Below are 48,865 nucleotides of genomic sequence, written 5' to 3'. Positions count from 1 at the left end.
TGATGCTTGGATTACTGAGAAGATAAAAGTAAAGTCAGTTGAAATCCAGAACACTCCTTAATCAATTATGAAACTTAAATAAACTATGCTTTCTCGGTCAACTATGTTGTGTTAAACTGCCCGTTAGCGCAACAAAGGGCTACCGATCCACGCCCTTTCAATCAGCAAGCCCATCAAATATTATTATCCCTTATTTACACGGCGTTCTAAAAAGTAATCCACCAGAATGTAGATGATACCAGCAATACTGAAAAAAATGATGGCGGTAATACTGTTCAAGTCATATTCCCTTATAAAACGTTCATCGTATGCCTTGTAAAATAACGCATACCCTCCAATACCACTCAGTATTAATATTAATACGCGACCGATAAAAGGGTTTGTGATCTTTCCAACCACCCAGGACAGTGGCCAGAGAAAAACGGGGTAGATGACAGTGGAAAAAAGGAAAATCATAGAGACAAAAATAAAGCCAATATTTCGTAAACCGTAATATTCGCTTGTACCAATTTTGTACCCTTCCATTAGCTCTACTCCCAGGAACGCCAGTGTAAATAAAGTAACAGAAGTAATCCACAGGATTATGTGTTTGACTGCACGCAAAGTGATCCCACCAGTTCTGAAAGTTTTCGTCCTATTAGTATTTGACGCTGTATTTTGTTATAAAGTTGCTTTCAGATGGTGGGTAATAATTGATACAAAATGCAACATAACTGCCCGTTACTTCAATGAACCCAATGAAGAGCTGCCTGAAGCAAACTCCTCCACTATCGTGTCCCGTTAGTTTAATAAACGGTTCAAATGTTCCAGGACTTGAAACCCGACGTATTGTTCACGTTTAGGATACTTCCATCGATAATAACAATTCCAATAACTCACCACTCGACTTTGAATTGTTCGATAAAGTTTGGGGTTTTCACCTACAAAGGTTTTTATGAAGTCGGCGTTAAGCAATGAACGGTTTTGATAGATAACCTGTAAAATCTCCTCTACATATTCCCCAATTATGAGCATCAAATAAGCTGTTACCCATGAACACTCCGTTACCTTAGATAATGCATTCTTTACATTGTTTTCCCGTATATAGCCGTTGTGGTGACGTGTGTACAAGGTGTAAAGAATGGTTTGTTGTTCAACCGTTAGAGACGATATTTGTAACTGAATAGGTTCATCGTAATAAATTCGGGACGGAATATTTAGGGTTTCCCCCGATAACTTCAGTTCCTCAGAATAAGAAAAAGTAAGATGTGTTGTCTGGGGAATAATGTCCAACACTTGCCGTACGTCTTTGATTAATTCACGTGGGAATGCCCTGACTAAATCGTATTTCTCTTTTTCTTCACTTTCCATTGAGTCACTTCCTCAACCCAATTATCTTAAACTATCCTGCCCTATAGTTGAACAGCAACCGTGGATCGTCTGCTCAGATTAGATATTCTCCCTTAATGTCAGAAAATACGTGTACCAGTCACTTCGGTTAGACTTGATCAAAGCCAGTGCTTCATTCAAAGCGATCCCTGTCAGACTCCCTAATTGTTGATAATCGACTATATTTTTTCTAATCCAGATTTCAGGATTCCCCTGCACTAGCTCTAATCATCTCATCAAATTTAGGATCATTAGCGACTTTCAACAGAGTATGTATCACATGGTCATCATCAGATTTAGATAGATCCAAAACAGCGTCGTCAATTTCGTCGTCTCTTGCATGTGCATCAAAAATAAAAGCAATCAATTTTTCTATATCATTATTCAACCCAGTCACCTCAAGAATTGTAATTTTTTATCGTTAGGGATTGCACTATACTGCCCTTTAGCGTAACGAGGCTGCCATAAAATTGCGTGGCAGCCTCCTTGATTTCCTTTATTTAACTATCGTACCCGTTAGCTGAATATCACTAAGATTATTTAACAAGAATTTTAATTGGATTCATTGTTAATGAGATATCCTTAGAACTGAATCCGTCAATTTTTACAAAGAGATTTTGTTTCCCTTTTTTCGTTGCTATAAATTCATCTTCAACTTCAACTATTTGTCCTGACTTAAATTCTGTTAAATATCCCTTATCCGAATAACTACGCTCTTCGTTACTGCCAGAAAAGAAAAAACGAATTATTGGTTCTCCATGGGAAACTCCAATGGGTTCAACACCAGTATATTTTAGAGTTCCTTTTACTTTTATTGCTTCACCAGTATCTATAGCAGTTGGCGTTGTTACTTCGAGAACAAAATCAGATGCTTCTACACTTTGAGTCACAGTATCTGCATTTTTTTCTATTGATGAACACCCAGCAAATATCATGGACACCACTAATACTAACATTAAGATGCAGCTAATCATTTTCGTCATTTCATATCACCTCGTCATACTTTAACGAATAATTTATTGCATTTGTTGCTCAATTTCAGGATTACAAGTCATTCAGCTATCCTGCCTGTTAGCTTAACGAGGTTGCCATACAAATTTCGTGGCAGCCTCGTTAATTTCCTTTATTTAACTATCGTCTCCCATTAGCTGAATAACTCATGCTTTTCAGCGTTTACCTAACATATCCCAATACTCGCTACATAGCCGTTGGAGTTTACTAATTCCGATCGTATTACCATCAGGATCTTGTATTTCAATCTGTGACGTTTTAAAGATCAGAAACCCAACAAGGTCTTTCTCGCTTGAACGACAAAATACCTTTACTCGGTCACTTTCCTGGTCAGCTTCAAGAATTTCAAGTTGTAGATCAATAAGCTCATTGACTTTAAATATATTTGAGCTAGAATCCGACATTTCAAAGTAGAAGACTTCGACATATCTAAGATCGACGAATATATGTTGGAAAGTCGGGTCCAACTTCTCCGCTAAATAAGGTATATCAATTGATAATTTATAACCGTGTTTAAAAGTGGCAATTCTTTCGATTGTCCCATCGTGCAACAGGTTAAAAAGCAGAGCTTGATCTTCTACGTCCATTAATAAGCCCCCATACAAATGTTAACTATTGAGTTCATCTGCCCTTTAGCTTAACGAAGCTGCCGTACATATTCGCGGTAGCCTCGTTAGTTTCCTTTATTTAACTATCGTACTCTGTTAGCTTAACAATTTAACGTCCGAAGCACCGCCTAATACTTTGCTAGCTCATTAACAGCATGCTGTATCTTTGTAGGAATTTCCGTATCCACTTCTTCCCCGTACTTGAATAAAAGTAAAAATGAATCAATGTTGTAATTTTTATATGCTACCCCTTCCGCTGTTGCTGGGAATTCAGCCCATCCTTCCTGCTGTTCGTGCTCGGAAGGAAAATGATAAAGTATCAATTCTTCGCCATTTACTATATAAACCTGTGGCTCTATACCTCTCAGTGTCACTTGCAAGTCGCTTTTTAGGTTTCTTTCGCCATTTGTTACAGTGAGACCTTGTTTAACCAATGCGTGAATAATGTCCTCTTTTGAGGTAACTACTTCGCGAGTTAACAATACCATTTCTTTTGCGGTAAGAACGACCGACTTTTCCTTTTCAATACTCCCCCTGATATTCACTGGTTTCGTAAGAACAACTTTGACGGTTAATCCTGACGAAAAGTCGTTCATCGTTAAAGATTTTCCGCTTTCATCGCGAAAAGTCGTCTGATCTGTAAATTGAACAGGGCACCCGTACCCGATGTCATTGATGGCGCCTTTTTTTCCTTTGTTCACTCCTTCTGAACAATTGACGACAAAACTATCCGCTTTGACGTCCTCGATTTGTCCCTGAAATGACTCGGTGGATCTTACGCATCCAACTAAAATAATACTTAAAAAGATCAATATCAATGCAGCACGATTAATATTAACCACCCCCTTATCCACTCAATAATTTAGACGGAAACTACGAAGTAATGTTGCGCAATCCTGCCCTTTAGCTTAACGACAAAAGGAGCAGCTACCTCGGCGGCAAACTGCTCCTGGATTGCTGAACTAACGTTTCCCGTTAGCTTAATGATCTAGGCGTTACTTGTGATACGCTTCACCGTTACGACTCAAAATGAGATTCAAAAAGTTAGCAGATTCCCCACTATCCCTAACAATTATTAAATTTCCATATTAATGAATATTGTTCTTACCAAAAACATAAATATTACAAGCTTAACTAACATACCTTTGTTTACACCTTGCTTAAACTTATTATTTATTAAATTAGTGATAATTCGTTTTTAATAAAATTTAAATATCTTTTTAATACAACCTTTTTTGGGAGAAAGAAGCCGATTTATGAACATATTTAATAAATTCCTTTTTATCCTTTTATCAATTTCCATTATTCTACTTGTCTATTTAAATTTCTTTTCTAACACAAAAGATGCCAAAAACCTCATATCTCAAAATGAGCCAATCACTCAAAACGCTATTAAAACAAACCTGCCATTGAATAAAGGTGGTGGTTGTGAGGAAGATGCTAACAGGTTTCGCGAATCTAATAATCGTATTTCAAATGCTAGCCAAGGCAATTGGAAATTAATTTGGCAAGATGAATTTGAAAACAACTGCCTAGACCCCAGTAAATGGAATATTGAAGATTGGTCAGCAGAAAAAAACAATGAACTACAATATTACTCCCCGAATAACGTCAAAGTCGAAGATGGTGTTTTAAAGTTAATCAGCAAAAATGAAAGATATAAAGGAAAGGATTACACATCTGGGGCTGTCCAAACGAAAGGAAATTTTGATTTTTTATATGGGAAAGCAGAAATGAGGGCTAAACTCCCAGCAGGTCAAGGGATATTCCCAGCCTTTTGGATGATGACTGATAAGGAAAATACTTGGCTTCCAGAAATAGATATTATGGAAATGCTTGGCCACCAGCCTGATCAAGTATGGATGGTTTCACATTGGTTAGGTAAGGACGGAACTTTAAAAAGTGAATCTAGCGCCTTTACAGGTGCAAATTTTTCGAAAGACTTCCATACATTTAGTATTGAGTGGACCCCACATTCTATTACGTGGTTAATCGACGATGAGGAAAGATTCAAAACAGTAAAGAACATTCCAAGTGAAAAAATGTATTTATACTTAAATACGGCGATTGGGGGAAACTGGCCCGGATCTCCAGACCATACTACGGTATTTCCTGTCAGTTTTGAAATAGATTATGTAAGGGTCTTTAAGGGCAATGAAGAGTGAGCTGAAGATAACTAAGTCTTATTCTTTCAAAAGTATCTGACATGATAATAATTTCTATAGATAAAATAAATAAATTCATCTTTATTGCTTAATAATTATGCTCTACAGCAGCAAATAAGTTGCTAATTTTTTTTAATCAATAGTTCTAAATAAAGAACAGTTGAATAATAATTAAAGAACACAAAAATACCTTTATTATCCTTCATAAAATCCCTTTTATGAAAGTTGGAGAAATTTTCTATGATATTAACTATCTCAATGATTCTATTCTGCCTTTTTATTTTGTTCCATATCCTATATATTTTTATTCCGCTTTATACAAGCAACTCACAAAAGAGAGCTTATCCAATAAAAGAAAAAGGAATTAGCATACTGATTCCTGCATATAACGAGACACTTGTCATTGAAAACTGCCTAATTGGAATTCTCAATGTGAACTACAATAATTTAGAGATTCTATTTATAAATGATGGCTCTACTGATGACTCACTTGAAACATTCAACAAACTCCTTATGCTTGTTAAAACCTCAAAACCCAAACAAGGGGTGCTGAAATATGAGAAAGTAAGGGATGTTTACCAGTCGCAAAAATATCCCTATATTTGGGTGATTGATAAAGAAAACGGTGGAAAGGCAGACTCACTCAATACCGGGATAGACTTCGCTAAGAATGAAATCGTGATCACTTTAGACGCCGATAGCATTCTCGAGTCAAACTCATTAAACGAAATGAACCTAACGTTTACAGAAGACTCTGTAGTAGCAGCAGGTGGATTGGTGAACATTGTACAAGGATTTAGATTTAGTGGACAGAAACTAATCCCTTGTTTTAAACTACCTGGCCTCATTCGCTATCAAGTTGTTCAATATTTGTGCGCCTTTTATTTACATAAAACCACCCAATCAAAATTTTCATCCATTACGGTTATAGCTGGAGCCTTCGGTGCCTTCCGAAGAAGTATACTAATTCAAGCAAAAGGCTACAGAAAAACGGTTGGTGAAGATATGGATATTACACTACGAATCCAAGAATTAATCGGCACTGTTTTGAAAGGAAAACGGATTGTTTTCGTACCTGAAGCAGTTTGTTATACTGAATGTCCTGCAAGCTTTAAAAATTTATTTAGACAGCGTATACGTTGGCAAAAAGCGTTTGTTGACTGTGTCATTACATACCGCAAGTCATTTTATAAGAAATTGAATCTCAGAGTGTCCACCTACTTATTTTTAGATTCTCTTTTACTCGGAACTATTTCTGCATATCCAACCCTTTTTGTTCCAATCATCGTTCTTTCCACATTAAACCACTTGAAGTTATCATTAATTCTACTAATCATGTCAATTGTATTAGCAATCATGCAAGATATTGCTACATTGATTGTAGCAAGGAGATTCGGACATTTTTATAGTTTAAGAGACCTTGTTTCATTAGTTTTCTTTCTTCCAATTGAAGTCATCTTCTATCGAATTACAGGGTTATTTTTTGTTACTCTTGGAACCGTTCTCTATTTTCTTGATAAAGATGGATGGAGCCGTTCAGAACGAATAGGAAAGCCAATTATACTTGATACTGGCGACAAGGCCAACATGAAGATACACTCGAGGGGGTAATGGAATGAAAAAATACGTCATCCCCAATCTATTATTTACTGTTTTTTTCATAGCTGTTTTTACTCCTCTATGTTATCTGCTTTTCAATTATGTCCTTAACTTTGGACTGCCACCTGTGTCGGCCAAACAATCATTAAGTAATTTGAATGTTTCTCCAATTTCAGTTAATCGTGATTTTTTTGAAGTAGAAGAAAGTGCTGACAAAGTAACCGTTCTAATGTATCACCATATTATTCCGAAGAGTCAATTAAAAAAACACCATTTTACAAAAAACGGAAAACTGATTGATATGGTCGTAACTTTGGAGGAGTTTACCAAACAAATGAATTATTTGAAGGAACAAAACTATACTGTTTTATCGTTAAAAGAATTTGAACTATTTATTACCAATCAAAAGAAGGTTCCAGCAAAAAGTGTATTGATTACATTCGATGACGGATATAAAAATGTGTTTGAGTTTGCTTATCCTGTTTTGAAAAAACATGAATTTTCTGCAGTTCAATTAATCATTACCGGATTAATTACAGAAAGAACCGTTTCATATGACTCCTCCCTTCTTCAATATGCAAGTATTGATGAACTGAAAGAGGCATCTGATGTGTTTGATTATGGAAACCATACGCATTCCCTTCATCACAGGGATGACAACGGAGTCACCTACTTAAAATTATATGATTGTGAAAAAATACAAGAGGATCTTGCCAAAGCAAATGAATGGTTGGGACATTCAAAAACTTTTGCAGCACCCTATGGTGAGTATGATGCCAATACGCTAGATATATTAAAAGAACTGAAATTTAAGATGGCCTTTACCGTCAGTCCAGGATACGCTGAACCATCTCAGCACATCCTGGAAATCCCTAGGTATGCCATATATCCATTTTATAATATGGAAGATTTCATATATATTATAGAGCAAAATAAGGATGTATCTTTACAAAGGTAGTTGAAAAAGGAAGGTGCCGGGCACCTTCCCTTATATCATCTTGCACTAATGTTTGCCTCATTTTGTTTAATCCATTAGAGTAAGACTCCTCTTCGAACTCATTTGCCCTTGTTCTTTTGCTCAAACGAAAAATATGAATGAATGATAAAACCTCATTTACTTATGATACGGCTCACCGTAATGTATCTAAGCTCAAAGTACGGTTTGACCACAAAATCTACATCAGTATATAAAGACGAAACCACTCCTGACCATGGAGTGGTTTCTTTGAATAGAACTTCTCTTTTATTGCCCTAAGGCACGAACAGAACAATTAAGCTAAGAAACAGAATTACTCCAATAATGGCGGACGTAATTTTGACCAACCATTTGTCCCTTGATACAGCAAAAATACAGCCACGACAACAATAAAGAGCGCTCTTGCAATGTTCTCATTTATTCTCAATGTTTCGGGAATCAAGATGACCGTTAGATAAAGCATTATCGTCATTGCTAACGAATAACCAATCAGTTTCGCCCAAGTCTTCAATTTCAAATCAGTCCCTTGTTACAAGTTATAACGTTATTATCATTATTCCCCTAGTGACGGTGATTGGACTATCATACCCATTGATGCCCTCAAATTAAAAGCAGTCTATCCAACTCCGTCTTGAATTATTCTGTTCGTTAGCGGAACGACAGAGGAAGCAGCTCAACACAGAAGGTAACTCCATTCAAAGAAGTTCAAGGAGACAAAGTGTAACTAACCAATGCCCGCCTGCGTCTATATTGTTAGATCTGGAAAGGGTGGAAAAGATGCGTGAAAAATGGGGCTTAGGCAATTGTCTGATGATTCTGTTCGGTATGGCGGCTCTTCTCCTCGGGCTTGTCGGTTGCGGAGAGGAGCCGACAGCGATATCTACCTCTCCGCCTGCCGCCACGAGCGGAGAACTTGTATACAAAGAAACTTTGTTAAACGAACAGGACACGGTCGAAACCTTAAAGGCGAACGGAGTGGAGTTGACGGCTGATCCCGCGGACTCCTATTTTGAATTGAATAAGGTGAAGCCTTTTAATTATGCGCTCCCAGGCAACGAGAAGATCATGGTGTATGTGTATGACAACGCCGAAGGAACGAGAAAGGCGAGGCTCGATTTCGCGGATCAAACAAAGATGATGGACTTGAACTTGCCTATATTTTATGACATCAAAAACGTGCTGATCCTCTACCAGCACAATGTGAGCGGAGACCGTCCCCAGGAACGAACCGCTTACCACTCCAAAATTGAAAGCTCAATCGAACAGTTGCTCGGCGATGAGATTTACATCACACACGTTAAAACCTATAACCTCGCCAAGTTGGAGAGCTTTATAAGCAACTTCACCGATCATCAGGCCGATCAACTGAAAATAACATCGTTAACGATCGAAGGTGATCCGATCTATATCTATTTGCTGACGAACGGCACCAAGCTGCAATATGTGTATGACAACAGCGAAGAAGCTTTTGCGGGAAGCGACAAAGGCGTCTCCAAAACGGAATGCGCGAAAATCGAGCATCAGCGGACGGAGGAAGGACATACTCTTTACGTTACAACTGGATGCCAAAACAAAGGTCAAAGGTATATTCTGACCGTCCCCGAGGATGCGCCAGAACCGACGGCCGAAGCGGTTGAAACCGAAAAAGTGTCCCTGTTTCCCAATGACAATTCATATTACGACAACACCGAGCCGCTGGGGTAACGTTTTGTTGAGCAAATCTGCCCGTTACTTAAATGAAAATGGGAGCAGCACTTTGCTCCTTGGTATGGTTGAACTATCGCTTAACAGGTATTGCTTGATGATTGGCAAATCGGGTGGACTGATTTCAGATGGAATTTCCTTAGAATCAAAAAAGCGTAATTCCATCACTTCTTCTCCATCCTTTTCTAAAGTGCCGATATAATCATTACATAGATAAGCGGTAACAACATTATACACTTCGTCACCATGAGGATATTTGTAATAAAACTCGTTGCCTGAAAACACATCAAACATTGTTAATGAGTTCGCGATTAAACCTGTCTCCTCAAATAGTTCTCTCTTAGCTACCTCTGGGAGGCTCTCTCCTGGCTCTAATGATCCTCCTGGTAAACCCCATAAACCATTGTCCGTTCTACGTTGTAATAATAAGCGATTTTTATCGTCGGTTAATAACACACATGCACCAACCATGATTATGGGGTGTGTGCCTATATGTCGTCTTAATTCCATAATATAACCCAAGATGATTGCTCCTTAGGAAGAGATAGAATTCTTATGATTATTCGTGTAAAAATGTCTAAGTTCCTGCTTATTCCTAACAGAAGTTATTGCGTTATCCTGCCCGTTAGCTTAATGGCACTGTCAGTCTAAAACTTTATTTTCTCAGTCTACAACTATATTTCCCCGGTCTACAACTTCATTTTTCGGTCTAATAGTTTATTTTTCTAAGACATCAACACCAAGTGACTTAACCTCTTCCTCCACTTTTTTCTGTGAAAGTCTAGCCTTTATGTCACTTACCCCTGGGATGGTTTGAATCAACTCGTATGCTTCTTTGTAGGGTTGAAGATGAGCGTCGATCTCTGCATCAAGCGCAGCGATAGATTGCTCGAGAAAGGCAATATGTTCCCAGTAATTGCGAATCATGAGTATCTGGTGCGTGTTGAGCGTTCCATAGAGTGATTCGGCTACACGAGCGACATTACGCTTGACGTTACCGTGAACCCACTGCTCGATGTCGTCGGGGTCGACATCACCTTGCGCGATTAACCGTTCCAGCAAGTTGCGGCCGGATACGCCAAATACATCTGAAATCACCGTGCCGAGTTTTACATTCGAAGCTTCCAGTACCTTTTGAATGCGATTTTTCTCAGCCGTTAAGTTGCCGATCCGCTTTTTGCGCAAGCGTGTGAGATCACGTAGTTCTCGGAGGTCCTCGGACGGAACAAAGCTTTTCTCGATTAACCCCACCCGCAAGAGTTTGGCGATCCATTCGGCGTCGCCGACATCCGTTTTGCGTCCGGGGACATTCTTGATCCGCTGCGCGTTGGCTAGGGCAATATCAATTTAGCCTTCCAGCATGTTGTACACCGGTTTCCTCCGCTTCACCAGTCAACACGCAGACTACACTCGTTTCTTGATGAACGTCCAATCCGGCACAACGAGTAATCAATGTCTCTATAACCAAATCCTCCAATCGAATAATCCTAACGATTGGCGCATTCGTTCTAATTCTCCATTTTTCTGTCCGCGGTCATTCAGCCATACAGCGCCGAAACCAGCATGGGGTTGTTCACAGAACGAATGCTCACAGTTTTAGTGACGGGGTCGAACCACCAAAAAGAACCACGTATTTCTGTCCAATCGCAGTATTACTCAGTATGGAGGAGAATGTGCTGCGCTAAACTCTACTTTCATGTTGGGGATGCGGCAAAAAGCCATGAATGTTTTAGTATGTTCAGAGCTTCCGTTTCCGAGGTATTCCGGTATAGCGCATCTGGTCAGATAAAGCCATTGCTGCCTTCACTCTGTTACCCTTTCAAGCCTGTTAAAGTAATGCCCTCAATAAAATACTTCTGTCCAATCAGGAAAACAAGGATGGTCGGCAAAATGACAACGGTAGCGGCTGCCATCATATAGTTCCATTGGGCATTAAACTGTCCTTTGAATTGCTGCAGACCTATCGCCAGCGTATAATTGCTCTCCGAGTTCAGGTAGATGATTGGCGCAAGGAAATCATTCCAATGATATAGGAATGCGAACAAACCTACGACGATCAGTGCAGGCTTTATTAACGGCAGCAAAATTTGCGTATAAATCCGGAATAGGCCCGCTCCATCAATCAGTGCCGCTTCGTCTAATTCTTTCGGTATAGTCCTAAAAAACTGCCTCAACAAGAAGATGTTAAATGCCCCCCCGCCAAACCAGGACGGCAGAATAAGCGGGAAGAAGGTATTAATGGCACCCACGGATCTCCATCCCAGAAAGGTAGGGATCAAAGTGGCTGCAGTCGGCAGCATGAGACTAGTCAAGATAAGTGCAAACATTTTGTCACGGCCCGGCCAACTCAACCGTGCAAAACTGTATGCGGCCAGACTGCTTGTCAGCACTGTACCGAGGACACTCAACACGACAATCGTTAGCGTATTGATGAAATACGTGTGGAAAGGAAATAGAGTCAAGGCATCTACATAATTCCCGAACTCAATGGGGGACGGTATCCATATGGGTGGTATGACAAAGATCTGATCCAGGGTCATCAGCGAGCTTCTGAACATCCAGTAAAAGGGCAGTAGACACATGATGCTTCCTGCCGCCAAAACCAGGTAGACCAGCATCTTGGAACCGATTCGAACCATCCTAATCATTTGTTCCCCTCACCTTCATAGTAGACCCACTTTTGGGAGGTTTTAAAAACAATATAAGTGAAAATCATAATAATAATGAAAAGGAACCAGGCTACCGTGCTGGCATAAGCCATATTCGAGAGTTGGAATGCTTCCCTGTACAGGTAAAAGACAATAAATAGGCTGGAGTTGTTTGGACCGCCCTCCGTCATGATGTAGGCCTCGGCAAAGATCTGGAAGCCGCCAACAAAGCCCAGGACGAGATTAAAGAAAATGGTTGGGGTCATCATCGGAATCGTAATATAAAGCAATTTGTGAAGCCTGTTTCCACCGTCAACTTCGATTGCCTCATAAAGATGATTAGGAATACCCTGTAAACCTGCCAGAAAGATAACCATTGTATTTCCTGTCGTCCATAATCCCATTACGACAAGGGATGGTATAACAGTGTCCGCGGAATAAATCCACATGCTCGTTGGAAGTCCTACCGATTTCAGCAGATTGTTTAAAAGCCCAAGATCGGGATCTAAAATCCAGATCCATATCATCGAAGACGCAAATACCGGAACAATCGTAGGCAAATAAAACACCGTACGAAAAAGCGCTTTCCCCCATATTTTCTGATTCATAAGTATGGCGAGGAAAAAAGTAAACACGATGTTAAGCGGAATGCTCATAAATACATACTTAAAGGTAGAGGACAAAGATTTGTAAAACAGCCCGTCACTGCTGCGGAACATTTGAATATAATTTTCGAGTCCAATAAACTTAGGCGTGTTAACGAGCCTGAGATCCGTAAATGTCAATACCAAGCTGGCCAGCATCGGACCTAATGTAAACAGTAGAAAACCTAATATGGCGGGCAGCGCGAATAAAATTCCCCACCACATTTCTTTTTTCATTCTCTTCTTTTTTACGGAATGATTATGCACCTGCGCTGCAATCAGCCCGGCCTCTGCCATGGTTCACCTACCTTGTTCAAAATCCGTGGCAGGCAGATATGCAATGCCTGCCACGGCCATCCGATCAGAATAGAATTAATGCGACCACTCGTACACGCCCTCCAGTAACGGTTCTACCTTAGGTTTAATTTCATTCATAGCATCCTCGGCTGTTTGCTTGCCTTGCCATACGTTATCAAGAGCAGGCGTTACGATGGTGTCGATTTTCGCATAGTTTTTCAACAAATCCGCAGGACCCGGTTTGGTACTCTCTTCGAATAACGGCTTGATCATGACATCAATATAACCGTCCGGATGCTTGTCATTCACCGCCCATTGATTCAGCTTTTCTTCGTCGGTAAGCCATTCCTTTAAAACAGGTATGGAAAGTCCGTCCGAATAAATACCGATGGCTGAGCCCGGATCGGCGGCGAACTTGTAAAATTTCCAGACTTGGTCAATATTTTTGGTAGAATTAAAGATGACGACCGGAGACGCAAGAATCACCGCTGCATTCTCTTTCATTCTTGGGTACAGGCCATAACCAAAATTGGCTTTGGCCGCACTTAAATCCAGCGTCAGCCAGTTACCGCCGAAAACCATTGCCGCCTTCCCGGTCTGCAGTGAGGTTGCAAGATTCGGAAGGCTCTTCAACTGAACTGGGTTGGGAGCCACATGATGGACATTGATCAAATCCGCCATTTTTTGAATAGCTTCATAGGCTTCCGGCTCTGAGAGGCCAAAGCTCATCCCGTCGTCAGACACATATCCTCCGCCATTCGAGAGCACAAGCGGCAGATAGTTCGCCCACCATGTTTCAAACATCACACCGTATTGCTTTATTTTCGTCGGATCAAAATCAGGATCCAGCGCCGTTTTGCCACTCTGATCAACTGTCAGCTGTTTGGCCAGCTCCACAAACTGATCCCAAGCCATGGTATCCTCCAGACTGCGAGGCAAAGGCTCAATTCCCGCTTTTTCAAATACGGTTTTATTGTAGTACATTCCCATCGCACCAATGCCAATACGTCTTCCAAGCGCTTTGCCGGGTTCCCACTCAAACCAGGTGTTTGGGGCGTAGTTATTCAGATTAAAATCCGGATCGCTCTCCAATTGTTCGAACACGTTATACAGCTTGCCTTCCTTTGCTAATTCATACGCCTGGCCCTCTGACATATAAGCCAAGTCCGGTGCATCGTTACCGGCTACCATGGTGGCTACTTTCGTATCATAATCGTCATTGGGCACATGAATGATTTCGATCGTAACTTCCGGATTAAGCTCCATGTATTTCTTCGAATAATCCTCAACGGCCTTTTTCTCATTCGGACTCCCCCATACCATATAGCGTAATTTGACAGGGCCCTTATCCGCTGTTTCCTTCTCTGTTTGTGAGCCATTGGTATCCGTTTGTGCATTGGTATTACCGGTTTCGGAAACGGCTTGCTTGTTCGAGCCTGCATTGCTGCAAGCGATCAATCCCATAATCATGACGATCGACAATAGAATAAAACCCATTTTTGACAAACTCATTTTTCCAGCCCCTCACATAGAGAATGTCTTACTTTTTCTTCGTTAATTCAAAGTCCGGAATGATGACTTCCTTGCCGCCGTTCATGGCCGACTCATGTGCGCAAATACCGGCCGCCGTCCACACAGCCGCTTTCTCTTCGTCAACGTGAGGCGGCCTTTCCTCCACTATACTGCTGATAAATTCATGAACCAGATGAGGATGCGATCCGCCGTGTCCGCCGCCTTGGAGAAAGGAGAGGTGCGGATTGCTTTCATCATATACTCCCCGTGTCGTGAACCGTTGGATCTCTTTCGGCAAACTTTCCGGACGGTCTGGAATATCCACCCGCTCCCAGGTAATAGGACGCCCTCTGTGCTCCGTCAATTCGCCCATGCGCATAATGATTGGCTTCTCATCTTCCATTTGTTGCCACTCAAACGTCGCTTTTTCGCCGTATACATTGAAGCTTTCAGAATAAGCTCTTGCCGTATGAAACATGGTCCGCGTCAACTCCACCGCCACATCGGAATCCTCCAGCTGGTAGATTGCAGTTTCAATCGGATATGGATTCCCGTACTTTTGAACCAATTCATCCCGCATGCTGCCTGAACCGAAGCAATGCACTTTCGTGGGACGTTTGCCAATCAAATCAAGCACTGGTCCCAGCGCATGCGTTGGATGCATGAGCGGAGGAAAGCCCTTCCAATAATCTGGCCATCCATCCATATCCTGATAGTGGGCGCAGCGCAGAAACTGGATTTTTCCCAACTCCCCGGTTTCGTACAATTGCTTGACGTATAAATATTCACGAGAAAAAACAGCCGTTTCCATCATCATATAATTTTTACCGGATTCCCTTTTTGCCTCAAGAACCGCATTAACCTCGTCAAGCGATAGTCCCATAGGAATCGTGCATGCGCAGTGTTTGCCTGATTTCAGAACGGCCACGGAATGCGGTCCATGGTGCGTTACAGGCGTAACGAGGTGAACTGCGTCGTATTCATCCGATGCCAAAATATCATTCATATCCGTAAATCTGCGTTCCACTTGAAATTTATCGCCAATTTCCTTCACCGTGTCGGGATTGCTGTCACAAATCGCCAGGTACTCCACATTTGGATGATGAAGATAAATCGGAACAAATTCTGCGCCAAATCTGAGACCTACAAGTGCTACTCTAATTTTTTTATTTTTCATTGAAGTCCTCCACAAAGTGATTTTTTTTATTAAAATATACTTGTCTTCAAATATGAATTTTAAGGATGTTAATTCCATGCACATCTCACAGACTTCCTATCCTTGGTTTAGGTTGAAAGGCGATGCAATGATCGAAACGATCGGTCGGATCTCCGCCATTAACAAGCACCCAAACCGCGTGCTTCCCTATTGGGTGATCGGTATAGTGCATTCAGGAGAGCGCACGGTTAAATTAGGAAGATACAGCGGAAAAGCAATGGTGGGGGATTATTTCCTCATGCCGCCGAATCAGTACCACAGCGGTATCGAGATTGATGAGCATGATGTGTCATTCATTCATTTTGCAATGCAGGGAGAAGCCATCGATATCCCCCTTGAAATCGATTCGAGCAGAATCGCCTTGCCGGTCTTCGGACAAATACCAAAGGACACCGACCTGTTCAAAACGTTTCACTACATGTACGACCAATATCGTTCCGAGCTGGTCGATAATCATTTTTTGAATATTCAGCTGCAAGCTGCACTACATCAAATTAGCTTCCATATGCAAAAGAGACAGGTACTAAATACTCGTAACAACCGAATGGGCGATGAAATTTTTCAATTTATTCTGACTAACCTGACAGAAGAGCTGACTGCGGAGGTGTTCGAAGATCGTTTCGGTTTAAGTTACAGACAGCTCAACATTAATTTCAAAAAACAATTTAAAACAACCATTAAACAAAAGGTTATTGAGCTTCGCATCGATCATGCGTATCAACTGCTAATGTTAGGTGAGACGATCGCGGATGCAGCTAATAAATCGGGATTTAAAGATTATTTTTACTTCCTAAAATGTTTTAAAAAAATAAAACACCTGACACCGAAAGACGTGAAGAAAAGCTTTTTTCACTAATCCTAATCCTTAAAAATGTGGCCGGAAGAATACTCTCCCGGCCCTTCTCATCAGATCGCTAGACCGACAGAGGGATTTCCAACATAATCACACTGTGCTTAGGCAGCATAAGCTTGAGGCTGTTATTCTGATCCGCCTCTACTGTGAAGTGGTCCTCCGTAAAAGCGGCATCCAGGACATAATCGTCGGCTTTGAGAAGCGTACAGGACGTTTTTCCCAATATACCCGATCCATCAGCATTTATAATGATTTCTGCAGCTTCAACAGGGCTCCGATTTACGACGGTCAGCGTCAAGCTGCTTCTCTCTTGATTCAGCGAACCAGCAGCGTCCAGAATACCATCCGTTAGCGATGGCGTGACCTCGATCGCACGTTGATCATAATGCCGCTTAAACAGAGACATCACCTGTCCCATCGGTGTCAGGAAAGAATTTCCCTCTCGGACAATGATCGCTCCTTCATTAACTGGTTCAAAGAAGCAGCCTATTTCGATCCCCAATCTCTCAGCATCCCGGCAGAACATATTGAGCATCGAAGCCGTATATATCCCCTCTACTATGCCGGGCCTACGATACCACGCATACCATACGTTCCACTCATCGAATGAGATACCAATGTTCGCGCCATTTGGAAGAGTCTCGTTCATCTTTTCCCGGATCTCCCGGATCATTTCTGATTCCCGATCCGCCATTGAAGCTAGTTTTAGAAATGCTTTGTCTCCGCTCTCCCCCCCCAGCCAGACCTCCATTCCTTCCGGTGCATGACCCTGCGGATCAAATGGCGTATAGCTGTGATGAGAAATTAATGCAACGTTTTCTCCAAACTGGGTGAGCCCTTTCGAGAACCATTCGTCGTTGGACCAAAGTCCTGATGAGCAGAGTATGATCGAGTCATCGGCGGCTTTTACGGCAAGTACGGTGTCATTCACCTTACTTGCATATTCCTCCGGGTCATTCGGGCCTTCCATATGGGAATAGCCCAGTTCATTGCCTAGCGACCAATATTTGACCCTGTATGGCTCTGCATAGCCGCGTTCCATGCGGAGTTTTCCCCATACAGTATCCGCAGAGCCATTACAATACTCCACCCATGAAGCGCACTCTTCCGGAGAGTCCCATGCAATATTAAATGAAATAAACGGCTCGGCTCCTACTTTTCGGCAAAGGGCAATGAACTCATCAATTCCGATTTCATGGAAATCAAATCCGCCCGTATGCGGAAGTGTTTCGTTTTCCATAAACGAATTGAGGGGCGCACGCCGGTCCGTTTCAAGCAGCCCGTCCTGCCACCTGTAATCACCTGCGAAGTTGCCTCCAGGCCAGCGCAGAACGGGAGCGCCGATTTCCTCCAGCAATTTAATTACATCCTTGCGGAGTCCCCATTCATTATCGGCCGGCATTAGAGACACAGCACCAACGTTAGCTATGCCCTTCCTGCTGAACGAGATTTCGATACGGCCATCCTCATCCGTCTTTGAAGAAATGAATGTAAATACATGAAGCATCCAATCTTCATCCAATGCCTGAACCGTTTCGAAATGAATCGTCTCTCCAAGGCTGTCCTTAATGGTGATATCTACAGGAATCCCACCGTCGCCCTTGAGCGCCACACGCACCTCGTATTCAATTCCTTCAAAAAAGGCAAGTCGATCCTGACCGATGCCGCAGCGATGGCCTTCGATCGGATTGAACATTCTTTGGCAATGAATTTCATTCCATCGGTTCATCGATTTGGACTGATAATGATGGGTATAAGCATGCTTGCCGTCGAGCAGAAACCTTGCGCTGTCAATGCCGATGGCATACCATTCCATTGCTTGCCCCGTAATCTGGCTCGGCTTTCCGGCGAATTTGCGGTTGCGAATCATTTGCGCCGAAATCCCTTTCCACACGCTGCTTCTGGTATGCTCCAGGTTGTGTCCAAACAGCAGTCTCGAGATCCCCCCTTTTTCCTGTTCAGGGTCAAGGCTTATTGAATATTTTTTCATAAAATATATCCTCCTGTCGCATCTGAAATTAGCCTTTTACTGCACCATCGTTCGTCCTTGCCATGATGTATCGTTGGAAGATAACGAACAATAGAAACGAAGGCAAAATAATGAGAATCATACCGGCGGTAAGCGAATTGTATTCGGTCACAAACTGTTTCGTAAAAGCAAGCAGGCCGACATTGAGTGTGAGTTTATCGGTATCTTGGATAAAGGTATAAGAGAAAAAGAAATCGTTCCATACGCCCATGAAGTTGAATATCGCTGCCGTAATCAAAATCGGCTGCGAAATCGGAATAATGATCCGGGTGTAAATTCCCCAATTGCGGCAGCCGTCGATTTTCGCGGACTCCTCTATTTCTTTAGGGATGCTAAGGAAGTATGCTCTCATCAGAAAGATGGAAAACGGCAGCCCGAAGGCAACCATCGCCAGCACCAATGCAGTGTGTGTATTGAGCAGCCCTAAGTTTTTGAACATAATATAGATCGGAACAATGGTAATGCTGAGCGGCACCATCATACCGATGATAAAAAAGATTGCCCAGAACTCTTTTCCCGCAAAGGAAAGCCTCGCTAAAGCATATGCGGCCATGGAGGCGAGCAAAAGAATAAGAGGAAGACAAATCAGCACGAGTTTTACGTTGTTGATGAAGTAAGAATCCAACACAACATAAGCTTTTTGGAAATTTTCCCAGAAAATAACCTTAGGAAATGCCAAGGGATGGCTACTAAAATACTCATCCGGCGACTTAAGCGCAGTAAACAAGATGTACACGAACGGCATTAACCACATCGCAATGAACAGGCTCATCAATGCATAGAGGATTCCACTTTTGATCTTCATCGCTCTGGTATCCTCCTGTTAATAGTCATTGTTTTTTGAGGATAGTCGGTTGGAGAAAATCGATATGAAAAGAACGATGAAAGCAAGTACCCAAGCAATCGCTGTTCCTCTCCCCATATCGTGATAAGTAAACACCTGGGCATACGACCAACTCGCAAGCACGTTCGTCGCTCTTCCAGGACCACCGTTCGTCATAACAAATATGATATCGAATACCTGAAACGAATTTACAAGGGTCGTCACTAACACGACATTCAGCGTATTTTTGAGAAGAGGCAGTGTGATGTAAATCAGCTTTTGCAGGCGATTCACACCGTCGATAACGGCTGATTCATAAATATCCTTGGAAATCGCCTGCAGTCCGGACATGAACATGAGCATGCAAATACCGCTGTATGCCCATGAGGCCGCGAGAACAACAAAAAATATCGTATTGGGAGGATTACCGAACCAATCGAACGACCAATTCCCGCCGGAAATTAGCTTCAGGAAGTTGTTGATCAGTCCAAAGTTCGGATCGTACATCCAGGTCCAGATTGTGCCAATAATGATAAGCGATAGCGTGGCCGGAAAATAAAAGGCACCGCGGAAAAAGGAGAAGCCTCTTCTCGCTGTATTGAAAAGAAGTGCGAATACCAGTCCCATTGTCACCGGAAGGATCAGAGATGCAACACTCCACTTCAGGTTGTTTTTCAAGGCGATGTAAAAGACCGGGTCCTTCGTAAACAGGTAGACGAAGTTATCAAGCCCAACAAACTTTTTAACCGGATTGACGCCATCCCATTGATACATGGTTAGCCACAACGAATTGAGAATCGGATAAATAACGATCGCACAGTATACCAGCAGGGCAGGCAGCAGAAAAAGGTAAGGTGTTGCGAATGCCGTCAACCCAGTCTTCTTTAAGCCGGCTGGCGTTCGCTGCTGCACCGGTTTGATATCGACAGCCTCATTCTTCATGTTCTCCTCCTCTCTGGCATTTTAGGTACAGCCGGTCGCAGCGTTGCCTTACGCTGCGACGAACTGTCAGAAACCCTGCAGCCTACTCTTTATACCAGCCGAACTCTGCTGCTTTCTCATCTAGAATGTCGGCAGCTTCCTGTGGGCTGATTTCACCCGTCAGCACGCGCGTCTGAACATCAAACAGCACATCGGTCAATCGCGGCTCGGTTCCCATTTCGTTGGTCGGTACATATGAACCGGAGTTTTGCAGCAGCTCGACTATTTTTTTCTTCGTATCGTTTACTTTATCCAGGTCGATGGCACCGATACGAGCTGATGAGCTTTCTGGATTTTGTTGGAGGGTGATGCGTTGGGCCTCCAATGTGCTCATAGCGTTCAGGAACGCGGCAGCCTCATCTTTGTACTTGGATTCGGAAGACATGTAGTAGCCGTCGCCGAATGCAACGATCCGGTAAGGCTCGACACCGGTAGGGAAGGGAAAGAAATCGTATCCTTCGACATCCTGTTTATTATTTCTAAGGTTTCCGAACTCCCAAGAACCCGAATACCACATGGCCGCTTTGCCGGAATACCACAGATTGTTGGTTTGCGCTTCTTCATTTGATAAGTAGCCTTCCTGGAAATACTTGTTGTCGACCCAGTCCTCCTTCAGCTTGCGGAAGGCTTCAACCACTTCAGGTGAGTTGAATTTTGCTTCCCCGAGCAAGAGCTTGTCATGGAGCTCCGCCCCCGCTTCCATTTCCAGTATGCCATCGAAGAGACGGGTAACGAGCGCCGGCCATTTACCGGCCATGACCATCGGGATCACACCGTTTTCTTTCAGAGTAGACGCAATTTGAAGCAATTCATCATAGGTCTTCGGTTCCGACAAACTATATTTTTCGAAAATGTCTTTCTTATACCAAATCCCCATCGCATTGTAGTTGCCGGGAAGCGCATAGAAATCACCCAGAAATCTCTTTTGGTAACTCGTCGCCGATTCCGGATAGGCTTCATACCATCCGTATTGCTGTGCATATTTATCTAGACTTTCAACCTTCCCGTTTTTTACATAGAAGGATACGTTTTGACCGACATTCGACCAGAACAGGTCCGGCGCATTCCCGCCGCTCACGGCTATATTAAGCTGATCGTATAGCTGCTCCGGCCTTCCTTTGCCTTCAACTTTAATTTCGCCATTCGGATATTCCTGCTTGAACAATTCGATCGCTTTTCCAAGTGCCAGGTTGGTCATGGGGTCCGCATTGTCCGAAATCGTCCATAGTGAGAGTGTAAATTTCTCGCCTTTCTCTGCCCCCGCTGCCTCTCCGTTGTTTGCCGTGCCTTCCGTGTTGCCGTTGCTGCTGCTGTTTCCAGCATTGTTGCCGCCGCATGCCGCTAGTGCGAGCACTACGGCTACCAGTATGAATGAACTGGCCGACCTCATCCATTTCTTCACGTTATTACCCCCCTGCGTTTTTTGGTTGAATGATGACTTCAACCGGATACCTTTATCATGAGGGGAACCGCTTTCAAATTGAATGAACGATTTTTACAGTGTCCGGGTAATTTTTTTACTATTGTTTTTGCTTATCGATAAAGCTTTTTGCATTCGGCAGGCGTGTAGCCCCGATATTTTTTGAACGTTTTGCTAAAGTAATTCGTGTTCTCAAAGCCGACGGAGTATGCTACCTGATAAATTGGCAAATCGGTTTGAAGCAATAGACGGTTCGCTTCTTCAATCCGGATTCGAGTGACGTAACTCACGAAGTTTTCTCCCGCTACCTGCTTGAATAAACGACTCAAATAACTGGAGTTGAGGAAAAATCGATGAGCGACCTGATCCAGTGTAATCTCATCGGCATAAGCCTCCTGTACGTATGTTTTAATCTCCTCGATCACCTCGTGCGTTTCTTTTCTCCCAAAATGGTCATGATAAGATACCGCGCCAAGTTCCTTGTTTAACGCTGCATGACGGCAGGCATAGACAGCCTCCCTATAGGAACCTGCCAGGTTCCGCCACCCTGTACGGATGCCGCCTGCACCAACAAAAACGTCATGGCTTCCGTTGCCGTTCAATACTTGCCGAATGATCTCCGAACGTTCGGCCAACACTGCGTATTCGTTACCGCCCTTTATCTCCATTTCCATCACGTGCAGAAACTCTTCCTTCATTTTAAAATGAGACAGGCTAAATCCGTTATTAACGTAGATTCCGGCATGTCGGGTGAACTTCTCTTTGATTGCATCCAGCGTTAAACAACCCGTGCTGTCTTTGATCATCAGAACACTGAACGAGCCGCGCATAACGTGTGCTTGAAGAGCATTTACCAGCTCATTACCGTCGGCTTCGGTCAATTCTTGATTGTGGATCAGATCATAAAAGCATTTTTCGCTCCACAGAGGGAGGCTCCGGTTTAATAGTGCCAACATTCTGGAGTCATTCTCGTTCCGCTGCCTTTCCTTGCTGATTTCTTCAATGCTTCTTCGCAAGGCTGAATAAAGCTCCGTTTCATTAATCGGCTTCAGGATGTAATCGACCACGCGGTGGCTGAGCGCTTGTCTGACCAGCTCAAATTCTGCATATCCGCTAAGAATGATAACTTTGGTGGATGGCATCGAGTGTGTGATTAATTTCGTGAGCTCAATACCGTCCATACGCGGCATTTTCACATCCGTTATGATGATATCTGGTTTCAATTCGACGGCTATGCGATAAGCTTCCTCTCCGTCTGATGCCTCTGACACGTTGTGAACGCCAAGCGACTCCCAATTGATTTGTGTCTTCAGACTGCGTTTAATCCAAATCTCATCGTCGACGATTAATGCCTTATACATCACGATCCCTACCTTTCATGGTATAAAATCGGAAGAACAATCAGGATTTTGGTACCGATACCTGCTATGCTTTTGAAAAAAATATGGTACTTACCTCCATAACAATGCTTTAAGCGGCTATCCACATTATGGATGCCTATACTCGAATGCCCTTTCTTCACGTCTGGTGCATTTTCATACAAACGCCGCTTAAGTTTTTGCAGCGTGCCGCTGTCCATACCACAGCCATTATCAATAATTTTGATCACAAGACGGTTCCGCTGCCGCTTAATGATCAGTCGAATCATCCCCTTCTCGTTCATATGTCTAAAACCATGCTTGAAAATATTTTCAACAAACGGCTGGAGCGTAAGTTTCACAATGGAACAGCGTTCCGCCCCTGCATCAATATCCGTCGTCACTTCAAAATTCCCGTTCAACCTAAGCGTTTGGATATATAAGTAATGTCGCACATGCTCCAGTTCATTTGCCACTGTGGTCGTGTCTCCAGTTGTTTCAATCGTGTAGCGAAACATAGCGGCCAGTGATTGAGAGATTTGATCGATCTCACGAACGCCGTTTACAACCGACATGCTGCTGATAAGCTGCAGTGTGTTATATAGAAAATGGGGGTTTATTTGGGCTTGAAGCGCCATAAACTCTGCCTCTTTCTTCCGCAGATCCGCTTTGTATTCGCTTTCAATTAAATCGTTAATCTTATCAAGCATATTATTAAAGCTTTTTCCGAGACTGCCGATCTCGTCCGTAGCCGGAAGATCGGCACGTGCTGAGAAATCACCGATTTCTACCTGTTTCATCGACCGTCTAAGCCTGAAAATTGGTTTATAATTCGTAAAATAAATCGTAAGCAGGAAACCCAGCGAGAGGATACTGAAAGAGAATGTAACCAGAATATTGACGTTTCTCAATTGATCCATTTCTTTATTAATGATGCTCTTCTCCGTTATACTGATGACCTTCCAACCGCTTACATCTGAAACCTCATAGGTAAGAAACTTACTTTTTCCTTCCAGAATGATATTCGCATGCGTATGGCCAGATTGGATCGGATCAAGGACGGCTCTTTCATCAAACAGAGCACCTGTCTTAAATAATTCATCCCCAAGAAGGACTCGGTTGGTCTCATCCAATACCAGAATCCTACTGTCATATTGTCTTTGATATTTCTCAACAATGTTTCCGATCGAATCTAGCTTAAGATCCAGAAGAATGGTACATATGCGGTCTCCTGATATTCCTCTTATTGTTTTTACTACTGAAAATACGTATCGCTCGGAAGACAGCTGAAGTGCCCAAGGCTGATGCACACCGGAAATGACGGATTTTCCGATATGCAATTCGGAATTCCGGTACCATTGCTCGTTTTGCGGTTCAAACACAGCTTTCATTTGGTCGATCACCGATTTGTAAAAGCTATTTCCGTTGGCAGTGAACACATAAACGCCGTCCAGCTCGTCGATGTCGTTCACGATATAGGAAAAAAAGCGGTTCATCTCACGATTATCCTTGACGTATATCGGATTATCGCCCACATATTTCCCCCTGGTTACAACCTCCAGCAAATTGGGGGAATAAACGGACGAAGAGATTTTCTCTATATCTTTTAGATGGTCTTCGATCAAGTCTGATATTTGACCCGATAATACCGCATGCGAGTCGGTCACCTGTTTTTGAACCAGTCGGGTGGAGTACAGATACGAAACAAAATTCATAAGCAGCATCGGAATGACTAGAAACAGCAGGTAAAACACAATCAACTTTTTTTTCAAGCTCCATCTTTGCAGGAAGGAGAAATAATCGACTGTTTTTTTGATCAGCATGATTTTGCTCCTTTGCTAACGCTTCGTGAGAAAAATATAATAGCAAACGTCCATACGATTCAATGGAATAAAGACAGCATTATGAAAAAAACGGATGTCTGGAGAAAATAAAATACAAAAACCCGCCGAAAGGTAGTATTTTTACTGATTGCAAACGCGAAAATAAAAAAAAAGCGGATACGTCTCGTATCCACTTTCGTCCTATTATTCTTCTGGAGTACCGCTCCAAACAAAACTTGCTGCAGCACCGGGAGGCAGCTTGTATAAGAACGACTTTTCGCCCCAGCGAACTTTAAATTTTTTTTCCTCACTAGCAGAGTTTATCGCAACCATTACTTTCGTCCCATCTGGATTCTTGAACGCGACATTTTCAATATTTCCGTTACCGAATGTATTCGAATCTATTCGGTGTGCGCCTGGCTTCACAAATTTACTGGCATGGCCGAAAGCGTAATATTCCTCGTTGAATGTTACATTACCCGTCTGATCTATTGTAATGATGCCACGGCAGTCTTGGCATCCCCCGTTCGTCGGACCATGATTTTCGTCAAGTGCCAAGTTCCATTTCAGGACTGTTCTGGCCCAATTGCGTGATGCCCCGATAACAAGATTTTGCATATCCCACTTGAGGTTTCCACCGAAGTCAGTTGCCCATTCCCCTCCTGAGCTTTCTGTGAAATAAATGGCATGGTCGGGGTGTTTGTCGTGAACCTTCGACTGGTTCTGCACATCGCCCGCATAACCGTGAAAGGCCGACCCGGCTATATAAGGTTTCGCTTCTGCGTCATTCAATACTGCGATAGGGTAATTGGGTTCATCCCAATTGTGGTCCCAAATCACGATTTTGGTGTTCAAGCCATTTTCCTCAAAAGCTGGCCCCAGATTATTCTTAATGAATTCGGCCTGATCCATTGCCTCCATTCTCATTCCTGGATAGTCTGCAGGTTCATGATGAGGCTCATTCTGCGGGGTAACCGCATCGATCGGGAGTCCTTCCTTTTCATACGCTTGAATAAATTTCGTGAAATAATTTGCGTATGCTTGATAATATTCACGCTTCAAACTGCCGCCAATCAAAGATTCGGATGTTTTCATCCATGCCGGCGCACTCCAAGGACTAGCCATTAATTTCAGTTCAGGATTAATCTCCCGAGCCTGTACAAGCGTTGGAATAATGTATGTCTTGTCGTGTTCTACGGAGAACTGCTGCAATTCCGGATCTCTTTGTCCTTCAGGAACATCGTTGTAGGTGTACATGCTAAGGGCGAAATCTGAAGCACCCATAGGAAGCCGTAAATAGCTTATGCCGATTCCTAAATCATGATCAAATAGCTTCTTCATTAATTCATCCTGTTGCTCGGGTTTAAGCTTATTTGCGATCAGCCATGCCGAGGAATCTGTCATTGCAGCGCCGAAGCCGTCCATTTGTTGATATTTAACTTCTTCGTCAATAGTAATGGTAGTATCATGTGATTCGTCGTCAAACGTGAAGGTTATGTCTTCCTCTGGTTGGAGCAGCTTACTCTGATCCGCTGTCGTCACCCAAACCTTCACTTGCCCCCACTCCTCCTGAGGAGCTTCGTTGAATAACCCCGTGCATGAAGTTAACGCTATTAAGAGACTAACCATTACAGCTATCTTCGTTAACTTACCCATGACGAAGCAGTCCCTCCTTGTATTCCATTGTTTCAAGCTCAATTAACGCTTGTTCGCAGTTATCTAGCCGCCACTTGCTCCAAGGTACCAAAATAATCCTTCTTCATTTCCTCACGCAATGTGAATGGCTGCAAGCCGATAGGTATATTCATGTTCTGTATCCTCCTTCATCTATTTTTAAGTGTCCAGCGTATTAAATCGCAAACCGAGAGGAAGCGGCTTTGGCCTGTCGCAGCGGCTGCCTATTTGGATATGGCTATTTTCACGAGATGATTCTTGTATGCTGTGCATGACATCCAATACGTGGTAGGTTAGTTCGCCGTTAGCCCTATGCTGTCTACCGGTTGCGATGGCATAACACATATCAGCCGCACCGAGTCCGCGGCTTTCGTCGGTAAAACCGTGTGTATACGCTACTTCCTTTCGTTCCCCGTCACGTCTTTGGATATAGATTGTGCCTCCAAAAGCATTTGGATCATTGCATATGAGCGTGCCCTGGGTACCGTATACTTCAAGACGCGGCATGTAGCCATACCCTTCTTTGGATGTTGTGATCGTGCCGACGGCTCCATTCTCGAAATCCAGTACCCCGCTGATATTCATCGGGATTTCAAGTGGAATCTGTGTGCCGTAAAGGGGAGATTTCGGATGGATGAAAGTAACGGTATCATGCAGTCGCTGTGCAGATCCGACAACACGCACAATCGGACCAAGTAAATGGACAAGCGCCGTTATATAATAGGGACCCATATCCATCATCGGATCCCCTCCTTCCTGGAACCAAAAAGCACCGTTCGGGTGCGTGCTTTCCGACGCATTGCCCATCATAATTCGTGCGTCCGCTGAGAATGGGGTTCCGATCCATCCTTCGTCGATCAACTTGCGGCAGGTCTGCAGTCCGCCTCCCAGAAATGTATCCGGGGCTCCACCGACCCTAAGATTTTTCGACGCGGCTAATTCTATTACTTTCTTGGCGTCATCCCGGCGCACTGCAAATGGCTTCTCCACATAAACATGCTTACCGGCTTCAAGTGCCAGCAAGTTGATTTCGGCATGCGCTTTCGGTATGGTCAAGTTGATAACAAGCTCAATCTCCGAATCAGACAACAGCTCTTCGACGGTTAAAGCCTTTGAAATGCCGAATTCCTGCGCGCGTTGACGGGCAAGCTCGGGCACAAGATCCGCACATGCGACAATCTCCATAATGTCATACTTTTCTGTACAGCTTTTTAAATAAGCGCCGCTAATCATCCCGCAGCCGATGAGACCAACTTTTACTTTTCGCATAAACAGAGGCTCCTTTATTTTCTTCTAGTAACAACAAAACGGTAGAAAGAAATCTTCTACCGTTTTATGTCACTTGAAATTATTGAGCGGATACAGATTTAAACCATTCGTTAACTTCCTCGGTTATTTTATCGCCGCCATTTGCCTTCCAGCTTGCGACAAAATCATCAAAAGCATCAATCGGCAATTTGCCGTAAATAATTTTGTTGAATGTTTCCAGCTCCGACTGACGCAACAGGTTCCATTTTGAAATCATAGTCGGTGTGGCCGCACCAGTAAAATAGTTTTGCTTGCGAATGTCCATTTGTGACATAACGACCTTCGCTGCATACCAGTTTTCCGGCTTACGGAATTGGGCGATTTGCTTTTCATAAGGGGTTACCGGTTCTTCGCCGTCTGCCAATTTAATAAGCGTTTTCATATAAAGGTCCGGGATCCGAGCCGGGTTGCTATTCATGCCGGTCAGGAAGTGGAACTCATTATGGAATCCTTTAATTTTGTCTTTGTCGCTTGTCGGCTCTCCATCTACGATGTCCCAGTCATAGCCTTTGGCAAAGCCAAACTCGAATTCTCCGCCGACTGGAGGGTCAGCAAAGTTATCCAGCAGGTAGTTATAATACAAGAAAATCGCTTCTGGATGTTTAGCGTCTTTGTTGATCATAATGCTGCTGTTTACGCCGGAATTTTGCCATTTTGTGCCCATATGTCCATCAGGGCCTGCAGGAACGGGATAGGCTTTGATTTTCGAACCTTCTACGTTTTTTAACAAGTCCGGAGCTGGCCAGTCGGGAATCCAGTTTGCTCCCGGCAGTATACCCGCTGTTCCCTTGGTCCAACTTTCTGATGCTTTAACCTCATCCCATAAAGCTGCGTCTGGATGAATATAGCCTTTATCCATCCATTCTTTCAGCTTCGCAAGCGCCGCCTTAGCCCCTGGATGAATGGAACCGTATTCAAGATTACCGTTTGCATCTTGGTTCCATTGCTCTTCAATCGTTCCGTATGCTCCGAACAGCCAATCAAGCGGTGCCATCCATGTGTTCGTATTATTTTTCAAGGATACCGTGAGCGGAAAGACGTCCTTCGGTGCTAGTCCATCCGGGTTCTGATTCTTGAACTTATCCATAATATCCTCTAATTCCGCAATCGTTGCAGGAGCCTCAAGATTCAACTCTTCCATCCAATCTTCACGAAACCATAACATCGTATCGTCATTGTCCGTATATTCAAGGATAGGCAGGTTGTATTTTTTACCATCCCTCAGGAAAGGGTACCACAATTCCGGATTTTGGTCGGAGTGGTCTTTCAAAATTTGGTTCGCATACTTCTCAAACAGCTCATCAATGGCAATAAACTGGCCGGAATCGATCAGTTGGTTGATCATGACTGGGTCGTTCTGAACAGGGACGAAATCAGGCAGCTTCTCACCTGATGCAATAGCAAGCTGAAGCTTCTGCTTGTATTGATCGCCATTTGCCGGATACCAGGTATCTTTATGCTTGATGCCTAACGTCTCCAACATCCAACGATCGTGTACATTATTTTCCTTGGTATCTCCGTTCGCATACTTCTTCGGCATTAATACGGTGCTGATTTCAATCGGCGGATTGTATTTTCCATTTGCGAATCCGGCATCGACAGCACTATTTGTACTGTTTGTACCATTCGACTCCCCGGCGTTTCCGTTTCCGCCTGACTTACCATTGCTGCATGCCGCCGTTATGACGAGTGTTAGTATCAACAGCACACTCCATAATTTTCTAAGCTTGGACATTGTGATTCCCCCTACTGTGTGAGATCATTACATCTGTTACTTTACCTTCTGAGCGGGGAGAGCATCTATATGATTTTATTAGTTTTAATAGGACTCTGTTATGCTGTTAATTTCGGTCTCTATACTCCTGCGGCGTTACCCCGAATTGGCGTTTAAACACTTTGATAAAGTACGCCGGGTCCATATACCCGATTTCCATGCCGATTTCATATATCTTTTTGTCGGTCGTTTTGAGCGTATGACAAGCACGTTCCATACGGAGGCGGGAAACGTAGTCGCTAATTCCTTCACCGGTTTCAATTTTATAGATTTTGGATAAATGAGTCGGGTGCAAATTCACATGGTCGGCCATTGCGCGAAGTGAAACATCGCGATGCAGATTTTGCTCAGCGAATTTCTGGATTTTATTCACATAAATTGAGCGTATATCCTTGATTTCATTAGACGTCCCCTGTTTCAGCTTAATTAGCACGCTCAGTGACCACTTTCGAAGCTTGCCTATGGAGCGAAAAGCTTCGCCGCTCAGCAGCTGTTCAATATCCGTTCCGAGCAGGTTGGCTAGCGTATGACCGTTCCTGTGCGCCAGATGGGAGAAAGAAGAAGTAATAAGAAATCCGGCCTCCATACAATGCTCCCAAGAATCGGACCATCTCTCGTCCAGCTCCGCACACACTTTCATTAGCTTGTCTTCCGCTGCGTCCCAGCGCCCTGCCTCAAGCAAATGAATTAGGGAAGGCGGCATGTAGAGAGCGTCAAGCGGTCCTTGTGTAGTGACAGGTTCAGATTCTCCAACTCGCATAACAAATTCCCGTTCATCCCCTACAATTTGCCGAAAATAGGCTGCAGCCTGCCGATAACGTTCCGGCAAATGCTCGGGAAATCGGAACCATTCCGTTATAACAATGGATAGAGAGCCTTTCAGAAACTGTTTAACTTTATACTGCAGCTGCATAGCTAGCTTTTCTAAAATGTATTCCTTTCCCATCTCCAAACCATTTCTGTTGATTTGAAGTAAAAATACGAGATACCCATGCTCTTCCTTAACGCCCCAGACCTCCGTAAATTCACCGATGATTTCTTCAGCCATATTTATGATTGCGTATTCCATCAACTGCTCACCGTTGTTTTTATATTGTCCGAATTCTTCCTCCAATCGGACAAGTAGCAGGGCGCAATCGTCTCCGTAGTGGAAAGCCAATCCATAATTTTCAAGCTTCCTTCGCCATTCGTCAGCCGACAGCAATTGGCCGCGCAATGCATCTAGGAGCAGTTGGCCGCGAAGAAGCGGCAAATTCTCACGTAGGGTATATTGAATCCGCTCAAGTGAGCTAATGCTTTCCCATTCCAAATTTAATTCATCGATCGCAGCCTTGACTGCTCCTAACAGCTCGTTGTCCGTCGGCGGCTTTAGCAGATAATCAACCACCTGATGCTTGAGCGCCGTTTTGGCAAACTCAAAATCCGAATGACCAGATAATATAATGCATTTCACCCTTTTATCGCGTATACGGATTCGCTCGATCAATTCTATTCCCGTCATTTCTGGCATCAAAATATCCGATATAACAATATCAATGGGATGCGTATCGATAATTTGAAGCGCCTCATGTGCGGAATAAGCTTTATGGACGTACTGAATACCGAGCGTGTGCCACGGCTTGGACATCGATAGGTTCTCCACCCAGTGGGCCTCATCGTCTACTATAATCATCTGCATGTTACTGGCCTCCTTGTGATGTTGGAATAGGATGATGTTCATCTTCTGCTTTTATTTCCCAGACGATCTCTGTCCGAAATCCTCCGAGCGGCGATTCTGTAAAAGATAGAAATGAGTGCTCTCCAAATAAGTGAATAATACGCTGATTCGTATTCCAAAGGCCGCAGCCCATTTCCTCCTGCAAGGGCTCCCACATTTTATCATTTAACAATTCCTGCAGATCTGGCTTCATCCCAGGACCGTCGTCATCGATATAAATCCTGCAGAAGCCGTTTGACATCTCGCCGCTGATCCGGATTTCACCTGAAGTATAAGATTTACCTACCCCATGAATGACGGCATTTTCCACAATCGGCTGCAGCATCAAGCGCGGAACAAGCTGGCTCATCATCACTTCGGGAATATCGATATGGTAGTTAATTCTTCCGTTACGAAGCTTCTGAATATCCAGGTAATTGACGATCAACCGAGTCTCTTCGGCCAAACTGGCCGTTTGCCGCTCCATTCGGGTGGTATAGCGGTAATAGGCGCTTAGATTATACGCCATCGATACAACGGCTTCCTCATCCTTCATCTGGGCCATATTAATGATATAACCAAGACAATTATAGAGAAAATGCGGATTGATCTGAGCTTGTAATTGCTTTAGTGTTGCTTCACGGGACCTCAGCTTTTCATTGAGAACGTTCTCAATTAGCTCTTTAATTTGTCTCGACATTTCATTAAATCGTTGGAACAAAAATGAAAACTCATTCTGCCCATTGGAGTGAATCCGTACCGAATAATCTCCCCGCTTTACGCTCTGAAGCCCACTAATGAGCTGCTTGATCGGGCGCTGAACATTCCGATACAGCAGAATGGATGCAGAGATGCCTAAGATGAATAGCAAAACCATTGATAAATAGAATAGATTACGATTGAACGATATAGTCCCCAGTATTTGGTCGAGCGGAACAGCGTCCACCACATGCCAATTCAATTGGGGGGATTTCACAGCACTAACCAAATACTTTTTATTATCTAATCGCACTACCCGCTGCATTTTGTCCCCCAGTGACTGCTTGTCCAAATAACGGATCAGTTCACTCGATACACTCTTCTCCGCGCTGCGGTTCAGAATCGGATTCTCCCCCTTGCGGTAAAAAAACGGGTCGCCTTGACCGTCTCCTTTATACGTATCCAGCATGTTTTGAATGTTTTCAGGTCCGAAGCTGGCTTCGATCACCAAACTACTCCCTTGAAGCATTCCTTGGCTGCCGAAGGAGTCATTATAAAACCAGTAAAAGGCTTTTGGCTCATTAGGCGAGACAGCGTCACCGAAGCCGTACGTCCATTTTCCGGTTAAATTTTTCTTTAAATACTCCTCATTGTACTTCATCTTGGAATTATAATTTGAAATAACTTCCTTATTCTGTTGGGAGTACACCGCGTATCGGACTGGCCATATATTCTGAACGCCGGATTGAAGCAACATCTTTTCTTGAACAGCAAATCTTGTCTGCATATGATCATAACGGTCACCCCAGAGCGTTAAACCGTTGAATTTCTGAATATTAGGATCCTTCGTGAAGACGATGGAGAAATCCATCATCTGTGCAATCCTCGAATCGATCTGGCTGGATAAAAAAGACAACTGTTTGATGTTGGACATTTGAAGCTCTTTGCCTATAGCTTTGAACGCGACGCTGTTCGAATACGTATACACGATAATAATCGGTATAAACAAGAGTAGGATCAAACCGTTCATTTTTGCAAATAGACTGAACCTGAAATCCACCCTTTTGACAAAATCAATACCTCTTCTCAGCTCCATAATCGACCCCTCCAAACCATATTCCCTAACAAAACCATATCGATCCTAACAATGTCATATGTTCCAGTGGTAGAACTTCCTGATACCATATATATCAGGGTTTGTCGTAATACACAATAAAATTTCTATGGAACGGGAGAGAGCTATGAACTCAAATACTTTACAGCATGCACCCCTTGAGGCTGCCCCTCGAACAAAAAGAAAAAGCAGCTACAAACATTCATGGGTATTACATTTGATGGTGCTGCCGGCAGTCGTTTTGGTTTTTGTTTTTTCTTATGTTCCGATGTCGGGTATCGTCATGGCCTTTCAAAATTATAAGGCCGCATTAGGAATCACCGGCTCACCGTGGGTCGGCCTGGAGCATTTTCGGTATATGTTTCAGAATGAATATTTCCTGCAAATAACGTTTAATACGATGTTTTTCGCCTGTTCAAAAATCGTAATGAATTTAATCATTCCCTTTATTTTCGCCTTGTTATTGAACGAAGTAAGAAATATGGGGTTCAAAAGATCCATTCAAACATTAGTTTATCTGCCCCATTTTCTATCCTGGGTCACCCTTGCGGGAATACTCATTGATATGCTCGCCCAGACGGGACTCATCAACCAATTTCTCACGAATGTATTTGGCATTAAGCCGATTTTTTTTCTAGGAGACGGAAACTGGTTCCGATTTACGATCATCTCCAGCGATGTTTGGAAGGAATTCGGATTCAATACGATCATCTTCTTGGCAGCGCTTGCAGGTATTAATCCAGCACTGTATGAAGCGGCCGAAGTAGACGGAGCGAACCGTTGGAAGCAAACGGTATATATTACGATACCTTCTCTCGTACCGATCGCCATCGTTGTTTCAACATTGGCGCTGGGCAACGTGCTGAACGCGAACTTCGACCAAGTCTTCAACCTGTATAGTCCTCTGATTTATCAGCAGGGAGATATCATCGATACGTTCGTGTATCGAGAAGGTCTTCTCAGCGGCCAATTCAGCTTTGCTACGGCAGTCGGACTATTCAAATCTATGATCAGCTTAATCTTGATCGTTATTTCATACCGACTGGCTTATAAATTCGCCGGATACCGAATCTTCTAGAAAGGGTGACCACTTATGTACCACAAAACGCTGCCTTATCGTATATTTACTGTTTTCAACTATGCGCTGTTGGCTACTCTTTCCGTACTCTGCCTGCTGCCTATGTTCCACTTGCTAATGGTATCCTTAAGCTCCGCCGCCCCCGCTAACGCCGGACTGGTTACGTTTTGGCCGATCGGTTTTACGTTTGAAGCTTATATGAAAACGTTCGACAACGACAACTTTTTGTCATCCTTATGGGTATCGGTACAACGGACGATCTTTGGAACTGCGCTTGCTATGACTGTAAATACAGTTGCCGCTTACGCACTCTCTAAAGAAACAAGCGTTTTTCGCGGACGAAATATTTATCTTTGGTATTTTGTTATCACAATGCTGTTCAGCGGGGGCCTGATCCCGGGCTATATTCTGATCCTGAAGCTTGGCCTTATGAATACGCTAATGGCACTTATCCTGCCGGGTTTGGTTGCCGTCTACAATATCATTCTGCTTCTGAACTTCTTCCGTACCGTCCCTAAAGACCTTGAGGAAGCTGCATTTATCGACGGAGCAGGCCAGTTCCGGACCTTCTTTACGGTTTACCTTCCAATCTCGCTCCCGGCCATTGCGACCATAACACTGTTTACGATGGTTGGACATTGGAACGCCTATTTTGATGGTCTGATCTATATTAAAGAATCTGAAAGACTTCCGCTTGCGAGTTTCCTTCAAACGATTATCATTCAGATGGATATGTCTACACTGGATCCTGAAACGATTGCCAATCTATCGCAGCGTACGATCCGGGCATCGCAAATCTTTATCGGAGCCCTGCCTATTCTATTGGTCTATCCCTTCCTGCAGCGCTACTTCGTGAAGGGGATCGTTATCGGCGCGGTGAAGGAATAATATCAACATTACTGCAATTACAATTCCCCCTACTTGATTATTCGATCTTCTTGATCAACAAAAAACCAGTCCATAACACGAAAATAACGTGTTAAACTGGTTTTTGTTGATTTCATTATCACTTATAAGTGTATTACCGTCCTTGTTTCACTTGCTCTGACAATGGCATCAAGCACCTCTTGATTTCGGAAGCCATCCATAAATCCGGGTAATCCATCCGGAGATGACCCTTGCAATAGCGCTGTAAAATCCGAGTATTGCGTGACTTTGCTCCGCTTCGGCACTTCGATCGTCGCTCTGGAGATCTGGCCAGACTCTTCTTCGCGGATCCAAATGAGCCGGGCTGGATCCAAGGTTGAAGCATGAATCGTTCCCAAATCGCCATAGATCGATACCTCATGCTGGTTGCCCGATCCGAAAGCGTTGCGAGACGTCTGGAAAACGCCCATGACGTCGCCAGTCATCCGCGCTTGAAAGCTTGCGAAGTCATCGACTTCGATTTTGGCCATCGTTCCGGTCCCGGGATCCATACGTTCAGGAACGATTGTATGTAATTGTGCCGAAATTTCTTGAAATTCTCCGAAGAGGAATCGCGCCATATCAATCATATGCGAACCCAAATCACCAAGCGTACCCGTTCCAGTTATAGCCTTATTATATCGCCACATATAGGGAACTTGATATTGCGGCACCCCAAAGCCCTGCAAATACTGAATCGAGAAATGACGTATCGTTCCAAGCTTGCCTTCGTTAACGAGCTCCCTCACATAACGGAAGGCCGGTGTATACCGGTAGGTAAAGCCGAACATCGCCGGCACCGGACGCTGCTCGTATAGTTCTAGCAAAGGTACGGCCTCTTCGAATACACGGGTAAAAGGCTTCTCGGCCAAAAAAGGTTTTCCTGCCTGCAAGCACGCGCGTACGATATCCGCATGCACATTGTTTGGCGTTACGGAAACGACGGCCTCTACGTCCGGATCTTCAATCAGTTGTACAAAGTCCGCATATCGCTTGCCTTCCTCAATACCGAGCTGATCTCCGACCTTAGTCATAGCCTCAACGTTTACATCACTCACTGCGACAAACTGATAACTATCTTCCTCGTTCATCCATCGAATATGCTCTTGAGCCATGCCTCCGAGGCCGATCAAACCGATTCGGAACTTATTCATATTCATGCTCTCCTCTCACCTTAATCCTTAGGCTGAATCGTTTCAAGCGGCGCGACGTTGCCGTAAACCGGGGAAGCTGTGCCACTTGGAGCAGCCCAGCGCACGCCGTTAGCGATGACCCTCTTAATTTCCTTGTTATGATAGGTTGGATAGGTTTCATGCCCTGGCCGGAAATAAAATATTTTACCTCTTCCGCGATTATACGTGACTCCGCTGCGGAACACTTCGCCGCCCTCGAACCACGATATAAACACCAATTCGTCAGGAGCTGGAATATGAAAGTGCTCTCCGTACATTTCTTCCTTCGGAAGCTCAATGTACTCGCCGATCCCTGCAGCGATCGGATGTGCAGGATTGATCACCCAAATCCGTTCTTTATCGTCTGCTTCACGCCACTTCAGATAACCCGTTGGCGTGCCAAGTAGTTTACTGAAAATTTTTGATGCATGTCCAGAATGTAAAACAATGAGGCCCATGCCGTCCAAAACCCGTTTATACACCTTCTCGACCACCGCATCCTCCACCTGATCATGCGCCAGATGCCCCCACCAAATCAAAACGTCCGTATGATTCAACGTTTCATCGGTTAAACCGTGCTCGGTTTCGGCTAGGGTAGCCGTTTTTACGTTAAAACCATCACTTTCCAAAAAATCAGCTATCGCACCGTGAATCCCCGTAGGATAAATCGCCGTAACGGCAGCGTTCTTCAATTCGTGTAAATTCTCATTCCATACGGTTACGTTAATCATCGTCGCTTATCTTCCTCTCTCTTTGCATGCCTTCACGCTTTAATTGACTAAGGCTCATTGAACCAGTTGCCGCTAGTCTAACAAGACTGCCCCTCAGCACATGGTGAGCTAAGGGGCAGTAGTCATCCAGATCAATCCGATTAATTCACGCTTGTGTAACGGTTATACGCATCCGTACGAATCTCAATGAGTCGTTTAAGTCCCATATCGTTAAGCTGTTTTATATAAGCATCCCACTCTTCGTCGATGTTTCCTTTTGTTATCCATTGGGCACGGGTAGTTCTGACATAGCTGTCGATATCCGTAGTAAGGGTAGGCAGCTCCTGGAACTCTTCCGCGTTATACATAACATTCGGAAATGGCGTTGTCACATAATCTCTGCCAAGCTTATCAATGACAAGTTTTAGACCATCCCCGTTAGTTTCACTAAGGATGATATTTTTCTCGAAGCTCGGGCTTACGTATTTAGGACCAAAATCTCTAACGGATTGCTCCCAATACCATGCATCCGCGCTGGTGCCATCCGGAGGGGACATCAGTGCGTAAGTGCCATCGTCGTTCTTCTGAATAACAGTGCCGATTGCGCCCCAGAAATTTTGGATACTGGCTTCATTGGTATAGAACTGGTCAGCCCATCTCGAAATGACTTCCGGATATTCAGAGGAAGTTGTAATCAACAATTCATTGCGTCTCAGGCTTAAACCAACCGGATCGCCGACTTGATACCGTTTCCCGTCCAATCCGGCAATCGGCGGAATGGCCACATATTCATCTTTCCATTTGCCAAATACGGCGTCAGGTATCCACTGATTGGAGAATCCGATAATCGGAGCGTCAGGATTCTGCTGCTTTGCCGTAGACATCGTACCATCCTGTGTGAAAAGCTCCTGATCGATCAAGCCTTCTGCATAAAATTTATGCGCCCACTTAATCGCTTCTCTGTATTCATTTGCAGCAGGATAGAATACGGGCTTGCCGTCCTTAAGCATCATGCTGTTGGCGTTCAGGTCCGTGATGCCAAAGGGGCTCAAGAAATCCATGCTAATATCTACCGAGCCGCTGAAAGGAATTTCATCGGGTAGTCCATTCCCGTTTGGATCTTTTTCTTTAAAGGCTTTAAACACAGTGTACAGATCATCAATGTTATCAGGAATTTCCAAGCCCAGGCGGTCAAGCCAAACTTTATTGATGACAGGCTGCGCACCCGTTATAGGACGCGAAGGCAGCCTTGTTGGCAAGGAATACATTTTCCCATCCGGAAACGTACTGATTTTTTTGAGCTCCGGCGTTTCTTCCATAGCCATCTTAAGATTAGGCATGTATTCGTCAATGTAATCATCCAGCGGACGGAAATACGATAAGTTATTGACGATATCAGAATCAGAAAATGCATTATCTCCAAAAATGACATCCGGAAGCGTTCCGCTTGCCAGCATAATGGATTTTTGCTCGCCCCAATCGTTGGAGGACATCACCTGCCAATTGATTTTTACATTGGTTTCTTTCTCAAGGTCCTGCAGCCATTTATTGTTTGTAAACGTATCCCCCATGTTGCCCCAACGGACGGTCAACACATCCAGCGTAATCGGCGACGTTACAATCGGCAGTCCTTCTTGGTTAATAATGGAGCTTGTATCATTCGGGGCTTCTTCTTCAGACTTGCTGGTGCACCCAATAAGATTGAATAACATCGTAAAGCTCAGAACCAATACAACCAACATTCTATTTCCTATCAATTTTGATATGTTACCCATTCGAAAGTTCCCCCTGTACGTCATTTTAACTGCAAAATACGAGATTACTTCACGGCGCCAATCATCACCCCCTGGTTGAAATACTTTTGTACGAACGGATAAATGCACATTATCGGCAAAGTGGCGACAATGATAACGGAATACCGCATCAGATTAGCAAGGCGCAATGCGATGACCGCTGCCTCGCCTGTCCCCATACTCGACTGCATCTGGTTGGTAATGAGGATGTTTCGTAAAATTAACTGCAAGGGATACAAGTCCGTATCCTTCAAATAAATCAACGCATTGAAATAGGAATTCCAATAACCGACGGCCGTCCACAGCGCCAGAACCGATATGACCGCTTTTGAAAGAGGCAAAACGACTTGAATATAATATCTCAAGTTGCCGCATCCATCGATCTGCGCTGCTTCCCATAAATCGCCAGGGATACTGGATTGGAAAAAGGTCCTAGCTACAATGATATTGAAAACGGCGACGGAAAAAGGCAGCACCATGACGAGAAACGTGTCGTACAAATGAAAGTCACGAATCGTCAGAAAGGTGGGAATTAGACCGCCATTAAAAAACATCGTAAAGATAAAAAACAAAGTGATAGATTTGCGGCCGACAAGGTCTTTTCTTGACAGCGCATACGCCGCGGAAAGATTGATCGCCAAACTAATGAGCGTACCCACAACCGTATACAAAATCGTATTTTTGTAACCAATCCAAATATTGGAGTGCTTGATTAGCTCCTGATAGCCTGCCAAAGTAAAGCCTTCGGGGAAAAACCACATTTTTCCGTTGGCAACCGCGGAAGGATCGCTGACAGAGGCGATAACGATAAAGTAAAGCGGATAGATTAAGATGATCAGCAAAATAACCGCAAAAACGTAAATCATTATTTCCATTACATCGAAGGATCGTTTTGTTTCCTTCCGCGGTGCTGATTTCGTCACGGCTTCCATTGTGCTCATATTATCCTTCCTTTCGATTACCACAGACTGCTGTCGCTATACTTTTTCGCCGCCCGGTTTACAAGAATCAGCAAAACGAAACTAATGACGGTGTTAAACAGGTTGATTGCCGCGGAAAAGCTGTACTGGCTGCTCAACAACCCGATTTTATACACATAAGTTGCAATGACCTCACTAGCAGAGAGATTGAGATTATTCTGCATGAGATATATTTTTTCAAATCCTACACCCAAAAGCCCCCCGATCCGCAGGATAAGCAGAGTGATTACCGTCGGCATAAGCATTGGAATATCGATATAACGGATTCTCTGCCACCGGCTAGCTCCATCCACCTTAGCTGCTTCGTAGAGACTCGGATCAACCGCCGAGAGCGCTGCAATATAAATGATACTGTCCCATCCAGTATGCTGCCACACATCGGACCAGACATAAACGCTGCTGAATAATTCGACGGAGCCCATCAGGTTAGGGGCTTCAGCTCCAAACAGACGATAAATATTGCCTACCAGACCATTGCTCGGTGAAAAAAGAATGAGCAGCAAGCCAACCATAACAACGGTTGAAATAAAGTGCGGCATGTAGGTCACGGTTTGGAAGACGCGTCTAAACCGGTTTGCGCGCATTTGATTGATCATCAGCGCAAGCATAATCGGTATTGGAAAGGTAGCTATGCTGTAAAGGCTTATGATCAGCGTATTTTTAATGGTTATGGAAAACTGATAAGAGTTAAAAAACTTTTCAAAATACTTAAATCCCGCCCAAGGGCTTTCCATAATTCCTAAAGCAGGGCTGTAATCTTTAAAGGCAATCAACACGCCATACATGGGTATGTACGAAAAACAAATGAGCAGCACCACAGCAGGCAGCAGCAATATATACAGACCCCAGTTCTTTCCTATCCGGCCGATGTTCCGCTGCATAGTAATGCTTAATTGGCTTGTTTTCAAAAAGATACCCCCATCTTTCCTACAACTCGTTAATGTTTATTTTTCCTCTCTCCCTTGCCTCTTTAGTATAATTCCTTTTTTTAGGACAATGCGGACTTCACAACTTGGTTATTCGGACATTTGTCATTCATTATTTAAAATACTTGCACAAAGGATACGATTAAAAACGATAACCATGACACTATTCAGACTTTCTATAGTTCTTTTTCGGACTTTGAGCCAAAAGCCAAAAAACGATGTGTCTTATTGTTGTACATTAGCTTTATAATAGGTTTTACTAGCATTTGGAACCGATTTCATTACCCAAAATAGAAAGGACATGGGATGAGACGTATGGCAAAACGAACGAAAGGCAAATCCCGCTCCATTCAGTACTACGTTAAAATAATGATCTTAATTTTATTCTCCGTATTAGTACTCGATTGCATTATCAGCTTTGCTGCGATTTCTATTGTCAAGCAGCAATCTACCCGATATTTGCAGGATACAGCTAATATGTACATCAATCGGATCAATGATGATTTTGCCTACATTAAACACTATATGGGATGGACGCTCGCAAGCGATGAAAGCGTAAAAACAATGAACAAATACCTGCCCATTGATAGCGAGTTTATAAAGGCGAATACTGAACTGTACAGGCGTTTTTCCGAACTGCAAAAAAATTATGGACAAGAGTATAATTTTTTCATCTATTTAAGTGAGCAGCAATATTTTTTAAATTCGGCCCCTACAAGCTTGAGTTATCCCGATTATCTCGCACTAAAAAAACAGATTTTCTCCTATGTTCAGGATAAAAATCTGATTGAAAAGCTGTATTCCAACTGGTCACCCATTCATATCAAAGATAAATATTACATCATTAACATCGTTCCTTATTATGATAGTTACCTGATTTGCCTGATTTCCGCTGATGACCTGATCCGTCCCTTGCAGCAGATCAATCTGGGAGGGAACGGGATTGTTTCCTTGGTAGACAATAACGGAAATGAAATCATCAATCCAAAATCAAATGGAGAAACGATAACTCAAAAAGACGCGTCAAAGGAATCTCTTCTGAGCCTCATACAGCCCAGAACCATCGTCAATGGACAATTTTCCAACGCATCGTTCAGTGTAAAAATGTTTATCAAATTCGGGACGTTTGAAAAAATTATGATAGCCCAGCTGCTGATTATGCTACTGGCCATCATTGTCGCTTGTTCTTTTTGCGGCATTATGCTCTATTTCAATATTTTAGTATTGAAGCCTATTAAAAACTTTTCGGATAACCTGACCCAATTTAATGAGGATAGCAAGCCCTTGGATCTCAATATCAACAAAATTATAGAGCTTGAGCAAGCGAACAAGCTGTTTAAAAAACTGCTTGAACAAATTAAAATTTTTAAAATCAACAGCTATGAACAGCAGCTTGAAAAACAGAGAATTCAGCTAGACTATATGAAATTGCAAATCAAGCCGCACTTTTTCCTGAATTGTCTAACGAACATTCACAGTATGGCACAGATGCAAATGTTCGAAGAAATTCAAAGTATGGCCATATCGACTTCAAATTATTTCCGTTATATTTTTCAAAACGGACAGGATTTTGTTCGGCTGGGTGATGAAATTGATCATGTTCGAATTTACCTGGAAATTCAAAGGCACCGTTACCGGGATGCATTTACGTATCGCATTGAACAAATTGACGGCATGGACAATCAGCTAATCCCGCCGCTTGTTCTTCAAACTTTTATCGAAAATTCGGTTAAATACGCTGTTTCAAGAGTAAACGAGGTGCAAATCCGTATTGCTGTCGACCGCATTCTAGATGCCGATGAAGAACTGGCGGTGATCCGCATATCCGATACCGGGCCCGGATTTGCTCCCGAAATATTAAATAAACTGACAAGCGGTCAACCCTTGGATCAAACAGATGGCAACCATATCGGCATTATGAACACTCTTCAACGACTAGAATTACTATACCATCACGAAGCCAAAGTCCATTTTTCCAATTCCGAAGATGGCGGCGCTTGTGTCACTATATACCTTCCGCATCCCCCGCAGGATTAGATATGAAAGGAGCAAAATACGATGAATGTATTGCTTGTTGATGATGACTATTTTGTTGTGACCGCGCTGGAAAAGAAAATTGATTGGAGAGCGCTCTCGATCGAAAACATCTATACTGCTTATAATATCGCTCAGGCACAGGATATTCTCAAAAAGCATGCTGTCCAAATTCTGATTTGCGATATCGAAATGCCGCAGGGAAGCGGCTTGGAGCTTCTCGCATGGATTCGCGAGGAGCAATACAACATTCAAGCCATATTCCTGACCAATTACGCCGATTTCAACTATGCACAAAAAGCCATTGAATTACAGAGCTTTGAATATTTTTTAAAACCGATCGAATTTGATAAGCTGACGCTTATTATCCAAAAGGCTGTCGCTAAAGCAAAAGAACAACAGCATAACGCGGAAGCCATACAGGAAGGGTACTTTTGGAAAAAAAATCATAAAAAAGTCCAAGAGCATTTCTGGCGCAAACTAATTACGGGGAAAACCTCCTTTTCCAATCCCGCTACCATCGCTCATTCGATTACGGAGCAAAATCTTCCTTATGTGTTGACGGATCATTTTTTGCCTGTTCTAATTAATATTTTTCCTTATGATGAAAGCTTGGGCAAAAAAGATAAGGATCTTTTTGATTTTGCTCTTTTAAATGTGCTGTATGAATTGTTTCAGGACCCCCGATTTTCAATTGAAACCATTTTGGAATATAAGGATTTCAACTGGATAGCCATGCTCAAATGGAATCACTCGCCTGATTCCACAATCATCGAAAGCATCTGTTCATCTATCATTCAAAAGGCGAATAAATATCTCAAATGCGACATCTGCTGCAATATTGCCATCTCCGGCAAACTGGAAGACATCCATCCGATCATTATAGACCTGCTCAGCATGAACGAGAAGATTATCAAATACCGTAACCAGACATTTTTATTGGAAAGCTATCATCAGACGGAAACGACCTATTCACCGCCAAATTTGGCACTATTGGAAAAATTGCTGGACCAAAACAATCCCTCTTCTTTTCTTGATGAAACGAACAAATATTTGCAAAACAACGTACAGAATCAGGTGTTGAATGCGTCTGTCCTAAGCCTGTTTCGCTTGGATATTGTACAGCTTGTTTACTCCTATCTCAAAAGCAAAGAGATACAGGCTCATAAAATGTATACGGGAAGAACAAATGATCAGTTATTTATACAATCTCTAAACTCTATCGAGGATATGGAGAAATATCTTAAATATTTGGTGAACACCGCAACGGAATACCGGAAATTCACAGAACAACCCAAGTCTGTTGTAGAAGAAATAAAGCAGCATATCCGTACGCATTGCGGTGATGAGCTGACAAGAACCAATCTGGCGGAAATCGTCTATCTCAATCCTGATTACTTGGCGCGGTTGTTTAAAAAAGAAACGGGAATTTCACTAGGGAACTATATCATTCAAGCCCGTATCAAGGCTGCAAAGTATTTGCTAGAAACAACTAATTTATCTGTGAATACGATTGCAAGCAAAGTAGGCTATACCAACTACTCCTACTTTACGAAGCTTTTCAAACAGGAAATTGATTGCACGCCCAATGAGTACAGGAAAAATCCCACTCCCCTATAATCGGCTTCACATTCATTCGTTTAAATGAGGATAAGCTCTCCAACACCGCTCACGGAGTTGTGAATGAAATTGGAAAAGACATTTGAATCCTCCATTTCGCGGCTACGAATCTTGGATCAAGGCAGATTCCTCATCCAAGAGAAGGGGTACACCGATGTAGGCGTACCCCCAATTTTTCTTTGCTAGGATTACTCGTTATTCCTTCTCCATCGTGCTGATGTCAATAACAAAGCGATACCGTACATCTGAAGCTAACACGCGCTCCCAGGCTTCTTCGATCTGGTTGGCAGCAATAACCTCGATCTCTGGATTTATGGCGTGTTCAGCGCAAAAGTCAAGCATTTCCTGCGTTTCGCGAATCCCACCGATGGACGACCCAGCAAACGAGCGACGCTGAGGGATCAGTGAGAAAACGTGAACCGACAACGGCTCTGATGGCGCACCGACATTGACGAGTGTACCGTCCAACGCCAGTAACGAAAGGTATGCATTAATATCGATCTTCGCGCTTACCGTATTCGCGATGAGGTCGAACGAACCCGCCAGTATCTTAAACGTTTCTGGGTCGTTCGTGGCATAATAATGGTCCGCGCCAAGCTGCAAACCGTCTTCTTTCTTCTTCAAACTTTGTGATAGAACCGTAACCTCTGCCCCCATTGCATGAGCGATCTTCACGGCCATGTGTCCAAGCCCGCCAAGCCCAACAACAGCTACCTTCTTGCCAGGAGCAGCTCCCCAATGGCGAAGCGGCGAATACGTGGTGATGCCGGCACACAGCAAAGGTGCGGCAGAGTCAAGCTCCATACCGTCAGGAATTCGTACCACGAAGTCTTCGGTTACGACGATGTGGGTCGAATAACCACCCTGCGTATATTGCCCGTACTTATCGATAGCTCCGTAGGTGCCTGTCATTCCATTGAGGCAGTACTGCTCCTCTCCCTCATGGCAGTTACGGCAATGTCCGCAGGAGTCAACCATGCAGCCTACACCTACTCGGTCGCCGATAGCATACTTTGTCACTTCCGAACCAACCTGGGTAACAATTCCGGCGATCTCGTGCCCTGGAACGAGCGGATAGTTTACCGGTCCCCAGTCGCCGCGAGCGGTATGGATATCCGAATGGCAAATACCAGCGTACTTAATCTCGATGAGGACATCTTGAGGCCGGAGATCCCTACGTTCAATCGTAGTCAGTTTGAACGGACCTTCTGGACTAAAAGTAGCACGTGCATTAGCAGTAATCATAAAAATAACCTCCCAAATGGTTTCTTAAGATCATCCTGGCTGTAGGAAAATAAAAAATCGTCATCTCATCTGAGCAATTCTTTATGTTGTCGAGTGGGAGCAAACATGATGTTTCTTAGTAAAATGGTTGCAAAACTAAATACTAATGATAGTAATCCCACGAAAACGACGTATGGTGTGCCCATTTGGGAAATAAATAACCCGCCGACTGCTGCACCTATGGTTGTTCCAATGTTACAGGCTGATAAAAATAATCCATTAGCAAAATCAGGTGCTTCAGGAGCCGCAGTCATCATCAAATATTGATTCATATTCGCCCCTATGCCAGCTAAAATACCCCAGATTAACGTAATGATCGCCATGGGTACGCTAAACTGTCCGAATAAGAATAATACGATGTAAACGGCTCCCAATACAAAAGGAAAAGATACGATGGATTTAATGGCACGATTAGTTAGCAATTTTCCTGAGATCACGTTACCAATAATATTAGCTCCGCCGTATATAAATAACATAATTGTAATCGCATTGGACGACATATTCGTTACCGTCTTCAGATACTCAGCTAAATAACTATACACGCCTAATATAGCTGAATTTAATAAGATAATCGCCGCAATGGAAAGCCAAGTAACTGATTTTGTTAATATCGATAATTGAGCTCCGTAAGAAAGCCTTTCCCTAACGGGCATTGAAGGTACAAACAGTAAGGTGGCAAATAATACCATTACATTGACAACAGCAAAGAAAACCATCGCCATTTGTAGAGAAATCGTACTTTCAATGAAGGTTGCGATTGGTACACCGATTACCATACCGGCAGACACTCCAATAAAAACTTTCGCAACGGCTTTTGGAGCTTCTTCCTTATTAACCGAGATAGCAGCAACTGTAAATGCCAATGAACAATAAACCGGATGAAAAAGGCCTTGAATTACACGAGCCACTAATGCAATTGTAAAATTAGATGTAAATATGGTTATCAAGTTTCCCAAAACGAAAACCCCAAGTACAATTAACATGACCTTCTTTCGATTCATACCCGAAAACAATAACGGCATGAATGGACCGGACACTGCAACTGCAAGGGCAAACGAACTCACAAGCCATCCTGCCGTAGGTACACTCACATCAAAGTGTTCAGCAAGGGAAGGCAATAATCCGATAACCCCCATTTCTGTACTTAAGATACCAAAGACGCCAATCGTTAATATAAAAATGATCAAATTATTTCGCTTAGTCAATAAAACACCTCTATTTCAAATTTGTAAGTAAAGATTGCACTTATACTTCCTCGTAAGCTAGGAATGTGGACCTCACTTAAATTTTTTATTATCATCTTGTCACGCCCACTAAACCAACATAAAGTGTGTAAGCAAAAGGAATGGTTTAATCAAGCTCTGTCTATTATTATAGATGTATGAGGCTTATGTTCAATGGTTAAAAAAACACGATATGTTGATATATCAACATAGTACTCAAAGCTGTTTATTATCTAAGAAAGTTTGGTGAAGTTTTCGATGGCTAAAATGGATCGAAGAATTGTTAAAACACAAGAATCCTTGAAAAAGGCCGTTATTGAACTGATGAGTAAAAAAAGTTTTGATGACATTACGATTCAGGATATTGCAGACCAGGCAAATCTAAACCGGGGGACCATTTATCTTCATTATCAGGACAAATATGATTTGTTGGATAAACTAATCGAATCACACATGAATGAACTAGGCGAAATGGATGAATGGGCATGTAAGCTGGATTGGAGCAATGGTCTTGTACCTTTCTTTGAGTACTTCGAGAAAAATTATTTATTTTTTTCGACGATGTTAGCCAGTAAAGGAGCCCCATCTTTTAGAACTCGGCTTCTTGACTATATTATGGAAGGCTTTAAAGAGGAGATTGACAGAGAAAGCGGAAAAAATGTGGATTTAAGTGAAGATGTTATGTTGCAATATGCTAGTACTGCTTATGTAGGGGTAATTGAATGGTGGATCAGGAATGGAATGCCGTATCCGCCTCAAGAAATGGCCAAACAAGTTGGGACTTTGCTAGGGAGAAGTTTATAGTCATGTATAATATGAGCGTCCTGCTTAATTGCCAGGACGCTTTTGGTGTCTATTCATAATTTTCTTTTCATCGGAATCAATGCAACTTTGAGATCCGTGACCTACTTATCTTTCAAGCCGACCCTATGGATCGTTTTTGCTTCTTTCTGAACTCTGCTTATATGTGCATAATACGAGGATCGTTCGACCTCAAGTACTATTACCACATATTGTAACTAGACGACCAATAGCTTAACGAGGCTGCCGATTTTTTCGGCAGCCTCGTCGTGGTTGTGTTATGGAACTATCTTTCTCCGTTAGTTTAATCTTAAAGAATCTTTTCCATATGTATACCAGCAATAAATTCCCCTGATGGCTTAACTCTTATAGAGATATCGAAAGGTCTAAACCCATGCTTTTTATAAAATAAAATTGCCCGTGTATTAGTGTTATGACAGACCAGTTTCAGTTTATTTACATTCATATTTTGTTTCGCAATTGATTCCATGGTTTCAATTAAAAATCGAGACACACCTTTTCCTCGATAATCCTGGGACACAATGACGTTGCCTAGCCAACAAGATCCGCCATCATGATCATAAAAATTAGCGTAGGACACAACTTCATTATTAAACAAAACAACAGTGGGTTCCAATCTACTTTTAACGGCTTCCTCAATTTGTTTTGGTGTTAACGGGTATGTCGCTTTAGGGAACATATAATATAATTCCTCTTCGCTTTTCGGAAAAGAGCAAATAGTTTCAAGATCATTTTTTTGTAAAGATCGATAGTTATACATATGTTCCTCCCCATTTAAGAATTAGAAAATCAGCCTAGATTACCTATAAAAAACATCAAGACCCGCGGATCTTGCCAAATTTTCCCGATTCACCCGATTCGCCGCGCGTGGAGCAATGCAAAAAAGCAGCCCATTTCCGCAAGGAACGAATTGCTTTTTTCTTTGATTGCTCGTGTTTTAGTAGTCTAATTCCGAAAATCCGGCTGCCGGTTAAACTAACGTTTCCCTTTAGCGCAAAGACGGCATTCAGTCGTTCT

At 43.2% G+C, this 48,865-nt stretch carries 42 protein-coding genes; 10 read left to right on the top strand and 32 right to left on the bottom strand.

What is annotated here, in order from left to right:
• Positions 1–183 precede the first annotated feature (183 nt).
• The 6 genes from ACO9K6_RS20110 to ACO9K6_RS20085 form a co-directional block, all read right to left on the bottom strand.
• Positions 184–525 carry a hypothetical protein gene (locus ACO9K6_RS20110; RefSeq protein ID WP_424769323.1) on the bottom strand — a complete coding sequence of 114 codons (342 nt, stop codon included), beginning with the start codon at positions 523–525 and terminating at the stop codon, positions 184–186.
• A gap of 255 nt (positions 526–780) precedes the next feature.
• Complete coding sequence (locus ACO9K6_RS20105; protein WP_424769322.1) at positions 781–1,350, bottom strand: hypothetical protein; 570 nt, start codon at positions 1,348–1,350, stop codon at positions 781–783.
• A 220-nt stretch (positions 1,351–1,570) separates the two neighbouring features.
• Positions 1,571–1,756, bottom strand: a complete 186-nt coding sequence (locus ACO9K6_RS20100; protein WP_424769321.1) for a hypothetical protein — start codon at positions 1,754–1,756, stop codon at positions 1,571–1,573.
• A 148-nt stretch (positions 1,757–1,904) separates the two neighbouring features.
• Positions 1,905–2,351 (bottom strand): hypothetical protein, encoded by a 447-nt coding sequence (locus tag ACO9K6_RS20095; RefSeq protein WP_424769320.1) that lies wholly within the window; start codon positions 2,349–2,351, stop codon positions 1,905–1,907.
• A gap of 183 nt (positions 2,352–2,534) precedes the next feature.
• Complete coding sequence (locus tag ACO9K6_RS20090) at positions 2,535–2,966, bottom strand: hypothetical protein (protein ID WP_424769319.1); 432 nt, start codon at positions 2,964–2,966, stop codon at positions 2,535–2,537.
• Between the two features lie 149 nt (positions 2,967–3,115).
• Positions 3,116–3,829 (bottom strand): hypothetical protein, encoded by a 714-nt coding sequence (locus ACO9K6_RS20085; RefSeq protein ID WP_424769318.1) that lies wholly within the window; start codon positions 3,827–3,829, stop codon positions 3,116–3,118.
• A gap of 414 nt (positions 3,830–4,243) precedes the next feature.
• On the opposite strand from ACO9K6_RS20085, the gene ACO9K6_RS20080 reads away from it, so the two are divergent.
• The 4 genes from ACO9K6_RS20080 (at position 4,244) to ACO9K6_RS20065 (ending at position 9,431) form a co-directional block, all read left to right on the top strand.
• Positions 4,244–5,152: a glycoside hydrolase family 16 protein gene (locus ACO9K6_RS20080; RefSeq protein ID WP_424769317.1), complete on the top strand. Its 909-nt coding sequence runs from the start codon at positions 4,244–4,246 to the stop codon at positions 5,150–5,152.
• 240 nt (positions 5,153–5,392) lie between these two features.
• Positions 5,393–6,763, top strand: a complete 1,371-nt coding sequence (locus ACO9K6_RS20075) for a glycosyltransferase family 2 protein (RefSeq protein WP_424769316.1) — start codon at positions 5,393–5,395, stop codon at positions 6,761–6,763.
• 4 nt (positions 6,764–6,767) lie between these two features.
• Complete coding sequence (locus ACO9K6_RS20070) at positions 6,768–7,709, top strand: polysaccharide deacetylase family protein (RefSeq protein ID WP_424769315.1); 942 nt, start codon at positions 6,768–6,770, stop codon at positions 7,707–7,709.
• Positions 7,710–8,504: 795 nt separating this feature from the next.
• The gene (locus ACO9K6_RS20065; protein WP_424769314.1) at positions 8,505–9,431 is read left to right on the top strand and encodes a DUF4362 domain-containing protein; all 927 of its coding nucleotides are present in this window, start codon (positions 8,505–8,507) and stop codon (positions 9,429–9,431) included.
• 24 nt (positions 9,432–9,455) lie between these two features.
• Here ACO9K6_RS20065 and ACO9K6_RS20060 read toward each other — a convergent pair whose 3' ends face one another.
• The 6 genes from ACO9K6_RS20060 to ACO9K6_RS20035 all read right to left on the bottom strand — a co-directional run bounded on the left by ACO9K6_RS20060 (position 9,456) and on the right by ACO9K6_RS20035 (position 15,709).
• Positions 9,456–9,953, bottom strand: a complete 498-nt coding sequence (locus tag ACO9K6_RS20060; RefSeq protein WP_424769313.1) for an NUDIX hydrolase — start codon at positions 9,951–9,953, stop codon at positions 9,456–9,458.
• 195 nt (positions 9,954–10,148) lie between these two features.
• Positions 10,149–10,682 carry a hypothetical protein gene (locus ACO9K6_RS20055; protein WP_424769328.1) on the bottom strand — a complete coding sequence of 178 codons (534 nt, stop codon included), beginning with the start codon at positions 10,680–10,682 and terminating at the stop codon, positions 10,149–10,151.
• Between the two features lie 560 nt (positions 10,683–11,242).
• Positions 11,243–12,079 (bottom strand): carbohydrate ABC transporter permease, encoded by an 837-nt coding sequence (locus ACO9K6_RS20050; RefSeq protein ID WP_424769312.1) that lies wholly within the window; start codon positions 12,077–12,079, stop codon positions 11,243–11,245.
• On the bottom strand, positions 12,076–12,960 hold the full coding sequence (locus tag ACO9K6_RS20045; protein ID WP_424769327.1) for a carbohydrate ABC transporter permease: 885 nt from the start codon (positions 12,958–12,960) through the stop codon (positions 12,076–12,078). Before ACO9K6_RS20045 ends, ACO9K6_RS20050 begins: the two co-directional genes overlap by 4 nt.
• A 135-nt stretch (positions 12,961–13,095) precedes the next feature.
• Positions 13,096–14,532 carry an ABC transporter substrate-binding protein gene (locus ACO9K6_RS20040; protein WP_424769311.1) on the bottom strand — a complete coding sequence of 479 codons (1,437 nt, stop codon included), beginning with the start codon at positions 14,530–14,532 and terminating at the stop codon, positions 13,096–13,098.
• Positions 14,533–14,560: 28 nt separating this feature from the next.
• Positions 14,561–15,709 (bottom strand): Gfo/Idh/MocA family protein, encoded by a 1,149-nt coding sequence (locus ACO9K6_RS20035; RefSeq protein ID WP_424769310.1) that lies wholly within the window; start codon positions 15,707–15,709, stop codon positions 14,561–14,563.
• Between the two features lie 76 nt (positions 15,710–15,785).
• On the opposite strand from ACO9K6_RS20035, the gene ACO9K6_RS20030 reads away from it, so the two are divergent.
• The gene (locus ACO9K6_RS20030) at positions 15,786–16,604 is read left to right on the top strand and encodes a helix-turn-helix domain-containing protein (protein ID WP_424769309.1); all 819 of its coding nucleotides are present in this window, start codon (positions 15,786–15,788) and stop codon (positions 16,602–16,604) included.
• Between the two features lie 58 nt (positions 16,605–16,662).
• On the opposite strand, the gene ACO9K6_RS20025 is transcribed toward ACO9K6_RS20030, so the two are convergent.
• The 11 genes from ACO9K6_RS20025 to ACO9K6_RS19975 form a co-directional block, all read right to left on the bottom strand.
• Positions 16,663–18,591, bottom strand: coding sequence for a hypothetical protein (locus ACO9K6_RS20025; RefSeq protein ID WP_424769308.1), 1,929 nt, complete (start codon positions 18,589–18,591; stop codon positions 16,663–16,665).
• Between the two features lie 28 nt (positions 18,592–18,619).
• Positions 18,620–19,435, bottom strand: coding sequence for a carbohydrate ABC transporter permease (locus ACO9K6_RS20020; protein ID WP_424769307.1), 816 nt, complete (start codon positions 19,433–19,435; stop codon positions 18,620–18,622).
• Positions 19,436–19,453: 18 nt separating this feature from the next.
• The gene (locus ACO9K6_RS20015) at positions 19,454–20,395 is read right to left on the bottom strand and encodes a carbohydrate ABC transporter permease (RefSeq protein WP_424769306.1); all 942 of its coding nucleotides are present in this window, start codon (positions 20,393–20,395) and stop codon (positions 19,454–19,456) included.
• Between the two features lie 82 nt (positions 20,396–20,477).
• Positions 20,478–21,836, bottom strand: a complete 1,359-nt coding sequence (locus ACO9K6_RS20010; protein WP_424769305.1) for an ABC transporter substrate-binding protein — start codon at positions 21,834–21,836, stop codon at positions 20,478–20,480.
• A gap of 131 nt (positions 21,837–21,967) precedes the next feature.
• Complete coding sequence (locus tag ACO9K6_RS20005; RefSeq protein ID WP_424769304.1) at positions 21,968–23,215, bottom strand: response regulator; 1,248 nt, start codon at positions 23,213–23,215, stop codon at positions 21,968–21,970.
• Positions 23,216–23,223: 8 nt separating this feature from the next.
• A complete protein-coding gene (locus ACO9K6_RS20000; protein WP_424769303.1) occupies positions 23,224–25,035 on the bottom strand; it encodes a sensor histidine kinase in 1,812 nt (603 codons plus the stop codon).
• A gap of 204 nt (positions 25,036–25,239) precedes the next feature.
• Positions 25,240–26,691: a glycoside hydrolase family 30 protein gene (locus tag ACO9K6_RS19995; RefSeq protein ID WP_424769302.1), complete on the bottom strand. Its 1,452-nt coding sequence runs from the start codon at positions 26,689–26,691 to the stop codon at positions 25,240–25,242.
• 177 nt (positions 26,692–26,868) lie between these two features.
• Positions 26,869–27,978: a Gfo/Idh/MocA family protein gene (locus tag ACO9K6_RS19990; protein ID WP_424769301.1), complete on the bottom strand. Its 1,110-nt coding sequence runs from the start codon at positions 27,976–27,978 to the stop codon at positions 26,869–26,871.
• A 79-nt stretch (positions 27,979–28,057) separates the two neighbouring features.
• A complete protein-coding gene (locus ACO9K6_RS19985; RefSeq protein WP_424769300.1) occupies positions 28,058–29,752 on the bottom strand; it encodes a type 2 periplasmic-binding domain-containing protein in 1,695 nt (564 codons plus the stop codon).
• A gap of 106 nt (positions 29,753–29,858) precedes the next feature.
• A complete protein-coding gene (locus ACO9K6_RS19980) occupies positions 29,859–31,469 on the bottom strand; it encodes a response regulator transcription factor (protein WP_424769299.1) in 1,611 nt (536 codons plus the stop codon).
• 1 nt (position 31,470) lies between these two features.
• Positions 31,471–33,282: a cache domain-containing sensor histidine kinase gene (locus ACO9K6_RS19975; protein ID WP_424769298.1), complete on the bottom strand. Its 1,812-nt coding sequence runs from the start codon at positions 33,280–33,282 to the stop codon at positions 31,471–31,473.
• Between the two features lie 145 nt (positions 33,283–33,427).
• On the opposite strand from ACO9K6_RS19975, the gene ACO9K6_RS19970 reads away from it, so the two are divergent.
• Complete coding sequence (locus ACO9K6_RS19970) at positions 33,428–34,378, top strand: ABC transporter permease (RefSeq protein WP_424769297.1); 951 nt, start codon at positions 33,428–33,430, stop codon at positions 34,376–34,378.
• Positions 34,379–34,393: 15 nt separating this feature from the next.
• Entirely contained in the window at positions 34,394–35,266 is an 873-nt protein-coding gene (locus tag ACO9K6_RS19965) for a carbohydrate ABC transporter permease (protein ID WP_424769296.1), read from the top strand.
• Positions 35,267–35,388: 122 nt separating this feature from the next.
• Here ACO9K6_RS19965 and ACO9K6_RS19960 read toward each other — a convergent pair whose 3' ends face one another.
• The 5 genes from ACO9K6_RS19960 to ACO9K6_RS19940 form a co-directional block, all read right to left on the bottom strand.
• A complete protein-coding gene (locus ACO9K6_RS19960; RefSeq protein WP_424769295.1) occupies positions 35,389–36,438 on the bottom strand; it encodes a Gfo/Idh/MocA family protein in 1,050 nt (349 codons plus the stop codon).
• A gap of 20 nt (positions 36,439–36,458) precedes the next feature.
• Positions 36,459–37,187, bottom strand: a complete 729-nt coding sequence (locus ACO9K6_RS19955) for a ThuA domain-containing protein (protein ID WP_424769294.1) — start codon at positions 37,185–37,187, stop codon at positions 36,459–36,461.
• Positions 37,188–37,327: 140 nt separating this feature from the next.
• Positions 37,328–38,908 (bottom strand): extracellular solute-binding protein, encoded by a 1,581-nt coding sequence (locus ACO9K6_RS19950; protein WP_424769326.1) that lies wholly within the window; start codon positions 38,906–38,908, stop codon positions 37,328–37,330.
• Between the two features lie 77 nt (positions 38,909–38,985).
• Complete coding sequence (locus ACO9K6_RS19945; RefSeq protein ID WP_424769325.1) at positions 38,986–39,891, bottom strand: carbohydrate ABC transporter permease; 906 nt, start codon at positions 39,889–39,891, stop codon at positions 38,986–38,988.
• A 26-nt stretch (positions 39,892–39,917) separates the two neighbouring features.
• Positions 39,918–40,820, bottom strand: coding sequence for an ABC transporter permease (locus tag ACO9K6_RS19940; protein ID WP_424769324.1), 903 nt, complete (start codon positions 40,818–40,820; stop codon positions 39,918–39,920).
• Positions 40,821–41,342: 522 nt separating this feature from the next.
• Between ACO9K6_RS19940 and ACO9K6_RS19935 the strand changes: the two genes are divergently transcribed.
• Positions 41,343–42,902, top strand: coding sequence for a sensor histidine kinase (locus tag ACO9K6_RS19935; RefSeq protein ID WP_424769293.1), 1,560 nt, complete (start codon positions 41,343–41,345; stop codon positions 42,900–42,902).
• Between the two features lie 21 nt (positions 42,903–42,923).
• On the top strand, positions 42,924–44,519 hold the full coding sequence (locus ACO9K6_RS19930; protein WP_424769292.1) for a response regulator transcription factor: 1,596 nt from the start codon (positions 42,924–42,926) through the stop codon (positions 44,517–44,519).
• A gap of 195 nt (positions 44,520–44,714) precedes the next feature.
• Here the strand turns inward: ACO9K6_RS19930 and ACO9K6_RS19925 are convergent, their stop codons facing one another.
• Both ACO9K6_RS19925 and ACO9K6_RS19920 read right to left on the bottom strand, forming a co-directional pair.
• Positions 44,715–45,764, bottom strand: coding sequence for an NAD(P)-dependent alcohol dehydrogenase (locus tag ACO9K6_RS19925; protein ID WP_424769291.1), 1,050 nt, complete (start codon positions 45,762–45,764; stop codon positions 44,715–44,717).
• 65 nt (positions 45,765–45,829) lie between these two features.
• Positions 45,830–47,008, bottom strand: a complete 1,179-nt coding sequence (locus tag ACO9K6_RS19920; protein ID WP_424769290.1) for an MFS transporter — start codon at positions 47,006–47,008, stop codon at positions 45,830–45,832.
• A gap of 276 nt (positions 47,009–47,284) precedes the next feature.
• Here ACO9K6_RS19920 and ACO9K6_RS19915 point away from each other — a divergent pair, with 276 nt between their 5' ends.
• Entirely contained in the window at positions 47,285–47,830 is a 546-nt protein-coding gene (locus ACO9K6_RS19915) for a TetR/AcrR family transcriptional regulator (protein WP_424769289.1), read from the top strand.
• 307 nt (positions 47,831–48,137) lie between these two features.
• On the opposite strand, the gene ACO9K6_RS19910 is transcribed toward ACO9K6_RS19915, so the two are convergent.
• Both ACO9K6_RS19910 and ACO9K6_RS19905 read right to left on the bottom strand, forming a co-directional pair.
• The gene (locus ACO9K6_RS19910; RefSeq protein WP_424769288.1) at positions 48,138–48,608 is read right to left on the bottom strand and encodes a GNAT family N-acetyltransferase; all 471 of its coding nucleotides are present in this window, start codon (positions 48,606–48,608) and stop codon (positions 48,138–48,140) included.
• A gap of 55 nt (positions 48,609–48,663) precedes the next feature.
• Positions 48,664–48,865 (bottom strand): hypothetical protein (locus ACO9K6_RS19905; protein WP_424769287.1); only part of this gene is annotated, 202 nt, incomplete at its 5' end.

Origin of the sequence: Paenibacillus praedii (assembly GCF_049725345.1) — a bacterium.
Taxonomy (GTDB): Bacteria; Bacillota; Bacilli; order Paenibacillales; family Paenibacillaceae; genus Pristimantibacillus.
Note: the sequence above shows the minus strand (reverse complement) of the source record. Positions and strands in the feature narration are given on the sequence as shown.

Excerpts from the sequence above, each read along its gene's own strand:
- ACO9K6_RS19930 (WP_424769292.1), top strand. The coding sequence starts at position 42,924 with ATGAATGTATTGCTTGTTGATGATGACTATTTTGTTGTGACCGCGCTG.
- ACO9K6_RS19940 (WP_424769324.1), bottom strand. The coding sequence starts at position 40,820 with ATGCAGCGGAACATCGGCCGGATAGGAAAGAACTGGGGTCTGTATATA.
- ACO9K6_RS20090 (WP_424769319.1), bottom strand. The coding sequence starts at position 2,966 with ATGGACGTAGAAGATCAAGCTCTGCTTTTTAACCTGTTGCACGATGGG.
- ACO9K6_RS19915 (WP_424769289.1), top strand. The coding sequence starts at position 47,285 with ATGGCTAAAATGGATCGAAGAATTGTTAAAACACAAGAATCCTTGAAA.
- ACO9K6_RS19990 (WP_424769301.1), bottom strand. The coding sequence starts at position 27,978 with ATGCGAAAAGTAAAAGTTGGTCTCATCGGCTGCGGGATGATTAGCGGC.
- ACO9K6_RS19955 (WP_424769294.1), bottom strand. The coding sequence starts at position 37,187 with ATGATTAACGTAACCGTATGGAATGAGAATTTACACGAATTGAAGAAC.
- ACO9K6_RS20005 (WP_424769304.1), bottom strand. The coding sequence starts at position 23,215 with ATGTATAAGGCATTAATCGTCGACGATGAGATTTGGATTAAACGCAGT.
- ACO9K6_RS19975 (WP_424769298.1), bottom strand. The coding sequence starts at position 33,282 with ATGGAGCTGAGAAGAGGTATTGATTTTGTCAAAAGGGTGGATTTCAGG.
- ACO9K6_RS20080 (WP_424769317.1), top strand. The coding sequence starts at position 4,244 with ATGAACATATTTAATAAATTCCTTTTTATCCTTTTATCAATTTCCATT.
- ACO9K6_RS20105 (WP_424769322.1), bottom strand. The coding sequence starts at position 1,350 with ATGGAAAGTGAAGAAAAAGAGAAATACGATTTAGTCAGGGCATTCCCA.
- ACO9K6_RS19910 (WP_424769288.1), bottom strand. The coding sequence starts at position 48,608 with ATGTATAACTATCGATCTTTACAAAAAAATGATCTTGAAACTATTTGC.
- ACO9K6_RS20030 (WP_424769309.1), top strand. The coding sequence starts at position 15,786 with ATGCACATCTCACAGACTTCCTATCCTTGGTTTAGGTTGAAAGGCGAT.
- ACO9K6_RS19960 (WP_424769295.1), bottom strand. The coding sequence starts at position 36,438 with ATGAATAAGTTCCGAATCGGTTTGATCGGCCTCGGAGGCATGGCTCAA.
- ACO9K6_RS20015 (WP_424769306.1), bottom strand. The coding sequence starts at position 20,395 with ATGAAGAATGAGGCTGTCGATATCAAACCGGTGCAGCAGCGAACGCCA.
- ACO9K6_RS19995 (WP_424769302.1), bottom strand. The coding sequence starts at position 26,691 with ATGGGTAAGTTAACGAAGATAGCTGTAATGGTTAGTCTCTTAATAGCG.
- ACO9K6_RS19945 (WP_424769325.1), bottom strand. The coding sequence starts at position 39,891 with ATGGAAGCCGTGACGAAATCAGCACCGCGGAAGGAAACAAAACGATCC.
- ACO9K6_RS19950 (WP_424769326.1), bottom strand. The coding sequence starts at position 38,908 with ATGTTGGTTGTATTGGTTCTGAGCTTTACGATGTTATTCAATCTTATT.
- ACO9K6_RS19985 (WP_424769300.1), bottom strand. The coding sequence starts at position 29,752 with ATGTCCAAGCTTAGAAAATTATGGAGTGTGCTGTTGATACTAACACTC.
- ACO9K6_RS20075 (WP_424769316.1), top strand. The coding sequence starts at position 5,393 with ATGATATTAACTATCTCAATGATTCTATTCTGCCTTTTTATTTTGTTC.
- ACO9K6_RS19965 (WP_424769296.1), top strand. The coding sequence starts at position 34,394 with ATGTACCACAAAACGCTGCCTTATCGTATATTTACTGTTTTCAACTAT.
- ACO9K6_RS20110 (WP_424769323.1), bottom strand. The coding sequence starts at position 525 with ATGGAAGGGTACAAAATTGGTACAAGCGAATATTACGGTTTACGAAAT.
- ACO9K6_RS20095 (WP_424769320.1), bottom strand. The coding sequence starts at position 2,351 with ATGACGAAAATGATTAGCTGCATCTTAATGTTAGTATTAGTGGTGTCC.
- ACO9K6_RS19980 (WP_424769299.1), bottom strand. The coding sequence starts at position 31,469 with ATGCAGATGATTATAGTAGACGATGAGGCCCACTGGGTGGAGAACCTA.
- ACO9K6_RS20020 (WP_424769307.1), bottom strand. The coding sequence starts at position 19,435 with ATGAAGATCAAAAGTGGAATCCTCTATGCATTGATGAGCCTGTTCATT.
- ACO9K6_RS20025 (WP_424769308.1), bottom strand. The coding sequence starts at position 18,591 with ATGAAAAAATATTCAATAAGCCTTGACCCTGAACAGGAAAAAGGGGGG.
- ACO9K6_RS20035 (WP_424769310.1), bottom strand. The coding sequence starts at position 15,709 with ATGAAAAATAAAAAAATTAGAGTAGCACTTGTAGGTCTCAGATTTGGC.
- ACO9K6_RS20050 (WP_424769312.1), bottom strand. The coding sequence starts at position 12,079 with ATGATTAGGATGGTTCGAATCGGTTCCAAGATGCTGGTCTACCTGGTT.
- ACO9K6_RS20045 (WP_424769327.1), bottom strand. The coding sequence starts at position 12,960 with ATGAAAAAAGAAATGTGGTGGGGAATTTTATTCGCGCTGCCCGCCATA.
- ACO9K6_RS19925 (WP_424769291.1), bottom strand. The coding sequence starts at position 45,764 with ATGATTACTGCTAATGCACGTGCTACTTTTAGTCCAGAAGGTCCGTTC.
- ACO9K6_RS20040 (WP_424769311.1), bottom strand. The coding sequence starts at position 14,532 with ATGAGTTTGTCAAAAATGGGTTTTATTCTATTGTCGATCGTCATGATT.
- ACO9K6_RS19970 (WP_424769297.1), top strand. The coding sequence starts at position 33,428 with ATGAACTCAAATACTTTACAGCATGCACCCCTTGAGGCTGCCCCTCGA.
- ACO9K6_RS19935 (WP_424769293.1), top strand. The coding sequence starts at position 41,343 with ATGTACATCAATCGGATCAATGATGATTTTGCCTACATTAAACACTAT.
- ACO9K6_RS20000 (WP_424769303.1), bottom strand. The coding sequence starts at position 25,035 with ATGCTGATCAAAAAAACAGTCGATTATTTCTCCTTCCTGCAAAGATGG.
- ACO9K6_RS20070 (WP_424769315.1), top strand. The coding sequence starts at position 6,768 with ATGAAAAAATACGTCATCCCCAATCTATTATTTACTGTTTTTTTCATA.
- ACO9K6_RS20065 (WP_424769314.1), top strand. The coding sequence starts at position 8,505 with ATGCGTGAAAAATGGGGCTTAGGCAATTGTCTGATGATTCTGTTCGGT.